This is a genomic window from Parabacteroides faecalis, from assembly GCF_022809355.1.
Classification (GTDB): Bacteria; Bacteroidota; Bacteroidia; order Bacteroidales; family Tannerellaceae; genus Parabacteroides; species Parabacteroides faecalis.
The window spans coordinates 1-57,671 of sequence record NZ_JAKZMM010000023.1; the positions used below are offsets into that span (position 1 = coordinate 1).

A 57,671-nucleotide genomic window follows, 5' to 3' on the forward strand; every position below is an offset into this window, starting at 1 on the left:
TTTGCAATGCTTCTCTATCTCACTGACGATTTCCTTCGAGCAGGAACCGCAGTCTGCCCTGAAGCGATTTACACGGATGTTCTGGGATTCCAGAAGAGCGAAGAATCTCTTGTGGGTCTCAGCCTGATAAAAGCGCACATTTGTGTTGCCATCGCTGTTCTCGACATAGACAATCATGTCACCGATGACATATACGCCAGGTCTGTAGCCGAGGAACTTCTTGTATGTCGGTTTTGCATCATACTTCTCTGTTTCAAGGAACTGATGGTCGAAATCAACATCGTAGGTTTCCACCTCATTCAGTTCACCAGTGGAAACCAAGGCTTTTATAAGCAAGGCGTTGAGCTTGTCTGCCGTATTGAAATCATAGGTCTTGCCCTTATCGGAAGTATATGAGATGTTTTCCTGTGTCAGTTCCTTGATGGCTCTGAGGATGGTATCAGAGCTGCATGTGCGCAAGGTCGGATGATACGAGAGATGACGCATCAGATGCGATGTTACATCCTCCACGCATGAACCGCCACAGAAGTACACGCTCATCAGAGAACGAATAATTTCGCTGTACTGATATCCGATGATACTGCTGCATCTCTGACCAAGTGTCTGGTCGATAATAGGTGAAAGCATGGAGTCAAATTGCTCCATGATTGAAAAAATTCCTCCAAAAGGTGTGAGTTTTTCAGATTTTATTTGTACCTTTGCCATGTCATATTAGAGTTTTGCTTGTTTTCTTTTTGCAACACTAAGATAAGTGAAAATTCTGACATGGCAAAATCCTGAGCAACTTTTTGTTGCTCAGGAACTTATAAATAAAGTTAAATCAAAGTGTTGCGGAATTAAGGTCCACTATAAACAGAAAGATCATCACCCGGCGCATACCATTTATGATTCGGATCGCCTTCCTTCGGAAATATATGTATCCGCTGGTAATTGAACACCTGATGCAAGATATTGACTTGTTCGTCCAATTTCATTAAATCCTTATCAAAGCGGGTCCGCTGATTCGGCATCTTTTCATAAGCCTTTTCGATATCTTCCTGAAACTTGTAAGCCCCATCCGTATTAAACACCTGCAAATAGGAACAGGCCTTTTCAGGTAAATCAAAATGGGCGGATATCTCTTTATTCGACACACTGATTAATGGAACCCGCATCCACATATCCGGCATCGCCAATAAACTTAGCAGGAACTGGTCGGAATTCAATTTACCAAATGTATCTTCCTTATGCAATTTTCTCAAAACTTCCGACGAGAAGGTATTCATCGGAATCATTCGTCCGTTTTCCGACTGTACAGGCAATGCGCCAAAAGCTGCCGCATGCTTGGGACTAACCACCAATTGCTGTACAACGGAATTCAAATCCATCGTCTTTTCGTCAGCCTTCATACCAGCTGAAAAACTCAACATACCGATCATGATCAGCGTAGAAACACCCACCGAACGCATCTTCTTCAACTGACGGCTTAAATGCATAAAACGGGAATTACGTCCCAAAATACAAATGACCAATCCCAAAGCCAGCAGGAAATATCCTGTATAAGTAATGTTCCGGCCGATCACATCCCGGTTGACAGACAAGATCGTCCCATGCTCATCCTTATCATAAGAAGCCTGGAAGAATCTATATCCTTTAACATCCAGAACATTATTCATAAAAATCAGTTCGCGACGCGTTTCGCCATCTACATGAACCAGTACCTCACTCTCGAAAGAAGAAGGACTTGCTGAACCCGGATACCGGGTTAAAGTAAACTTGACCAATTCTACATCAAAAGGCAGTGTATGAAAATAAGTCTTATCTCCTGCACGGACGGCAATCTGATTGCTTGACTCGCCTTCACGCAAATGTAACAGTCCTTCTTCGCTGAATACATGCGAGCACATAGCTCCGCCCAAAATAACGATGAAAGCCAGGTGTGTCAACAACGCGCCCCATCTCTTCCGGCTTATCAATTGATATTTCCAAGTCATGGCTACGAAATTAACAACCATCAGGAATTGCCAGAAAATAAATATCGGGGAATAATACACCCAAACCTTTGCCGTTTCAGTTCCAAGCTGTTTTTCGATAAAAGTCGCAGCGGCCAATCCGCAAGCATAAACAATCATCAGCAACAAACAAGTAACCGGAGAAGATAAAAACTTTAGAATATTCGATTTCATATACATCATTAACATAGAACCTGTCATCCCTTAAGGGAAAACATCTGACACACTAACTTTCCTTCGGCCGAAGGAAAGGTTTCCTCCGTACGGAGGAAGAGTATCCTCCGACCGGAGGAAAGTGTTCCTGCGGTCGGAGGAAAGACAATTCCCAATAAGGAACGTCTTAGATATTCATTAGGGAAACATCAAAAGTTCCCCAATTTTACCTTAATCTTCAATAATTACACGGAAACCAACATTGAATATCGGCTGCCAAGGATAGAATGCCTTACGACTATGAGCGGTTGAATACTTCGGACGTTCAACCCAAGAACCACCACGAACAACTTTATATTCGGATGTTTCTTTCGAATTCTCTTTGTAAGGATAAGAAACGTAATCAGAACGAGTCCACTCACCAACATTACCGTGCATGTTATACAAGCCGAATGGATTTGCTTCATATTTCTTACCACCTACCTGAATCAGACTACCGTCATTTACGCTTTCTTCTTTCGGCAAGAAAGTATAATACTTATACCAGAAGCTAGTCTTCGGCATCGGCTGCGGGTCGATACCACTTACAGCCAACAAGTTGGTTGTTTCGTCAGCCATATTCTCCTTCTTTCCGAAATCAGCATTCATATCACCGTACCAGAAGTCCTGATCGCTACCAGCACGACAAGCCCATTCCCATTGAGCTTCGGTCGGTAATGTAATATTCAAGCCAGTCTTTTCGCTCAACTGCTTACAGAATGCCATTGCATCATTATAGCTTACGCGAATTACCGGTTGATCCGGATCATTAGCCACATATCCCGGATAAACGTGGTCTTTCCACTGCTGATCCATATGACGGCTGTCATGATCTGGGAAGAATACATTATACTGCTGGTTGGTTACTTCCAATTCACCCATCCAGAATGATTTAGCGATCTTCACTTTTGCAGTAGGACGAGCATCTGGTTCACCATGATAACTACCCATAACAAACTGACCGGCAGGGATACGAACAAAGGCCATCTTAATACCCGGCGCCAATTCGATTTCCATACGAGTTTGTTTCTCGTCTGCCAACATTTCCTTAATAGCATCGGCATTGAACGGCCAACCTTTAGCCTTCAGTGTCTTTTCCTTTACAGGAGCTTCCTTTTCAGGCATAACCGGAGTGATCGGGCCTTTAGCCTTCAGATAGGCAGCATAGTCGGCAATTTCCTTTTTCCAATCTACGCCTGAGCCACCGGCATACTTGTTGTTCAATTCAATACGACGTTCAATCTGGTCAAATCCCTGATAAGGAATAATATTCTTACCAAGCACGTTGGCATTGAAATAACCCTTATCCGGAGCATTATAATCAATCCAGTTATACAAAGTTTTCCATTCAGCATCCGTCAGTTTCACATTATGGTGACCTTTCTTCAACAAGCGAACCAATTCACTTGTATTCTGATAATATTCGTACGGGAACAATACCAGCATATCACCTTCACCACCCTGACGATGTACATACGGATGTAAGTTCAGATAAGACGGACCATAACCTAACTTATCCTTTTCGCCGGCACGCAAGTCGAAGGCCTTACCCTGGCCATTATGGCAAGCGATACAAGCACGATCCAAGATAGGCTGGATTTCCAAATCGAATGTAAACGAACGAACACCACCTTCCGGAGCTTTCAGTTTAGCAGCTGCTTTCTGAGAAGCGATCACACGTTTCGGAATAGCGATTTCATTCTGATCCTCATGACAACCAACGCAAGAAACGACTTCACCCGGCTGACCAGTCAACCAACTACGCATCCACTGGATAGCGGCACCATCTTTATCAAGAGGCTGGATAGAAATAGGTGTATTGGCCGGAATCTTAAAGATAACAGAACCATCTTCTTCAACCGGAACTGTACCTAACAGACGTTTAATATCCCAACCACTCTGGATACCATGCCAGTTATGGTCAGATTGAGTCTTCACGTATGCATATTCATAAGCATGGATACGAAGTTCCTTCACTGTACCACGCGGAACATTCTTCAAACCTTCACCTGCATAAATATCCTGAATGAAGACAGTAGCTTCTTTATCATTCAATTTCACACGGTCCGGGATACTTGGCGGTGTAACAGACTTACGAACTGGAATCGGACTGATGAAACCTTCACCTTCTGCCTGATATACACAAGTAACGTTATCATAAATATCCACCAGATAAAGTCCCCACAAATCATTAGAAGACAACTTAGCAGATACCAAGAAATACTTATCGTTCAACGGCATCGGCTTTACAAACTGCGGCCAAACACCATTTACCAATTCATCTTTGATCAACTCCTGAACAGGACGGTTACGATGAGGTATTTCCTGAGTCATACCGGCTGCTCCTTTACGAGCTTTTGACGGATCAAATAAGATCAAACGACCAGAACGGGCAATACCATGGTGACCTGAGATAATACCGACAAATGCAGAAGGATGACCAGGCAATGGCTGAACATCAAATGTACTGTTCGGGAACATAGAACCACTACCGAACAATGCCTTCTGTTCTGTACCATCCGGATTCATATGCATCACAATACGAGAATAATAGTGTGTCAAGTCTGTATATTCCCAACGAGTGTACATAACTTTACCGTTAGCCATAATGGTCGGATTCCAGTTAGCATCCTGATCGAATGTGATACGACGCATACTCTTATCCTTCGGATTATATAAAACCATATTACCAACTGGGTCATCTCCACTTACACAAGGCACACCTTGATAACCAATGTTTGAAATACCGATGATTCGTCCATCTGGCAAATAAGTACCATCATAGAATTCCAAATCAGGTTCTTTCATTTCAATCATCGGATGATAACCGGTTCCGTCTAATTTGACTTCATGGATATTCCAACGCTTATCCGGCATTGTCTGCGTAAACATTACGCGATCTCCGTCCCAATGAAGTTTCAAGTCAGCAATAGAAGATGAATGATCCGGTTTATAAACCTGACGCATCTGAACGTCACCACGCAAATTGGTCAATTCAACAATTTCAGAATCGAAACCTTCACGACGGGCTGATTCCTGATTACTCCAGTTATTAGCCTGTGTTCCCAAATCCGGAGCCATAGCCTGACGAGCTTTCGCTCCTAATTTGAAACGAGTAGCAACAATCTTATCGCCATCAAGCAAGGTATTTCCTAACAAAATAGCACGCTTGTTAGCCAATGCTTTTTTCGCATCAGCCATCACCTGCGCATCTCCTTTATAAATACCAGAAAAGCCTTTCTTGTTTAATTCAATCAATTCATTAAGCAGAGGTTCATACTTAGCGACATCATAACCTTTCTGTCTCTTCATGTCGGCAAATGCCAGCTTAACAGCCTCAACATTCAACCATTCCAATTCGTCTTGAAGAGCAGCTACCGCCTGTATCTGTTCCAGCAAAGACAGATATTTATGAATCTGAGTATTCACATCCGATTCATTTGCAATCTGCTTAGCGGCTTCTGTAAAGTATGCCTTATCTTTCAAATGAGAAAGAGCTTTCTCAACAGCTTGTTTCTCTACTGAAGCGTCGGCTGTGATCAACCAAGTATCCAAACCGTCCAATACTGAACCCAACATGGCTATTTCTTTCGGATACTGAGCGTTCAATTCCTCTCCTACCTTGCTCGGCATAACATTCAACGCCTGGAAAAAAACGCTTCCGCCCTGAGATGTATCATCAATTCCGACTTCTGCTTCAAAACGGACATATTCGCCATTCAGAGGATAAACCAATGTTCCATTAGCATGACAGAAAACTCCATGCTTATATTCTTTCCCAGCAATAAAGATTTCGTGATCATATGCATTGGTATTCATTTTGGGTTTTGCCCAACCAGCAACACCATATTCATAAGGAATCTGATCCAACCAAACGGCTGTTCCATCAGCTTTGATCAAACGAGCATTTGCCCATACAGCCTGATCATAGTCTGTTCCATCAGGACCACCCGCCGTAACCAATACAAGTTTATCTAAGCCTTTCACATCCACAGTAAATGGCTGAGCCTTCTGCTTATGCTTCATCCACTGCGAAATAACAGGCATGCCTGCCTTCTTCAGCTTCTCTTGTAATTCGGTTTTTGCCTTAACGGATGCATCTATCCAATTATCAACTTTCTTTTGCTTCGGGCCAGCCCAAGCCAGTGTAGATGTTGATAAAAGAACAGATACTATTAGTTGATATTTGTTCATGTTATTCAATTATTCAGGTATGCAATTAATCTTACTAGAGACTAGCATAGTATTTTGTTCTATACAACCACACCAGGCTGTATAGAACAAAATCAAGAGAGATTATAATGCGGCTTTCGTATTTGTGAAACGCAAACCATCATTATCATGGTAACAAGCCCATTCATCAACAATAGCACCTTCCGGTCCAGCCATCATGAAATGGAATGTTCCCAATTCTTTCAGACGCAATACATCACCCACTTTCTGAACAACAAAATTCTTACTCTTAATCGGACCATGAGTAGCAGGAATAGCAGGAGCATTAGGAGTTTCATCTCCAACCTCAGAGAAATTATAAACCCAACCTTTTTCTACCATCCATGACTCATGCTTTGCAGGGAATTTTGTTTTAACGTGAGCATGTTCAGGAATCATCTGGCCTGGCAATAAATAAATGGCATGTGCAAAATAGCCATATTCCGGATCATTAACCCAGAAAATACCACCCATACCAACATTTTCGAAATCACCCAAACCAAAGTCAGTTACCCACATGTCTTTTGCCATAAGTTCTGTGAAAGGAACTCCATAAAATGCAAACATGTCTTTCATTGCTTCCATAGCAACATCTTGCTGGAATTTGCCGTCTTTATAGAAATCGGCATTTGTGTACTTCTTAGAATAAGTCATAGCTTTATTATTTTTAATATCAACTTGATTGTTCTCAGTCGTAGCATCTTGTGTCTTAGATGCGGTGTTTGCTGATTGATTAGAACATGCAACCATAGAAGATAAACCTATAGCTGTCACCATTAATTTAAAATCCATCTTTTTCATTGTACTTATTAATTATTTGTGTTAATAATATCATTTCATTGCTATTCCTTCAATCTCAATCAACAATTCTTCCCGACACACATCCGTACACATATAAGAAATAGGAATATTCAAATTATAAGCGTCCAAAAGTTGCTTTGCTTCTTCATAGAAAGAACGATCTTTCAAATAAACCCGCAACATCTTTATTTTTGCATCACCTATTAATTCTGCAATATTTTCCATTGTAATATGCAGTTGCCGTTCCAAGCCCACGCCTATAAGCGTTTCTTCTCCACGAATAGCAGCCGTACCAGAAATATAAATCATATTGTTATTTCCCGAAGTAAGCCGTTTGGCTCTTTCAAACTTCGGAGTAGTCTTTTGCGTACCAGCTTTTTCCAAAACTTTTTCAGAATATGCATGGGCTGCTATTTGAAGTTTGTTGTCAATTGGTGTTGCAAAACAATCTTTTTGTTTGAAGACAACAGCATCAACATCAACAACCAAACCTCCTAAATCTGCTCCGATACCCGTCGCTGCCGGATATCCATTACTCCAGTCTGCTGGTCCGTAAAATTCACTACGGGCATTATTAAACATCTGATAACGCTGGTCTGATCCATCGAAATCGGTTATTCTTTCGATATAATTCCACTGTCGTATTATACTATTGACCGGGAAACCTTCCTTGCGCAGCAGTTCACCCAAACATCTGAAAACACCAGATGCTTGCTGTCGAATACCAAACATCAAAATATCTTCTTGGAAGCCACCCGCATACAAACATCTCATTTCTTTATTCTCCAAAAGAACATACGGTGTACCTTCATAATGACGAAAGACAATAGAATCATCAGCTTCAGGCACATAACTATGTACTTCCATAATCAATGTTGCTCCTAATGGAGGTTGGGCCACATACGTCAATGCTGGTTCCATTTGCTGATAACGATGACGGATCTTTTCACGGATCAACAGTCTCCGCTCCAAATATTGAGAATTAGACAAGGGCATTCCAAAAAATACCAAACGCAGAACAACTTCGTTTTGAGGAATACAAGCGAGTAGTTCATCAACCGCACTATTAAAATCAGTTTGGCTTGTCTGAAATATATTATAATGTATCTTTTGACAATAATTCATAGTCCTAACTTTATAATGAATTCACATACTCAGTCAGTTCCTCAATCTCCTTATCAGAAACTTTCTTATCAATACCATGCTTATAAACACGGAACACATCTTCCATGGTTGCCGCTGCTCCATTAAATAAATAAGGAGCTGTTCGCCAAACTTCACGTAATGTAGGTGTATCCCAACCTTGTTCAAATTCCACATTCTCTCCTATGATATGATATTTCATATCTGTAAAGTTTGGACCACTATGGCATTCTCCACATTTCAACTTTTCAAATACCTTACGGCCAGCTTCAGCCTTCTCACTTAACTTACCATCTACCAAATATGGACTAGGAACAGGTTGTAGAGATTTCAAATATGCATCTACGCAAACTGCCATATCTTCTTCTGGTTCGTAAAACTGAATATAACGAAAGCCTGCTCGAACAGCAAGTTCTGCACTTTCACGAATACCAGATATCATACATGGTGGTGTTACATGACTAAACAAAAGGCTCTTGCAATTCTTCGAATTACCGATACCATCATTCATTAAATCCCAATTCATACCATCTGTTCTTGCATCTCCAGGATGACAACCATTACAACTCTGCCAATTCTGGAAGCAATGAGCAGCATCGTTAAAATATCTCTCCCCCTTCTGTTCAACCGTTTCTGTCCGATCCGGATTTAAAGGCACAGAAGTCAAATCTAAAGATTCCTTGTCTAGCACATTCAGTACGTCTGCGAAATAAGTTGGAATGACAACTTTATTTTCATTTGTGACCATACAACGAGGGCCATTGCCTTGTAAAGGAATTCTTGTTCGCAAACCGTATAAGAACGTCAGATCATAGTCCAAACGGGATTTATCAGGATATGCCTCAAATTTTTCACGCATAGCTTCATGATCAATTACACTGACTTCATGCGTTCCACTATGTGTTATATAAATTTGTTTTTCATCACAAGCAATACTCCAAATACCTGCAGCTCCACGATCAGGCTCATCTACGATAACAACACCTGCATAACTTAAATTCTCCGCATCAATAATACTAAATGCACTTGTATTCATCCAACCTTGTTGAAGCTGTGAGGTAGGAACAGTAAAACGACCTAAATTATGAGATACATATACATATTTCCCATCAGGCGTAATACATAAACCTCGCAAAGCATTACTTCCATTTGCCAATTGGATATCTTTTACTTTTTCAAAAGTATTTACATCAATCACAGACACACAAGCTGCCACATAATCAAGATCAGCCCGCTGTGCCGGCAAAAAGTTTGTAACAAACAAATATTTTCCATCTTTACTGAAAACAGCAGACCGAGGCTCACGCAGTACATTCACTGTACGAACAATCTTTCCACTAGCTAAATCAATTTCTACAACATTATTAGAAAACTGATTACATATATAAATATGCTTTCCATCAGGTCCTAATAAAGGATAACAAGCCCCAGAACCAGTAGGAATTATTTTCTCTACTTTTCCCGTCTCCATTTGCATGATCTGCAAATGACCCATAGTTTCAAAAGTTGTCACATAGGCTTTTCCTTCATGTAACAAAATACCTGTGGGCGTTTCATCGACAGGATAAGAATGTAAAAGTTTTTTACCATCAGCTGAAAAAATATCCACACACTTCTTTCCTTTTTCAGCCAGCCACATTTCTCCGTTTTGACTTATATCTATCCCTGTTGTAAAAAAAGGTTTCGTGTCAGCTTTAACCCACGAAAAACAACAACAAGCTAAGCCAGTCAATAATAATTTCCCAAATAAACTTTCCAGTATCTTCATGGTTCGCTATTTTTATGGTAACATACATTTATCAATCTTTCAACATCGGGCTATATCCTAGTTCCGCAGATATTATTTTCGCATACTTTCGGATCATCTGAGCAGATTCTTCGACTACTGAATCCGATAATCGATCTTTAGGTCCAGAAATCCAAATAGCCCCACATGGATAACCAGTATAATTTAAAATAACTGAGCCGATACATATAACACCACTCATTTCTTCTTCATTATCCAAAGCATATCCATTTTCTCTTACTTTTTCCAGCTCTTTCAAATATGTGTCACGATCCGTTATCGTATTTGCATTAAAACGCTGGAACTGCATATACGATAAATATCTATCACGAACGGTATTAGGCAAATAAGCCATAATAGCTTTCCCTGGAGCTGAGCAATGGAGTTCAAAAGGTTTACCCGGAGCTAATACAAAATGAAAAGCATGAAGTCCCTGAGCTTGCTCAATAAAAATACCTTTTTCATTTCCCAAAACTCCAAAACAAACAGTTTCTTTTAATATATCACGCAAATCACGTAACTTCGGCAATACGATTTCCAATAAATTATGTTCCTTCAAAGAACAAAACCCCAATGTTAATAACTTTCGTGTAATCTGATACCGTTTCGTTTTATCTTCGAAATATAAATATTCCAATCGGACCAACGTATTTAGTATACGATATGCTGTCGTCTGGGAAATATCCAACGCCTGTTTAATTTCTTGCAAAGTTCGTCCTTCTGAATTATAGGAAAGATATTCTAAAACAGCTATTCCCTTTTCCAAGTTAGGAACTTTATAATTCTCATCCGTTTTTTCCACATTTGACATCTGTGTTTCCATATTTGAAATATTGTTTCAGATTTGAATCAAATGTACATCTCTATACCTACAAACCACGAATTATTCTGCAAAAATGAGTTAATTCTGTTCTATAACATAAAACACACATAAAATTAATCACAAATACTTTTACATCTCCAAATTTAATAAAAAAACTCAAGATATATGATTTTTTTTTCGCACCTTTGAGGCTGTTTTAGAATCGCCTGGCAGACGAATATTTATAATAAAGTATTCTTCGAAAAAAAATAGATTCTATACATGTTTATTCTTTATTATCATCTAAACGTATTAACAGGAAGTAAATGAGAAAATGGAAAATTGAAGATTCAGCCGAACTGTACAATATTAATGGTTGGGGACTGAATTATTTTTCGATTAATGAAAAAGGGCATGTCGCGGTACAACCCAAAGCTGGTGGACCAACTATCGACTTGGAGAATCTAATGGAAGAATTACAAATTCAAGATGTAGCGGCACCTGTTTTACTCCGTTTCCCGGACATTCTCAATAACCGTATTGAGAAAATATCTAGTTGCTTTGAAAAGGCAGCAAAAGAATACGGGTTTACGGCCAAAAATTACATCATTTATCCTATTAAGGTAAATCAAATGCGCCCCGTTGTTGAAGAAATTGTCAGCCATGGCAATAAATTCAATATCGGACTGGAAGCTGGTTCAAAGCCGGAGTTACATGCCGTTCTGTCTATTGATATTGACAGCGATGCCATGATCATTTGTAATGGTTATAAAGATGAAAGCTATATAGAATTAGCTTTATTAGCACAAAAGATGGGTAGACAGATCTTCTTAGTCGTTGAAAAAATGATGGAATTGAAGACCATTGCAGCATTGGCTAAGCGTATGAATGTAATGCCCAATATTGGTATTCGCATAAAATTAGCTAGTTCAGGTAGTGGAAAATGGGAAGAATCTGGTGGCGATGTTAGTAAATTCGGATTAAATTCCAGTGAACTTTTGGAAGCTCTAGAATTATTAGAGCAAAATGGATTGAAAGATTGCTTAAAACTAATCCACTTCCACATAGGAAGTCAGGTAACTAATATCCGAAGAATTAAAACAGCTCTTCGGGAAGCTACCCAATTTTATGTACAATTAAAGCAACTAGGTTTCAATATCCAATTTGTAGATATAGGCGGAGGATTAGGCGTTGATTACGATGGTACTCGTTCAGCCTTAAGCGGGAACAGTATGAATTACTCTATTCAAGAATATGTTAATGATGCAGTTTCTGCCTTAGCCGATGTATGTAAAAAATTCGGATTGGAACAACCTAATATCATTACTGAATCCGGACGTTCACTAACAGCTCATCATTCGGTTTTAATCATCGAGGCTTTAGCTAGTACAAGTTTACCTGCTTGCGATGAAAATGAAGAATTACAGCCAGATGCACATGAATTAGTTCGTGAACTCTATAACTTATGGGACACATTAAACCAACCCCGCTTGATTGAAACTTGGCACGACACACTTCAGTGTAGAGAAGAAGCTCTTGAATTATTTAATTTGGGATTAATTGATCTGAAAACTCGTGCGCACGTGGAACGATTATTCTGGTCTATCGCTCGTGATGTTTTTGAAATGGCAGAAAGCGTTAAACATGCTCCAGACGAATTGAAGAAAATATCAAAATTATTACCAGATAAATATTTCTGTAACTTTTCTTTGTTCCAGTCTTTGCCTGATTCGTGGGCTATTGATCAGATTTTCCCGGTCATGCCTATCAGCAGGTTAGAAGAACAGCCAACCAAGTCCGCCACATTACAAGACATAACTTGCGACTCAGATGGTAAGATTGATAATTTTATTTCTACACGAAATTTCTCTTATCATTTGCCAGTTCATAAGTTAAGAGATGGCGAACACTATTATTTAGGAGTATTCTTGGTGGGAGCTTATCAGGAAATTCTAGGAGATTTACATAATCTTTTCGGAGATACCAATGCGGTACACATCAAAGTAAAAGGAGATAAATATGTCATAGACCGCGTCATTGAAGGAGAGACCGTCGCTGATGTTTTAGAATATGTACAATTCAACCCGAAACGGATGGCGCGAGCCATTGAAGTTTGGGTCGCATCTTCTGTAAAAAAAGGAACAATTTCTGCAGAAGAAGGTCGTGAATTCTTATCCAACTATCGTTCCGGTCTATATGGATATACTTATTTAGAATAATTTTCCTTACGTGCAATATATATAAAAGCCCTTTTGATAAGGGCTTTTTTTCTTTTCAGCGGACTCTTTTTCTGTTTCAGTCTCATGATACGCCGTTTCAGTAACGATAGACTGGTAAGACCACTTCCTCTACATTACTTTTGCTTCTCGATAAATCAATTCATAGACAAATGAAGAAGCAAATCATGTATGTTTTATTATTGGGATGGCTCACTGCTTGCAGTAAGCCTAAGGATCAACAAACAGAGGAATTTATGGCAATTAAAGCCAGTCAAGTAGTTACCGAACAGATTTCCTCCGAACGTTGTTATTCATTCATATCTCAACCTTATAAGGAAGCTGTTCTTTCGTTCCGTGTAGGTGGTATTGTTGATGAATTCAATGTACAGTCGGGACAATTCTTCAAACAAGGAAGTAGAATTGCATCTATAGATGAACGAGATTTCATCATTCAAAAAGATCATGCACAAGCATTATACGAACAGGCAACATCGGAATACAATCGTGTAAAGATATTATATACCCAAAATAACATCTCCGGAAGCACTTATGAAAAAGCAAAAGCTGATTATCAAATTACAAAGGCTAATTTGGAAACAGCGACAAATCAATGGAAAGATACCCAGCTAACGGCACCTTTCGATGGCTATGTACAGCAAGTATATATTGAAAAGTATCAGGATGTACGTCCATCACAAGCAATCGTTTCATTGATGGATTTATCGAAGATTAAAGTCGAAGTTTATATTCCGGAAGAGATAGCGGTACAACTTCGAACGAAAAAGGATTTACCCATACAAATTACTTTTGATGGCTTACCTGGAGAAATATTCACACCTACAGAAATCTTTGTTTCACAAAATATCACAACAAACAATATCTCATTTCTGCTAACAGCTATTATCATGAATCCCGGAAACCGCCTTTTCGGCGGAATGTCCGGAACAGTTTCTCTGTCTCTTGGGAAAGAGGCAGAGAAACACTCTACTTTTGTTCCTCAGTCGGCTGTATACCATCGAAAAGAAATTGGATCTTTTGTTTGGGTTGTTTCTCCTGACCAACGCGTACAACAACGTTGGGTAAAGACTGGTATGCTAAAAGAGAACCATTTGATAGAGATTAAAGAAGGTATTAATCCCAATGAAAAGGTAGCAGTAACAGGTTTATCCTTTTTATCGGACGAGCAACAGGTAACAATCTTATAATCTGGCAGACATATGATTCTCAAAATAGCAAGATTCTTTTTACAGAACCGCGCTTTTAGTTGGTTTCTGTTAGTATTGATATTGGGAGGAGGACTCTTTTCATATGTAAAAATGGGGAAATTGGAAGATGCTCCATTTACGATCAAACAAGCAGTAGTCTTGACTTCTTATCCTGGAGCTTCACCTGAAGAAGTCAGAGAACAAGTAACAGATGTATTGGAAGAATCTATCCAATCATTAGGTGAATTATACTATTTAAAGAGTGACAACCGGGCTGGTTTATCAAAAATTACGGTGTACGTCAAAAAAGAAATACGTGCCGATGCCATGCAACAATTATGGGATAAGTTACGTAGAAAAGTGAACGACGTACAAAATAAATTACCAATTGGTGCTGGTCCTTCGATAGTAAACGACGACTTCGGTGATGTTTTAGGGGTATTTTATGGATTGAGTAGCGAAAGTCATTCATACCGAGACTTGGAAGATCAAGCGCAACAAATAAAAAAGGAAATCTTAAAAGTAAAAGATGTAGCCAAAGTCGAATTGTCAGGAATACAAAATCGAACCATTGAGGTGAACGTTGATCCTACACTATTGACACAACGAGGTGTGAGTGTAGCAGCAATTGCTCAAGCTTTCGAAAAACAGAACAAGATAGTAGATGCCGGAGCGATCGAAACTGAAGAAAGTCGATTACGAGTAGATGCAACTGGAAGTTTTACAAGTTTAGAGGAAATAGAAAACCTGACAGTAGTTTCCCATCATGGAGATTACTTCCGGTTAGGTGAGATTGCAAAAATCACCGAATCGTATGTTCATCCAGCCCGTAGCTTCATGTTCGTGGATCAAAGGCCAACTATCGGCATTGCCATATCAACCGTTGCGGATGGAAATGTTGTCAATATGGCAGCTGGTGTTAAGCAACGAATGGATGAACTCCAAAAAGAGATGCCAACAGGTTTCTCCCTGACAACGATTTACGATCAAGGGCATGAGTCGGCAGTTGCGAATGAAGGTTTCGTAATGAATCTGATAATTTCCGTCTTGACAGTGATAGCTGTACTACTTTTCTTCATCGGTTTCAAAAACGGTATATTAATAGGTAGCGGACTGATATTCTCCATCTTCGGAACATTAATCTATATGATGGCAAACGGGATTGCCCTACAACGCATGTCGCTCGCAGCAATTATCATCGCTATGGGTATGTTGGTGGATAATGCCATCGTTGTATATGATCTCGCTTTGATCAATATGCAACGGGGGATGCGCAAACGTGTTGCTATCTTACGAGCGGTATCAAGTACAGCTCTTCCATTATTGGCAGCCACGCTGATTGCCGTACTTACATTTATGCCAGTTTATCTTTCTCCTCACATTACAGGAGAATTGTTGTCGAGCTTATTCATCGTCATTGCAGTTTCACTTCTGCTGAGCTGGATCTTGGCTATCTCTCAGAACGTATTCTTCATTCAAGAATTTGTTCGTCGACCTCGTCCGGATGAACTTTCTGGAGAATTGTATCAAGGAAAGATATACGATGGATTCAGACGGCTATTGGCTTTTACTGTACAGAAAAAATATACGGTAGTTGTGGCTATGATCGGTTTACTGCTCCTATCGGCTTGGGGATTCCGATTTATTCCGAATGTCTTCATGCCTCAACTCAACAAACAGTATTTTACGATCGATCTACGCCTCCCGGAAGGAGTTCGGATTGAAGAAACGGAACAGAAAATGACAGAGATTGCACATTTCTTGCAACAACACGAAGACGTTGTGCATGTCTCGTCTTTCATCGGACAAACTCCTCCGCGTTTTTATCTGGCCAATTCTTCCTATGGGCCTCAACCGAATTATGCCCAATGCTTAGTAGAAGCAAAAGATCCCGAAAAGGCAAGGGCTTTACAAATTGGATTGCAAGAAAAACTCGCAACGATGTTTCCGGGGATATTCATCAAAGTGAATCGGTTTGAGTTGAATTCAATACCTGAAGCATTGATCGAGGCTCGCTTCTGTGGAGAAGACCCGGCAGTACTTGATTCCTTGACCCAGCGGGCCATCGAGATTATGCGGAAAAATCCGAAGGTATTATATGCCCGCAACGAATGGAGCAATATGGCCATGAAGGTTCGCGCGGAATATGATCCTTACAAAGCTGGAAGATTAAATATCGGTAAGGCCGACATGATGCAGGCAGTTAAAGCTATCCAAGACGGAGTCGCAGTGGGAGTTTATCGCGAAGAAAATAAGCAAGTACCTGTCTTGCTATGCTCAGAACGACCTCAGGAAATGAATGTTGAGCAACTGGGAGACTTACCTATCTGGAACGGAATGAATACAGCTCCGCTGGCACAAGTATCTGGTCCGATCTCGCTTGATTGGGAGTATCCGCTGGTTCGTACCTACGACCGCAAACTATCAATGGCAGCACAATGCGATGTCAAGCCGGGTTATACCATGAAGGAAGCATATGACGAGGTCAGGGAAGAGATCGAGCAAATCCACTTGCCCAAAGGGTATAGTTTCTTTTGGGATTCGCAGATCAAAGACCAAAAAGAGGCGATGGAAGCCCTGACCAAGTATTTCCCGCTGGCAATTTTGCTACTCGCAATGATCCTCATCGCGCTGTTCCGCAACTTCAAGCAACCGGTCATTATCTTCCTCATCTTGCCGCTTTCATTGATCGGCGTGGTGTTTGGGCTACTGGTTTCCGGCTTTGACTTCGGCTTTTTCTGCATGGCTGGTTGGCTGGGCTTGCTGGGGATGATCATCAAGAATGTGATCGTCTTGCTCGACGAGATGAATACTCAGCGGAAAAATGGAGTGGATGCCTATCAGGCCATCATCGAATCGACCGTTTCACGCGTCCGACCGGTCTTAATGGCTGCCATTACAACGATTTTAGGCATGATTCCGTTGCTCTTCGACGTAGTTTTTGGAGGTATGGCAGCCACCATCGTCTTCGGATTGAGCTTCGCCACGCTTCTGACCCTCTTCGTCACCCCAGCTTTGTATGCTATTTTTTACCGGGTGAAGAAAATTGAGATGTAAGGACTTATGGAACGAAAAAAGATAATTATTTCTGCGATATAATACAAATTATTATTTTATCATGCTGCAAAATAGAAACAAATATAAATATTTGAATCTATTCTGCGGCAGAATAAAGCCTCATATTAATAATAGATACTATTCTGCAGCAAAATGATAATTTATTTAGAAATAAAGTACCATCATGCAAAATAATAAGGAGCCATTAACAGAGTAATTCTTATTAGGCGCACAGAAAGATAGTTTTATATGAAAAAGGTAGTTTTATATATCGGACTTATCCTGGCTTTGCCATTGGAAGCCCAAGAAGATAGTTTTTATCAGCTTCAATACCGCGAAAAGGTGTTGCATTACAACCAAGACATCAAAGCGGCTGATTTTCAGGTGTCCATACATACTGAAATGGCACAATCAGCACGGGCGGATTTCCTGCCCAAGCTATCGGCCGATGCCGATTTCAAATACACGGGTAATCCCTTACAACTGACACGCACTGTTGGCGACATACCCATTTCATTCGAAGGAAGAAATATCCACTACGGAGGATCTCTCACCTTGGCACAACCTATCTACATGGGTGGAAGCCTCCAGGCTGCCTACCGAAAAGCTCTACAAGAAAAATCTTTGGCGGAGCAGGAACGGCGACGTATTCTGAACAACATCGCCTACGATGCTGACGTACATTATTGGAATGCTGTTGCCCAACGCGAAATGGTTGGCGTGGCTGCTGAGTATAAAAAAGCTGTCTCTCGTCTGGTGACAGTAGTTAAACATCGGGTAGAAGTTGAATATATCGACAAAAATGATCTGTTGATGGCAGAAGTTAAACTCAACGAAGCAGATTACCAGTGGTTACAAGCTACTAATCAGGCTGAAGTGTCAAATCTGGCCTTATATTCGTTCGCCGGCCTTGAAACTAACGAAGATCTCTCTACCGATTCCATCGTGGTCGCACTAAAACAAGGCATGACAGAAATACCCGATGTAATGGCGACTTTAGAACAAAGACCGGAAATGCAAATTGCCCGTAGCCAAGTCGATATCCAAGAATCGACAGGAAAGATAGCCAACGCACAATATCTTCCCAAAATTTCGGTAGGTATCAATAGTAGTTATTCTTCACCGGGCTATGACTTCACGTCCGATCTTGATCCGAATTATGCCGTTTATGCCAAAGTCAGTATTCCTCTTTACGAATGGGGTAAACGAAAAAATACCCGGCATGCCAGCCGTTATCAAATACAAACAGCCCAAGAAAACCAACAGAAAATAGAGGACCAGGTTCGTTTGGAAATTGAGACGGCTTATTATACCTTTACACAGTCAATCGACCAGGTACGGCTGACGGAAAGCTCGTTGCAAAAAGCCGCCGAAAGTGAGCGGATGGCGATGGACAAATATCGCGAAGGGCGTATCTCGATTGTCGAAGTAATCAATGCCCAGCTCTATCATCAGCAGGCAAAAGTTAATTACATACAATCAAAATTAAATGCACAAGTGGCAAGAAGCAGTTATCATCGGGTAACATGTAGCTTCACTCTATAATAAAATAAGGAAAGAAGAAAATGATGAAATACAGGAATCAAATAAGTAACGGCTTTTTCAATGTACTTTTATTCTCAGGTTTGGGATGCTTTTCGCTTTTCTTCCTGGTACGCTATACCGATATTCCATTAAATTCTCAGGATATATTGATGACTCCCAAAGTATATCTGGCAGTCAGCATTATTTTTACCGGTGTAGGACTAAGCCTGCTCTATCTGAGCCGGAAGATTCGGAATGCGCATCCCAGCCTGTTCCGAAACCGAAAGAAACTAATTCTGTCCTCGGTCATAACAGCTGTAATTTTATTTGCTTCCAATTATTTGTTATTAGTTACTGTAAAATGGATTGTCGGAACGGAACATCCATTCGGACTCCAATGGCATGGTGTACGAATGCTGGTCATCACCTGGATGATCGAACTGCTCGTGAGTGGTCTGTTGATGATCAATAATTTCTACAGACAGATCATTCTGCTCTACGAACGGAATGCCAATCTGGAAGAGAGTTCCCTAAAAGCCCAATATCAGGCATTGCAAAGCCAGTTGAATCCACATTTTCTATTCAACAGTTTAAATGCTTTGATTGCAGAGATAGAATATAGTCCGGAGAAGGCCATCGAGTTTACACGCTATCTGTCGGATGTCTATCGATATATCTTGCAAAGTCAAGAAAGGCAAATGGTTCCATTACGAGAAGAGTTAGAGTTTCTTCATTCATTTATATTTCTGCACAAAGTAAGGTTAGGCGAATGCATCACAGTCGAAAACCGGATCAAACCATCGTTGCTCGATTCGTGCATTCCGCCCCTTACTTTACAATTATTGGTTGAAAATATTATCAAGCATAACATCATCAGTCTTTCCAAACCCATGAATATCCTTTTGGATACGGAAGAAAGTCCGCTACGACTTGTGGTAAAAAATCAAATCCGGAGCAAACAAGGAATTGTACCTTCGGGTAAAGGTCTGATGAATCTAGCCAAGCGATACCGGCTTTTATGTAACCAGGAAATCCAAATTACAAAAGATAGTACATGTTTCATCGTTAAAGTACCATTGTTAGATGAATAAGATAAAAGCAGTCGTTATAGAAGACGAATTACCAGCATCACGCTTATTATGCAGCAACCTATCCCGCCTTCGTCCGGACTGGGAAATCGAATCTTTACCAGGAACCATCGAAGATTCTGTCGCATGGTTTGCTTCGCATCCGCATCCCGATATTTTGTTTCTGGACATACAGCTAACTGACGGTAATTCTTTTATGTTCATAGAACAAGCGCATCCGAAAAGTTTCATAGTTTTTACAACAGCCTATGATACCTATGCAGTGAAAGCATTCGAAGTAAATAGTATTGACTACCTATTAAAACCTATTCATCAGGAACGATTGTTAGAATCTATCCTGCGTTTTGAAAAACTAAATCAGCAACACGTCATGAAAAACGAAACAAGCGACTTATTGGATGTATTGTTGAGTTTGTCAAGTCCGGAAAAGAAATATAGGACTCGTTTCCTCATCTCCGGAACAAACCGTTTGTTTACGCTTCAGGTAACAGATATCGCCTATTTCCTATCGGAAAACAAAACGACATTGGCTGTAACCAAAAACAATCAGATGCATATCATCGATATTTCTTTAGATAAACTAAACAATCAGTTAAATCCGGATCATTTTTTCCGAGCAAACAGACAATTCATTTTGGGAATAGATGCTATCAAACGGGTAGAACCTTATTTTAACAGCAAAATGCTGGTTAGTGTTGTTCCAGCCTATAACGGACAAATCATTGTCAGCAAAGAAAAAGCTACCCAGCTCAAAATGTGGTTGAACTATTAATATCAGTATCGCATGTATAACACATGCGATACTGACAATTATATGGAGAATGGGATGAATCAAAACTATATCAGAATAACCGTTACACGAATCGGACCATGAGCGCCAAAAACCAAAGCTTGTTCAATATCTGCTGTCTTTGATGGGCCAGACATGAATACTCCAAAAGAGTAATCAGCATTTGTGATCCGGCGATAAGCTTCATTCATGTTATTAACCAATTCCTGCCGGTCCAATAAGATAACCAGAGCATTGGAAATAAAATATACAGCCTTATACCGATATTGGCACGGCAACCAAACAGCTGCATTCTCAGCCACACCAAATTCTCCTTTTACAACAGAAACATCTGTTCCGTTCAATTCCCGGGGATCTTCCAGTTCATCCGGATTAAACGTAGCACACGTAATCTCATTTAAGTTAGAACCGATTCGCTGTGCTTCCGGATAGAAGCGCCGGATAACGGCATTCAGATCATCATCGGGTTGCATCACATAAGCTTCCCCTCCTGCTGCTTTCAGTACTTCTATAAAAGTCTTTAGTTTATCTTCGTAAACGATCGCATTCAATGACAGATCCGGCATGTCATACTGTTGCCGGGTATTGGCATGAATCCGTTTTAATATGTCTTCTTTACTGCTCATTTTACTTTGTTCTTTTTCCACAATTCATTAAACGACTCTTTTGCAAACGTAGGAAGTTCCCGACCTTTTCCCCAGGCATTAACAGCATTATATACCATAAAACGAGGCAGATGATTAACTAACGGAGCAAACTTCAACGCTGTATTAAACAAGGCAGGACGTTCCATTAAATATTGCATACCGGCAGACATCAGTTTCTTCTGTTTATTGGCCCGTCCAATCCGATCCAAATCCTGCCGCCATTTATATATCTGTTCACCTAAATCTACCTTAGCAGGACATACATTCGAACAAGAAAGACATAATGAACAAGCCGAAACATTATCGGCATATTTCTCAGGATTACGCAACATGCCCAAATTGATACCAATAGGACCCGGAATAAAATATGTATATGAATAACCACCACTACGACGATATACCGGACAGGTATTCATACATTCTCCACAACGGATACAATTCAATGTCTTCACATGATCAGGTTGGGCCAAAATCTCACTTCGTCCGTTATCCACAATGATGATATGGAATTCACAACCCTTAGGAGGCTTTCTGTAATGAGAGGTATAAGATGTGATTGGTTGCCCTGTACCGGAACGGGCCAACAAACGCGTGAAAACGCCCAAAGCTTCCCGGTTGGGAACAATCTTTTCCATACCAAAAGTAGCAATATGAACCTTGGCAAACGAAGTTCCCATATCAGCGTTCCCTTCATTCGTACAAACCACTATCTCTCCTGTAGAAGCAACTGCAAAATTAGCTCCTGTCATTGACACATCTGCATGTAAGAACTTTTCCCGTAAATGTTTTCGTGCCGCATGCGTCAGATAAGTCGGATCAAAATTACCTTTTTCCGTACCTAATTTTTCTTCCATCATTTCTCCTACTTGTTGACGTTTGATATGAATAGCAGGAAGAACAATATGGCTTGGCTTTAAATCCATCAATTGAAGAATGCGTTCACCAAGATCACTTTCCACGACATCTATTCCTTTTGAAAATAGAAATGGATTCATTTCACATTCTTCAGTTAACATCGATTTACTCTTCACCAGATTCTTTGCCTGATGTTCTTTTAATATATCATACACGATCTGGTTGTGCTCTTCAGCGTCTTTCGCCCAATGGACAATAGCTCCGTTTGCTATCGCATTCTTTTCAAATTCCTGTAACAAAGTTTCCAGATGACTATTTGAATACATCTTAATAGCACTGGCCAAATCCCGTAACCTTTCCCATTCAGGCAATGATTTACTTTGTTTATCTCGTTTGGCACGAACCATCCATAATGTCTCATCATGCCATTTTTCTTGCGGGCGATTCTCTATGAATCGTGCTGCCGCTATTGAATGTTTCGTACTCATAATCCGGCTGCTAATATCTGAACAATATGAATAGTTTGTATAGGAAGATGTTCTCGCTTAATCACACCTTGCATGTGCATCAGACAGGAACTATCTGCTCCTGTAATATATTCTGCTCCCGTACTGATATGATCCATCACTTTGTCATGCCCCATACAGACGGAAACTTCCGGTTCTTCTACCGAAAACATTCCTCCAAAACCACAGCATTCATCTACACGCTTTGGTTCAAAGACCTCAATACCTTTCACCAAAGAAAGTAAATTTCGTAACTTAGAATAATAAGGGATGTTCATCTCACTCGGCGAAGAGAGGTGCAATTCTCGTACTCCATGACAACTATTATGCAAACTTACCTTATGAGGAAAAACAGCCGGTAGACTTTCTGGTTTAACCACATCATGCAGGAACTCACAGATATCGTAGATTTTCTTGCTATTTGCACAAACATGGCCCGCTTTCTCCAATATATGCGGATGATTTTCTTTGACAAATGCAACACAACTGGCCGATGGACCCACTACATAATCGTACGATTGAAAAAGATCTTCCATTCGAACAGCCAATCGGGTTGCTTCATTCTCAAATCCGGCATTAGCCATAGGCTGACCACAACAAGTCTGATCAAGCGGATAATCTACATCAACCCCTACTTGCTTCAACAACTTGAAAGCAGCCACTCCAACTTCCGGATATACCGCATTGATATAACACGGAATAAATAATCCAACTTTCATATATATGTTTCTAATTACGTAATCAAACAATGTTTGCCCGTACCCGGCTTAAGGTTTCCGGAGTCATTAATAAATAGGAAGCAATATGCGACAATGGAGCTCGCTTCACTATCTCAGGTTGCTCACGCAACAAACGATTATAACGCTCATTGGCTGTTTCCATCCGAAACATATCCATCTTTACTTGGGATAATATCAATGAATTTTCCAATAACCCGCGATATAACACTTCAATCTCGTAGCATTCGGCTCCTAATGCCAGTACTTCATCATGCGGAAGACCATAAATAACCGTATTCTCCAAGGCCTCAACAATCAAGCGGCTTGGTACCTGACGTAAAAAACTTTCTATACAAATAAAAACGTCTCCTTCACAAGAAAAGTGTTCTGTAAACTCCTTCTTGTTCTTATAATAATATTGTCTGACAAGCCCTTTCTGAACGAAACCGATTTGTTTACAGACATCACCCTCATTCAAGAAATTCTGTCCTTTTTTTATCTCTGTCCTAACCAAAATGGAAGCCAGCTTTTCTAAAGCCTCCTTACTGATGGACACTGTCTGCCTTGACAATTCCAGAGCTACATTTAATGAATCTTCCATCCCACTACTTTTAACTAATCCAAACGCAAAGATACATAATCATCACGATGAATGTATAGTGAGTAACCCAGATTCTTTTTAACGATTAAATTAATTTTTCTTCAATCGTTTTTTATTGGTTGAAGCAGATTCCTAATCAGTAAATATGTTAACTTTGTTGTTATGTTTAAAACGTAATATATCAATTCAAAAATTGAGTTTTTCCATGAAAAAAGAACTGTTAACGACTCTTTGTTTAGCATTTGCTACACAAAGTCCGCTTTTTGCCCAAGAAGACGCTCCCAAGTGGATGCGTTGGAGTGCGATTTCACCCGACGGAAAAAACATTGCCTTTTCGGCCTATGGAGATATCTATCTTGTTCCTGTATCTGGAGGAAAAGCACAAGCAATCACTTCCAATACCGCATATGATTATGCTCCTGTCTGGAGTCCTGACAGCAAACATATCGCATTTGCCAGTGCACGCGAAGGTAGCCTGGATGTATATATCTCATCGCTGGAAGGCGGATCGCCCAAACGATTAACAACCCATTCCGGAAAAGAAGTACCGGTAGCTTTTTTAGATAACGAACATGTTTTATTCTCAACATTCCAGACTCCTACAACCGAGAATATTCAATTCCCCAGTAGTCTCTTTTCTCAACTATACCAAGTCAGTATTACAGGAGGACGACCCAAACGTTTCTCTGACTGGACGTTGTCGAATCCTAGCATCGGACAAAAAGGAATTCTTTTCGATGATATCAAGGGATATGAAGACAATTGGCGCAAGCATCATACATCAAGTATGGCACGCGACATCTGGTGGTTTGATGGATCTACTTACAAGAAGATGACCGATTTTAAAGGCGAAGACCGTAATGCTGTCTGGAATTCGGATGAATCCGGTTATTATTATCTGAGCGAACAAGATGGTACATTCAATGTCTATTACCGTTCGTTGGATAATCAGGAAAACAAACAGCTGACTTTCTATAAAGATAATCCGGTCCGCTTCCTATCGGCTTCTGATAACGGCAAATTATGTTATAGTTATGGTGGAGAACTTTATACACTCACTCCCGGACAAGAGCCAACTAAAGTAAAAGTGGAAATCATACGGGATGACATGCAACGGGAAATCATACGGAATCTGCGGACTTCAGGAGCGTCGGAAGTATCCGTTTCTCCTGAAAATAAAGAAATAGCCTTTATCATGGGAGGTGACGTCTATGTTACTTCTATTGATTATAAGACAACCCGACAGATCACAGATACACCGGAACGTGAACAGACTGTCGATTTTGCGCCTGACGGCAGATCTTTGGTATATGCCTCTGAACGTAATGGAAAATGGCAAATCTATCAAACGTCTTTAACCAATAAAGATGACAAGAACTTTACTTACGCTAAAGAATGGAAGGAAGAACGCCTTACTGACGGTACTTATACAGCCTTTCAACCGCAATATAATCCGCAAGGTAAAGAAGTAGCTTTCTTGAAGAACCGGACCGAGATTTGTGTTCTTAATCTGAAATCTAAGAAAGTCCATACAGCGATGGATGGCAAATATCAGTATTCGTATGTCGATGGCGACCAGGATTATTCATGGAGTCCCGACGGGAATTGGATCTTGACGGAATATATTGGCGTTGGTGGATGGAACAATAAGGACATCGCATTGGTAAAAGCCGATGGTTCGGGAGAAATCCATAACCTGACCAACAGTGGTTACAGCGAAGGTTCTCCCCAATGGGTACTCGATGGAAAGGCTATGATTTTCCAGAGCGACAGGGCCGGCTATCGGAGTCATGGTTCTTGGGGAGCCGAAAGCGATGCTTACATCATGTTCTTCGATCAGGAAGCTTACGACCGTTTCCGTATGAGTAAAGAAGAAATTGCTTTAGCCGACGAAGACGGCAAGAAGAAAAAGAAAGAAGATGATTCCGATAAGAAAGACAAAGAAAAAGAGAAGGAAAAGAAGATCAAAGACCTGAAATTCGATCTGTCTGATCTGGAATACCGGACCATACGTCTGACACCCTATTCTACAAATTTAGGTAGTACGGTGTTGAGCAAAGACGGTACCAAACTGTATTATATTGCTCCTCATGCAGGAAGTCCGGCTCTTTGGATGCAAGATCTGAAAGAATACCGCAACGAACTTAAAATGCCGGGAATCGGATGGGGCAGTTTGGATGTGGATGATGATATTAAATATGCTTATCTGGCCTCCGGAGGTGCGATCCAGAAATTAGACATTGAAAACGGACGTCTTAGCGACATTGCTTTTGAAGCCTTTTACACAGATCGCCCACAAGAACTGAGAGCTTATCTGTTTGACCATATTTGGAATCAGACAAAAGAGAAGCTATACGATCCAAACATGAATGGCGCAGATTGGGACAAGCTTTATACGACCTATTCTGCTTATCTGCCTTACATCAATAATAATTATGATTTTGCAGAGATGGCCAGTGAAATGCTGGGCGAACTGAACGTTTCACATACCGGATGCCGCTTCGGTGGAACAGGAAGTACGTTGGCTACGGCCTCACTGGGCGTTTTCTTCGATGAAACGTATGAAGGAGACGGACTCAAAATCAAGGAAATCATGAAAGGAAGTCCGCTTGAGACCAGTAAAAAAGAAATCGAACCCGGTTATATCATCAAGGCAATTGACGGACAGGAAATCAAAGCAGGACAGGATTATTATCCATTGCTCGACGGAAAGGCCGGACGTTACACCCGACTGACCATCAGCAAAAAGGGAAAAGAATTTGACATAACAATCAAACCGATCTCGCAAGGGACGGAAAATGGATTGCTATACAAGCGCTGGATTGAAAGGAACCGTCAAATTGTCGATAAGTTATCCAACAACAGAATAGCTTACGTCCATATCAAGGCGATGGATGCGGCTTCTTTCCAAACACTGTATAAAGAATTGATGAGTGATGAAAACCGTAACAAAGAAGCGGTTATAGTAGATACCCGTCATAACGGCGGCGGATGGCTGCACGGCGACATTTGTGTCTTGTTAAGCGGAAAACGGGTTATGCAGTTCAAGCCCCGCGGACAGTTCATCGGTAACGATCCATTCGACCGGTGGGTTAAACCGTCGTGTATGCTCGTTTGCGAAGACAACTATTCCAATGCGCACGGAACGCCTTGGTATTATAAAGAGTTAGGATTAGGTCAACTGATCGGTGCGCCTGTGCCGGGAACGATGACAGCAGTTTGGTGGGAAGGCTTGGAAGGCGGTATGGTATTCGGTATTCCTCAGGTCGGAGCGTACGACAATAACGGTGAAGTACTGGAAAACCAAGAGTTAAAACCGAATATTGAAATATACAACAACCCAGCCGATGTCCTGACAGGTAAGGACAGTCAGTTGGAACGTGCCGTTCAGGAAATCCTGAAAACAGTTAGCCAACAATAAAGTTTCTGTTTAACAAATACTTAATAAAGGCAAGAAAATACGCCGGCTTTTGATGAAAAGCTGGCGTATTTTGATCAAAAGCCGGCGTATTTCAAAGCAAAAGTAACGAGAAATAAATTCAATCCTCACGAGAATCATTTTCAATTCTCGTGAGTTTCATTTTTGGTAACCTTCTGCTATTGATCAAACAGACAGATGAAAAATTGAATAGGCTTGAATTTTTTATTATCAAAAGAAAAAGTATCTTTGTCTTAACTTGAAAAACGATTAGCGACCTATTATCAGATTCATCTGATAAACTGTATTTTACTAACATCATGAAAAATATATTCTGGCTTATATTAATATTAATACTCATTTGTTGCTACATTGGCTTTATCTATCTTTCGATAAGAAATGCCTGGAAAGCCAAGCAAGAGAGTTATCGCTTCCTGCGAGAAGCATGGTTAAATCTGGTCAATCTACAACCATATTTGGAAGCAGCCATCATCCGATATGATTTATCCAAACAAATTTCACTTCCTAAAATCGAGCCATGTTTCCAAACTCCTATGGATGAAACCTTGATGGAACAAAAATTAACGGAGTATTTAACCCTACAAAAAACTATTCAAAAGCTACAACAAACCATCACCCAACATCCGGTTCTACAGCAAGCCCAGTCGCTTAAAGATCTGCAAGGCGATCTGGAAAAATCTTTCAATGAATTGGATAAAAACTGGTATATCTACCGATGTGCCGCAGATAGATACACACAAATAACGTCTTGCCGTTTGGGTAGAATCTTACAACAAATTATGGAAAAACCGGAATAATTTATATAAATCTTTTGCATATATTCATAAAAAACTTATTTTTGTAAAGAATCTGTTAATTAAACAGGCATAGACCTGATAATAAAAAAAGGAAAGGAGAATATATGGAAAACCGTTTTTTAGGATTGATCGAGAAAAGTGTTAAAGTCCATTGGGACCTGCCCGCCTTTACTGATATGGAAGGTTCAACCCTTTTATACAAAGATGTGGCCCGTCGCATGGAAGAACTTCATATATTATTCCGCTGTGCTGAAATACAACCGGGTGATAAAATAGCGATTTTAGGAAGAAACTCTTCCAATTGGGCCCTCAGTTTCTTTGGCACTCTGACCTACGGAGCCGTGGCTGTGCCCATTCTCCATGAATTCAAAGCAGACAATATTCATTTGATTCTAAATCATTCCGAATCCAAAGTCCTTTTTGTCTCTGCCTCAAACTGGGCCCAACTCGATGAGAAAGAGTTTCCTCAGATTCGTTTAATTATTCAATTAGATGACTTCAGTTTGATAAAATCGGATAAACCGGCAGTAAAAGAAGCAATCAACCAATTGCCACAGTTATTCGAACAGAAATATCCATCGTTTACTCCCGAGTCGATTCATTATTATGAAGAGAATCCGGAAGATTTATGCTTACTGAATTATACTTCGGGTACAACCAGTTCTTCCAAAGGAGTCATGCTCCCCTATCGCAGCTTGTGGAGTAATACCCAGTTTGCTGCCGATAATCTTCCGTTTATCCATGCAGGAGATAATATCGTGTGTATCCTCCCGATGGCACATATGTACGGGCTGGCCTTCGAAGTACTGAATTCCGTCAACAAAGGCTGCCACATCCATTTCATTACACGAATGCCTAGTCCGCAAGTCATAGGAAAAGCCTTTACTTCCTGTCGGCCACGACTGATCCTGGCAGTACCGATCATCATCGAAAAGATTGTGCGAACACGTATCTTTCCAATCATTGAGAAACCTCTGATGAAAGTCTTGCTCAACCTACCGGTGATAAATACAATCATGCGAAAGAAAATAGCCAATCAGCTGAACGAGGCATTCGGAGGTAATTTTGAAGAGATCGTGATAGGCGGTGCCCCGCTCAACAAAGAAGTAGAACAGTTTCTCCGTTCCATCCGTTTCCGTTACACCGTGGGATATGGTATGACCGAATGTGGACCACTTGTTGCGTACGCTCAATGGGATATATTCAAGCCTACCTCGGTAGGCAAGATTGTTGACCGTATGGATGTACGTATCGACTCGCCCGATCCTCAACATAAAGTGGGTGAAATCCTCGTTCGAGGAACCAATAATATGTTAGGATACTATAAGAATCCCCAAATCACCGCGGCCGTGATGATGCCCGACGGTTGGATGAGGACAGGCGACTTGGGTACAATTGATGCGGATGGTTATCTTTATATCCGCGGACGAAGTAAAACCATGTTGCTCGGTCCGAACGGACAAAACATTTATCCCGAAGAAATCGAGGCAAAACTCAACAACATGCCTCTCGTCGTAGAATCTCTGATTATTTCAGACAATAAAAAGCTGACGGCTTTGATTTATCCGGACTGGGACCAGATAAAGAAATCAGGTTTAACAACCAAAGCGCTGAACGAGCAAATGGCACAAAACCTGAAGCAATTGAACCGAAGCATCCCGGGTTATTGCAAAGTTGCACTTTACGAGCTGAGAGAACAGGAATTCGAGAAAACGCCCAAGAAAAGCATCAAACGGTTCCTCTATCAGCCGGAACTATAAATCTTGTTCTTCTTCCAAAAAGAAATCGACAGACAAAAGAACAATCGCCCGACAAATACGTTACTTTTGCGGACAAAATCTGACGATTTTCTATGGAACAAGAAAAAAAATATACTTCATTTTTACACGATATCGCCCGATTCATCCCGGGCGATCGTATTTATACAGACGAATTACGCCGTCTGGCATGGGGAACGGATGCCGGTTTCTATCGGCTCATTCCACAAATTGTTATTCGTTCTAACTCTGAAGAAGAAGTCTCCATGCTGTTGAAAGCTGCAGACAAATATCAATTGCCTGTTACATTCCGGGCAGCCGGGACAAGCCTTTCCGGACAAGCAATCAGTGACTCCATCCTGATCGTTGCAGGAAAACATTGGGAACAATATGAAGTTTTAGAGGAAGGAAAGGCCATCCGTCTCCAGCCTGGAATCATCGGACAACGAGTCAATGAAATTCTAAAGCCTTACGGACAAAAATTTGCTCCTGATCCGGCTTCCGTAAAAAGTGCTATGGTAGGCGGTATTGTAATGAACAATGCTTCTGGAATGAATTGTGGAACTCATGCCAATAGTGACAAAGTCTTGCGTTCTGTCCGAATGGTTTTGGCAGATGGTACCCGTCTTGACACAGGAAATCCAGAAAGCCGTCGTGCCTTCCAGGAAAAAAGACCAGACTTTATCCGCCGAATAGAAGAACTTCGTGACCAAGTAAGAGCAAATAAGTCGCTAGCAGAACGAATCCGTTATAAATATGCTATTAAGAATGTAACGGGATTAAATATTCTGCCATTTATCCGCTTTGATGATCCATTTGACATCATTGCCCATCTATTGGTAGGTTCAGAAGGAACACTTGCATTCCTTTCAGAAGTAACCATGACAACCGAATATGATTATCCTTGCAAAGCCAGTGCCATGCTTTATTTCAGTGATATCAAGGAAGCATGCCGGGCTGTCGTTGCCATGAAAAAGCTTACCAACGAACAAGGTATGTGGATCGTAAAGGGAGCAGAACTACTCGACAAAAAATCACTTGCGTCTGTTAATGATACAACGGGTGAAAACTTGACTGCAGTCCTCACCGAAACAAAGGCGCATACACCAGAAGAACTTCAACAATATATCCGGCAAATTGAGACTTGTCTCCAGGAATTTAATACATATACACCCGTTCACTTTACAGATAAGCCTGAAGAATATTCTCGCTATTGGGCTATCCGTTCCGGCATTTTCCCGTCGGTTGGAGGAACACGTAAATTAGGAACAACCTGTCTGATCGAAGATGTAGCCTTCCATATTGAAGACTTGCCTGAAGCAACTGCTGAACTTCAAGCCCTACTGGCTCGTCACGGATACGAAGACGCCTGCATCTATGGCCATGCACTTGAAGGAAACTATCATTTTATTCTGAACCAGTCTTTTCATACCGACGAAGAAGTAAAACGGTACGAAGATCTGATGAATGATGTCAAAACGCTGGTAGTAGATAAATATGACGGCTCGCTGAAAGCAGAACATGGAACAGGACGAAACATGGCACCTTTCGTCCGTTATGAATGGGGCAATGACGCCTTTGAATTGATGAAATCTGTCAAACAATTATTCGACCCCAAGAATCTGTTGAATCCGGGAGTCATCTTTAACGATGACCCCAAATGCCATATCAAGCATTTCAAGCCTCTGCCATTGACAAATCCCAAAGTAGATCGTTGTATTGAATGCGGTTTCTGCGAAGTAAACTGTCTTACCTGTGGATTTACCTTATCCAGTCGTCAGCGTATCGTCATTCAACGAGAAATATCCCGTTTACGCCAAAACGGAGACGACCCACAGCGCCTTGCCACGCTGCTCAAAGAATATAAATATTGGGGAAACCAGACCTGTGCCGGAGACGGATTATGCTCGATGTCATGCCCGATGCATATCAATACCGGAGAGTTGACACACGATATTCGCCAGACTGAATTACCTAAAGGAAGTACAGGTTATCAAATGGGTGATTTTGCCGCCCGTCACTTTGCGGGAATCAAGAATTCACTTCGGCCAGTACTGACTCTTGCCGATACGGCTCACGCAGTTATGGGAACAACGCTTATGACAAGCTTGACTCGTGGCATGCATCAGACATTAGGTATTCCTTTATGGACACCAGCCATGCCCAAAGCCTATCGCATTCGCAAGCAGCTCCGAAATCATATAACAGCCAAACCGGATAAAGTGGTTTACTTCCCCAGCTGCATTAACCAGACAATGGGATTAGCCCGTAAATCACCTGAAGAGATGGCGCTTGTCGACAAAATGGTTTCTCTTCTCCAAAAAGGTGGATTCGAAGTCATCTTCCCCGAGAATATGGATAAACTATGCTGCGGCACGATTTGGGAAAGTAAAGGAATGATGGATATAGCCGACCGTAAATCCAAAGAGTTGGAAGAGGCTCTTTGGAAAGCCAGTGAGGAAGGACGTTATCCTGTTCTCTGTGATCAAAGTCCATGCCTGCATCGTATGCGAGAAACCATCAAGAAAATGAAACTCTATGAACCTGCAGAATTCATTTATACATTCTTGCGTGACCGGCTCGTATTTACACCAACGGATGAACCAGTCGCTATACACATTACCTGTTCCATGAGACGTATGGGATTAGCAGATACCATCATCAACGTGGCTAAATTGTGTTCCAAAAATGTATTCGTTCCCGAAGAAATAGGTTGCTGCGGTTTTGCCGGTGATCGTGGTTTCACACATCCCGAAGTCAATGCCTATGCTCTCCGCAAACTACGTCCTCAACTCGAAGAAAAAGGTATTCAACGTGGGTATTCCAACAGTCGGACCTGTGAAATTGGACTGACAACCAACTCTGGTGTGCCTTATGTTTCGATAGCTTATTTGGTAGATCGTTGTACACGTCCGAAATAATAAAATAAGTAAGACATTAAAAATAGAATTTTCCGAAAGACGTCTCTCTATTGGATCTTTTTTAGATGATAACAGAGACGTCTTTATTTTTACTTATCTCTTCCTCATTTGGTTGTAATTAACCACTAAAGAATTTCTCCAATTTAATAAAATTTATTTTTGGTTCTTATTTTTATATGGATAAATTGAAAACATAAGGACAATAATCACTCGTTTTCAGTAAATCGAGTAAAACCACTAAAGACTTTCATTAAAAAAATGCATATCTTTGTATGTTAAATTCCGAATAGGCAGATGATTTAGGTTACACGATTTAAGATTTTAATATATGTCTGACAAAAATTCACCGTTGATATTAGGAACAGAGCCGATTGGCAAGCTATTGACACAATATGCCATTCCGGCAATCATTGCTATGACGGCATCTTCATTGTATAACATGGCTGATAGTATTTTCATTGGCCACGGAGTAGGTGCGATGGGTATCGCCGGTCTCGCCTTAACTTTCCCATTAATGAATTTGGCTGCGGCCTTCGGTTCGCTGGTCGGGGTGGGAGCTTCCACGTTAGTATCTGTCAAACTGGGACAAAAAGACTACGAAGGAGCCAACAACGTGTTGGGAAATGTCTTCATGCTGAATCTGATTATGGGTGTGGCCTTCTCGGTAGTATTCCTGTTATTCCTCGATCCGGTTCTCTACTTCTTCGGGGCAAGCGAACAAACTATCTCTTATGCCCGTGACTATATGCGGATCATCTTATATGGTAACGTGATCACCCATATGTATTTGGGGTTAAACTCTGTTTTGCGCTCGTCTGGTTATCCCAAGATGGCAATGTTTGCCACACTACTATCGGTAGTAGTCAATTGCTTGCTCAATCCGTTATTCATCTTTGTGCTCGACTGGGGTATCAAAGGGGCAGCATGGGCAACGGTCTTCTCGCAGTTGATTTCCTTGATCGGACAATTCATTCACTTCTCGCGCCCTACGCAACTCTTGCATTTCCACAAAGGAATTTATAAGCTACATAAAGAACTGGTAGATGCAATTATCTCCATTGGGATGTCTCCATTCCTGATGAATCTCTGTTCATGCCTCATCGTCCTATTAATTAACTGGGGACTGAAAGAACATGGCGGCGATATGGCAATCGGAGCCTATGGTATCGTGAATCGTATTGTCTTTCTCTTCGTCATGATTATTATGGGATTCAATCAGGGAATGCAGCCGATCGCAGGATATAACTTCGGCGCCCGACAATTCCACCGTGTAATCGACGTGACGAAACTGACGACGAAATGGGGTATCGGTGTTGCGACCTTCGGCTTCCTGATCTGTCAGCTCTTCCCGGAATTTATCGTAGGTTTCTTCACGACCGATGAAGAGTTGACCAGTGCTGCCGTCTATGGATTGCATATTGTTTTCGCCGTCTTCCCGATCGTTGGATTCCAAATGGTATCGACCAACTTCTTCCTGTCAGTTGGCTTATCTAAAATGGCCATTTTCCTTTCACTGACACGACAGATGTTATTTTTAGTGCCTTGTCTGATTGTTTTACCAAGAATTTGGGGTACATTTGGGGTGTGGGTAAGTATCCCTATCGCCGACCTGACGGCAACGATTGTAACAGCCATTGTTTTAATCCGTCAGTTCCGGAAATTCCGGCAACAACAAGCTGAGGCAATTAGATAGAGATGCTTTCTGATAGATATTCGTTTAATCATTTAATATTTCATGCTCATGCTAATACCAAAACGTGTGAGTAAAGTGCTTGGTGGGACATTGCTGGTTGGTTCCGTGCTCTTTACATCCTGTAATCAAACAGTCGAAACACAAATTCAATTGATACCAGAGCCGTTCGAAATGACACAGTCGGATGGTATGTTTAAAGTTAGTCAAGCCATGCTAGTTGGAGCCGGTTCGGCTTCCAATAAAGTAAACTTCCGTGTCGATCCGAATGCAACGGATATCCCGGACGAAGGATACCAATTGGAAATCGATAAAGCTGGTGTCCGTCTGGTAGCGAAAACAGAAACCGGTTTGTTTTACGGTAAACAAACGCTCTTGCAGCTGTTAACTCCCAACGGACTGCCGTATGTAAAGATCAACGACCATCCTCGTTTTCCCTATCGAGGCTTGCATCTTGACGTATCCCGTCACTTCTTCGACAAAGAAGAAGTCAAGAAGCTGATGAATGTCATGTCGTATTACAAGCTGAACACATTGCATCTTCATTTGACCGATGCCGGTGGCTGGCGTCTGCAGATCGATAAATATCCGAAACTGACACAAGAAGGCGCTTTCCGTACCCAATCCGACTGGCGTGAATGGTGGGATAACGGTAAAGACCGTCAGTACCTGAAAGAAGGAACGGAAGGAGCGTATGGCGGTTACTACACCAAAGACGATATACGAGACATGCTCGCATACGCAGCCGAGAAACATATCACCATCATTCCAGAAATTGAATTCCCGGCTCATTCGGATGAAGTCTTTGTGGCTTATCCTGAATTATGTTGTGCAGGAAAGTCTCATACCAGTGGAGATTTCTGTATCGGCAATCCGAAAACATTCGAGTTTATGGAAAATGTCCTGACAGAAGTAATCGAACTTTTCCCTTCCGAATATATTCACATCGGTGGTGATGAGGCAGGTAAAAACACATGGAAAACCTGTCCGAAATGCCAGGCGCTGATGAAGAAAGAAAAACTCGCCAATGTTGATGAGTTGCAAAGCTACATGATCCGGAAAGCGGAAGAGTTCCTGAATTCCAAAGGTCGCCGCCTGATCGGTTGGGATGAAATTCTGGAAGGTGGATTAGCACCCGAAGCAACTGTCATGTCATGGCGTGGTGAAGCAGCCGGATTTAAATCAGCCCGCATGGGACATGATGTGATCATGACTCCGGGTAGCTACATGTATTTTGACTTCTATCAGGCTGATCCCCGGCATCAACCGGTAGCCATTGGCGGATATACACCGATCCGGAAAGTATATAGTTATAATCCGATCCCTCAGGATTCGTTGACAGCCGAAGAAGCCAAGCATTTCCTGGGTGTACAAGCGAATACGTGGACTGAATACATTCCTACTCCCGAGTATTTGGAATACATGATGTTCCCGCGTGCTCTTGCCGTAGCAGAAATCGGCTGGACGCCGCAGGAGAAACGGGATTGGCAAGACTTCAAGCCACGTGTCAACGCACACATCCCTGTCTTACAACGAATGGGATTGAATCCTTTCCCGCTTTCCAACGAACTGGAATTTGATATGGTAGTAGATACCATTCAAAAAGAAATCCGCGTAACCATGGATGCCGAGAAATATCCGGCAGAAATCCACTATACAACAGATGGATCTACTCCGACAGCGTCCTCTCCTATCTATCAGGAACCGATTGTTGTCAAAGATTCTGCTAAAATCGTGGCTGGTATCTTCGTAAATGGTCAGTTGCAGGATCGAGTTTCCGAACAACGTGTTGACTACCATAAAGGCATCGGAAAAAGTATCCGCTTCAACAGCCGTCTGTATCCGGGTTATATGGCAGGAGGTATAAATGCCATCATTAACGGATACCGAGGAGGATTAACGTATCTCGACCAACGTTGGCAAGGTTACACAGACAATCTGGATTGTGTCATCGACCTAGGGGAAGTCATGGATCTGCATCAAGTTTCTTCGAAATGGATGCAACTAACAGGCCCTGGAGTTTATCAACCGGAAAAAGTAGAAGTATTGACATCTGAAGATGGAAAGAATTTCACATCACAAGGTGTTATCCCGACTACGATTCCTCAGGATAAATCAGATCTCACATTTCAAGAATATACATTCCAGGGGAATTGGAAGGCCCGTTATGTACAACTTAAGGCCCAGAATCCTAAAGGATTCATTTTCGTAGATGAAATCGTCATCTGGTAATAAACAAGTATTTATTTTATCTAAACACAAATAAACTGACAAACATGAAAAAACAATTATTGACGCTCTTGTTGTGTGGCGGAAGTTTCGCCTTTGCACAGCAGCCTGTCGATTATGTCAATCCTTTTATCGGGACCAGCAATTTCGGAACAACTAATCCCGGAGCTGTCTGTCCCCAAGGAATGATGAGTGTGACACCTTTCAATGTCATGGGATCTGAAACCAACGAATTTGATAAAGACAGTAGGTGGTGGTCAACGCCCTATACATCCGACAATGATTTCTTCACCGGTTATGCCCATGTCAATCTGAGCGGTGTTGGTTGCCCTGAATTAGGAGGCTTATTACTGATGCCGACTTCCGGAGATCTGAAAGTAGATTTCCATGAATATGGTAGTCATTATGAAAAAGAAGTGGCTCATCCGGGATATTACAGTAATATGCTGACTAAATATAATATCAAGACGGAAGTCACGGCCACACCTCGTACCGGATTAAGCCGTTTCACCTTCCCGAAAGGACAAGGAAATATCTTGCTAAACTTAGGAGAAGGTCTGACTAACGAAACCGGTGCAACCGTCCGCTTTGTGAGCGATACAGAAATCGAAGGAAGCAAGCTGATGGGAACATTCTGTTATAATCCGCAAGCTGTCTTTCCGATTTATTTCGTGATGCAAGTAAACAAGGCTCCGAAGGAAAAAGGATACTGGAAAAAGCAACGCGAGATGAAAGGCGTAGAGGCTCAGTGGGACGCTGATGCAGGTAAATACAAACTATACACGAAATATACCCGCGAAATCAGTGGCGACGACGTAGGTGTCTGGTTTAAATACGATGTAGCCGAACAGGAACAGATCGAAGTAAAGATCGGTGTTTCATTCGTCAGTATCGAGAATGCCCGTGAGAATCTGAAAGCCGAACAACCCGGTTTCGAGTTCGATAAAATTGCTTCTGCTGCCCGCGACAAGTGGAATGATGATTTATCACGTATTACGGTAGAAGGCGGTACAAAGGATGAAAAGACAATCTTCTACACGGGCCTGTATCATTTGCTGATCCATCCGAATATTTTACAGGATGTCAACGGTGAATATCCCAAGATGGAAAGCCTGGAAGTGGGTAAGACTAGTGGTAACCGTTACACGGTATTCTCGTTATGGGATACTTACCGCAATGTTAGTTCGTTGATGACGTTGCTTTACCCCGATCGCCAGTTGGATATTATCCAGACCATGATTGATATGTATAAGGAAAACGGATGGTTACCGAAATGGGAACTTTACGGTCGGGAAACATTCACCATGGAAGGTGACCCTTCTATCCCTTATATCGTAGATGCCTGGATGAAAGGCTTACGTGATTTCGACACCACAACAGCCTACGAGGCTATGCGTAAGGGAGCTACAACTCCAGGCGAATTTAATTTGCTTCGTCCGGATGCCAATGATTATTTCTCATTAGGTTATGTTCCTTTGCGTGAACAATATGATAATTCCGTTTCCCATGCTTTGGAATATTATCTGGCCGACTGGAACCTCAGCCAGTTTGCAGAAGCTTTGGGGAAGAAAGAAGATGCGAAATTGTTCTATGATCGCTCAATGGGTTACAAACATTACTATTGCAAAGATTTCGGAACATTACGTCCGATTTTGCCGGATGGTAAATTCTATGAGCCTTTTGATCCGAAACAAGGTGAAAACTTTGAGCCAAGTCCGGGATTCCACGAAGGAAATGCTTGGAATTATACCTTCTATGTACCGCACGACATCAAAGGACTGGCCAAACTGATGGGAGGAAACAAGAAGTTTGTCAACAAATTACAAGGCGTATTCGACGATGGTAATTATGATCCGGCCAACGAACCCGATATCGCTTATCCGTATTTGTTCAGTTATTTCAAAGGGGAAGAATGGCGTACCCAGAAAGAAGTACATAAGATCCTGAAGAGTGGCTATCACAATGCTCCGAACGGTGTACCTGGAAACGAAGATGCCGGAACCATGTCAACATGGGCCATCTTCTCGATGATGGGATTTTATCCAGCCTGTCCGGGTGATGCTGATTATGTACTGACATCGCCGGTGTTCGATAAAATCACGATTCATCTCGACAAGAAATATTATCCGGCAGGAGATTTGGTAATCGAAGCTTCACACGCTACACCTGAATCCATCTACATCCAGTCGATTCAGGCAGGAGACAAGAAGTTAAAAGGTTATACTATCTCTCATCAAGATCTGGTAAAAGCCGGAACTCTGAAGTTCACATTAGGCGATCAACCTAAGAAATAAAAAAAGAATCATTTCCATTCATACTTGTTTTCTTGCATGAATACGAGCATGAGTGGAAATGATTCTCGTTTATTTTCATCTTGATTCCCGTTGGTTTCAAAAATGATTCTCGGGAGTTTTTTATTGCTAAGTTTTAAACCTGTTTTTACTCTTCTATCTGAGAAAACTATTCATCATCCTTTTTTCCCATTTTGTTCTCGATAATAAATGCCAAGATCAATCCTAAACCACCGCACAACAAAACCGAAGCTCCATACGCCATAGAAATCATTTGCCAGTCGCCTTCGAAATTCACACGCACAAACGTATGGAAAATAAAGCCGATCAGCAATCCTAAGCCTAAACCAGCCATCAGACATCCGATTTTCAAAGCGCTGAAGGATATCCGTTTTTGAGCAAAACTTGGTAACTGAAGTTTCCCGTCCAACACAGCCCAATCTACTTTCTCCGATAATTTCTCAATAATCATCAAACGTTCTTTCTTGTGAACGAACAATTCAAACAAACTGTAAATTCCGTAACAAATAATTCCGACAACCAGCGGAATAGAAATAAAATCCATCATAATCGTTTCTGTTATTTTTATGTTATTAATACCTTTGTTTTCCGAAGCTTCTGTAATATGGACGCAAGAGAAACGGAATGGTTACAACTTTCAGGCGATTTTTTTTGGGCAGCCGCCCTTTGCAAACTTGTTTTTGCCTGTCAGAAACTTTCCACCCTGCCGAGGGAAAACTTCTTTCCCTATTATATATTCTTTAGTTCACGCCGTAGATTACTTAGTTCACGCCGTGGTTTAAGTAGTTCACGGCGTGGTTTACTTAGTTCACGTCGTGAACTAAAGAATTACATATAGGGTTAGGAAGTTTGAATCTAGGGTTACAGACTTTACCCCCGAAGGGGAAAATGTGATGTCCCGTTCAAATTATTTGATAAAGTCATGTAACCTTTCCGGCAAGCCTGCGTCAATCATTATGAAATGGAAGGATTATCGGATACATATTATATCAACCGGATTCTGGCAGGCGACACCAGTTGTTTCGCCTGTCTGTTGGATAAATACAGCCAACCGTTGTTTGCTTTGATCTTTCGGATTGTGCAAAACCGGGAAGATGCAGAGGAACTGACGGAAGATGTATTTATCAAGGCATTCCGTCAATTGGAATCTTTCCGCGGAGAAGGCAATTTTGCCAATTGGCTGTACCGGATTGCTTACAACATGGCCATATCGGCTGTCCGAAAAAAGAAGATGGAATATTTATCAATAGAAGATTCGCAGCTGACGAATGTATCCGAAGAGGAAGTGCAGGAAGCATTAGGTTCATACGGAACAGCCCAACAGCTGGAATGGTTGGACCGGGCTTTGGCCCAACTTCCCCCAGACGACCGGGCATTAATCCTCTTATTCTATATCGAAGAGAAAAGTCTGGATGACTTGACAGGTATTACAGGCTTGTCGTTGTCTAATCTGAAAGTGAAGTTACACCGCATACGGAAGAAACTGTATGTGCTGCTAACTGAAGAAGAAAAGAATCAGGATGTTGTTCACAAGAAGTAAAGAATCATGGAAAAAGAAACAAATAGAGTACAAGAAGACCGTTTGAAAGCATTGTTCAAACAAATGCCGGCAGTATCACTCTCGGAAGGATTCCGGTCGCAAATGATGCAACGTATCGAAAAAGAAGCGGTACGTAAGCGTAAGCAACAGGCTTGGCTGGAATGGAGTATGCTGATTCTCTCTTCGACAATCATGATTGTTGCAGCCGTTTTAGGGCTGAAAGAATTGGAAATACCCGTTATCCGATGGCCACAAATAGATACTTCTTTGCTCTTTATTTATACCTATATAGGAAGTATCGCTCTTTTCCTGTTGTGGCTCGACTATCGATTTAGACGCTGGTATGATAAAAAGCATGGGACGAAAGAGAAATAACCGGACAAAAATCCCTATTTTTGGACCATAAATCCCAATAAGCTTATGAACAAGAAACTGATAAAAAATGTCCGTATCATCAATGAAGGGCGGAATTATCAAGGTGCAGTACTGATCAACGGTGAAATGATTGAAGCCGTGTATGAAGGAGAAGTTCCTTCTGAAATCATAGCTGAAGCCAAAGAGGTCGTGGATGGCCAGGGTAAATGGTTACTGCCAGGTTGTATCGATGATCAGGTTCATTTCCGTGAACCAGGGCTAACACACAAAGCTGATATTTATTCTGAAAGTCGGGCTGCCGTGGCTGGTGGTGTCACCTCGTTTATGGATATGCCAAACACCAAACCGCAGACAACAACACTCGAAAACCTGGAATGGAAGTTCAACCGGGCAGCCGAAACATCCGTAGCCAATTATTCTTTCTTCTTTGGAGGAACAAACGATAATATGGAAGATATTCGTCGTCTGGATCGTTCCCGTGTTCCGGGATTAAAGTTATTCTTAGGCTCATCGACAGGAAATATGTTGGTAGATAAGAAAGATGCGCTCGAAAGAATCTTTAGTGAAAGTGATCTGTTGATTGCTGTCCATGCCGAAAAAGAAGAAATTATCAAAAGGAACATTGCTTACTACACCCAACAATATGGTGAAGATCTGGATATTTCCTTCCACAGTAAAATTCGTAGTGAAGAAGCTTGTTATGCCTCCTCTTCGGAAGCTGTCGAACTGGCTACCCGGTTAGGAACGCGTTTGCATATTCTTCATCTGTCAACAGCCAAGGAAACTACTTTACTGGATAATAAACTTCCTTTGAAGGATAAGAAAATTACCGGAGAAGTTTGTGTACATCATCTGTGGTTCCATGACGGAGATTATGCTTTGTTCGGTAACCGGATCAAATGGAATCCTTCTATCAAAACGCTGGCCGATCGGACAACCTTGCGTGAAGCCGTTAATAATGACAAAATAGATATCATTGCCACCGACCACGCTCCTCATCTGCTTTCCGAGAAAGAAGGCTCTTGTCTGAAAGCAGCCTCAGGCGGACCGTTAGTACAACATTCTTTAATCGTGATGCTGGAATTAGCCATGGAAGGCCGATTCACATACGAAAAGGTCGTGGATAAAATGGCTCACAAGCCCGCCGAACTTTTCCACATTGACCGAAGAGGCTACATACGTCCGGGTTATTATGCAGACCTGGTCTTAATTGATCCGAACAAGACATGGACTGTAAGCAAAGAAAATATCCTGACCAAATGTGGTTGGTCTCCATTTGAAGGATACACCTTCCATCATGCCGTTGATACAACATGGGTAAATGGCGAAGTCGTTTGGAAAGAAGGTCAGATCCGGAATGAAGTCCATGGAAAAGAATTAAAATACATCTATTAATATTATCAGCAATCTATTGTTGTATGGCGAATGATGCAGAAGGAATAACCGATTCTGCATCATTCGTTCTTATATAAATATCAGTAAAACGATATGTCATAAAAGTAACAGGACAACTTATAAAAATCCTAGCCTAACCTTTCATATAGAATATTTTCCACACAAAATAGTTACACTTTTATCTATTAATATTTTTTATACTGTTAAACTTTCATTCTCATACAAAATATTTATAAGAAGTAGTATCTTTACACTTTTGAAAAAAGAATATAAAAATATAACCGATTCTAATATTAAAGTCAATATGTCAACACAAAAAGTAGCACAACGCGCGCCTAAAAGCGCCTGCAACTTCGCTCCTTCCAATGAAGCGAATATGATGGGCATGAACGACCGAATCAAACGGTTACGTAAAGAATCGTTCGAAGCTCAACCTTCTTTGTCTATTGAAAGAGCTTTGATCGAAACAAAGTTCTATAAAGAAAACGAAGGGAAATATCCTATTCCTATCCTACGTGCTCTTAATTTCTATGAGATATGTAAACAGAAAACCATCTATATTGGTAACGACGAGCTAATCGTTGGTGAACGTGGTCCACGTCCTAAGTCTGTTCCTACGTTTCCCGAATTGACTTGCCACAGTGTTGAAGATTTGCATATTCTGAACACACGCGAATTACAACGCTACACCATCAGCCAAGAAGACATTGACACTTACGAACGCGAAGTTATCCCTTACTGGAAAGGTCGTACACAACGCGAACGTATCTTCAATCATGTCCCGAAAGAATGGAAGGAAGCTTACGAAGTAGGTATGTTCACCGAGTTTATGGAACAAAGAGCTCCTGGCCATACGGCTCTCGACGGAAAAGTATATCGTTACGGATTATTAGACTTAAAAGACAGAATCCAAAAGCATATCGAATCACTCGACTTTATGAATGATCCGGAAGCTACCGATAAACAAGAAGAGTTGCAGGCAATGGCCATCTCGTGTGATGCAGCTATCTTGTTCGCCAACCGGCATGCAGACCTGGCAGATGAAATGAGTATGACGGAAAAAGATCCGAAACGTGCAGCAGAACTTCGTCGGATTGCGGAAGTATGCCGTTGGGTTCCGGCTCATGCGCCTCGTGATTTCTGGGAAGCTATCCAAATGTATTGGTTTGTTCACTTGGGAACCATCACAGAACTGAACGGTTGGGATGCTATGAATCCAGGACATTTCGATCAGCATCTGGCTCCTTTCTATGAGAAAGGTATTGCTGACGGTACGTTGACCCGCGACCAAGCCAAAGAATTGATGTCTTGCTTCTTCATCAAAGTCAACAATCATACAGCTCCTCCTAAAGTAGGTATCACAGCCAAGGAAAGTGGAACCTACAACGATTTCACGAATCTGAATATCGGAGGTGTAAAATCGGACGGCAGCGATGGCGTCAGTGAAGTATCATATATCATGCTCGAAACTATCGAAGAGCTACATATCCTGCAACCCGGTAGTGCCATCCATATCAGTGCCTGCACTCCTGAACGTTTCCTGCGTGCCGGTTGTAAAGTCATTCGTCAAGGACATGGTTATCCTTCGGTATTTAATCCGGATGTATATATTCAGGAATTGATGCGCCAAGGTAAGAGCCTGACCGATGCTCGTGAAGGTGGATGTAGCGGTTGTATCGAAGTTGGTGCCTTCGGAAAAGAAGCATACGTCCTGACAGGTTACCTGAATGTTCCGAAGATTCTGGAAGTAACACTGCACAACGGTATCGATCCGGTTTCCGGCAGAAAGGTCGGATTGGAAACGGGTGAAGCTGATTCATTCCAGACATTCGAAGATTTATATGCAGCCTTCCTGAAACAAATCCATTATTTCGTGGATATGAAAGTGCGCGTCAGCAATTATATCGACCGGATGTTTGCCAAATATGCTCCGGCAACATTCCTCTCTCTTTTCATCGACGACTGCATCGCGAAGGGAAAAGACTACTACAATTGCGGACCACGATATAATACTACTTATATCCAATGCACCGGCTTAGGTACTATTACGGATAGTTTATGTTCATTGAAGAAGCATGTCTTTGAAGACAAACGGTACACCATGGATGAAATGCTTCAGGCAATGAATGACAACTTCGTCGGTCATGAAGTAATGCGTCAGTATATCTTGAATCATACTCCATTCTTCGGAAATGATGATGATAAAGCGGATTCCGTAGCAGTCCGTGTATTCAATGATCTGTATGATGCCATCGAAGGCAAACCGAATACGAAAGGTGAATGTTTCCACCTGAATATGCTTTCTACTACTTGCCACGTTTATTTCGGTAAGGTAATGGGAGCAACACCGAATGGCCGTCTGGCAGGCAGAGCTATCTCTGACGGTACTTCTCCTTCTCACGGAGCAGACACTCACGGGCCATCTGCCGTTATCAAGTCTTTAGGTAAATTGGATCAGGTAAAGAGTGGCGGTACTTTATTGAATCAACGTTTTATGCCTAGCTTGCTGAAGCGTGAAGAAGACGTTGCCAAACTGGCTTCTCTGATCCGTACTTACTTTGCTTTGGGCGGACACCATATCCAGTTCAACATCGTAGATACAGAAACTTTGTATGCTGCCCAGAAATGTCCGGAAGATTATAGGGATTTGCTGGTGCGCGTAGCCGGTTACAGCGATTATTTCAATGACATGAATGCCGACCTGCAGGCCGACGTGATTGCACGTACTGAACAGGAATCATTCTAACGTATGGGACTGCTGTTTGATATCAAACGATATGCGATTAATGATGGTCCGGGTATCCGGATCACCTTATTCTTGAAAGGTTGCCCGATGTCTTGTGTGTGGTGTCATAATCCGGAAGGCATCGGGAAGAAACCAGTCAAACTTTATACACGGAAGAAATGTATCGGCTGCCAGACATGCGTGCATGCGTGTCCTGAAGGAGCTTTGGAACTGACACGCTCTGGCATCGTCACGGATAAAACCAAATGCAAGATGTGCGGAACCTGTGTAGAAGTTTGTCCGGCTTGTGCCTTGGAGATTTCAGGACGGGAATGGACGGTAAACGAAGCCATGCGCGAGATTGAAAAGGAAACTGCCGTCATGGATCGATCGGAAGGCGGAGTTACCTTCTGTGGTGGTGAACCGTTGATGCAACCCGACTTCTTACTGGAACTCTTAACCCGATGTGGACAGGAAGATATTCACCGGGCAGTCGATACCACATTGTATGCCTCAGAAGAAGTCGTTCGGCGAGTCATCCCGCTATGTGATTTATTCCTAGTCGATCTGAAACTAATGGATTCAGAGAAACACCGGCATTATTGTGGTGTACCCAACGAACGGGTCTTAGAGAATCTCCGGCTGGTAGCCGCTTCGGATGTTCCTTATTGGATTCGTATTCCACTTATCGATGGCGTCAATGCTGATGAAGAGAATATTCGAAAATCGGCTGAATTTCTTGCCAGTCTGCCCAAACCGCCCGAGATGATCAACCTGCTGGTGTATCACGACATTGGGAAAAACAAGCATGATAAACTAGGAACGACTTACAATCCGCATCAATACGCAATGCGTGCTCCTGATGAAGCAACCCAACAACGGTGTTTAGACATCTTTGCCGAACATCAGTTAACGGCTAAAATCGGGGGATAAAAACAATCGGGCTTCCTGAAAGTCCTTCTTTTCTCAAGAAGAATGCTTTCCAGGAAGCCCAATTTATTTGCTTTTATTCATATGAATAATATCCAAAACGCTCGACAGGGTTTCCCCCGCAAAAAATGCTTCGTCGAGCGGCTCGACAGGGCTTCCTTTACTCAGGAAGCTCCGTCGGAGCGTCGGACAGGGCTTCCTTTTCTCGGGAAGCATCGTCAGAGCGTCGGACAAGGCTTCCTTTTCTCGGGAAGCATCGTCGGAGCGTCGGACAGGGCTTCCGCTTCTCAGGAAGCTCCGTCAGAGCGTCGGACAGGGCTTCCTTTTTCCAGGAAGCTCCGTCAGAGCTTTATTTCTAATTGATCCATCATCACACCAGTCTTACGACGAGCTTCTTCCACATTCTCGGCACGGGCCAACAGCACTGCCATACGACGATGACCATTAACCGAAGGCTTACCAAACAAACGCAACTGCGTGTCGGGCTGATCCAAGACATGCTCCAGATTACCAAAGCTCAACTGCGAACTTTCGCCCTCAACTACAACGGCACGCGAAGCTCCTGCTCCCAAGAAACGGATATTTGGTATCGGCAAACCCAATACAGCACGGGCATGAAGGGCGAACTGAGACAAATCCTGGGTAATCATCGTCACCATACCGGTATCATGCGGACGCGGAGAAACCTCACTGAAGATCACGTCATCACCCTTCACAAACAATTCAACACCAAAGATTCCCCGGCCACCTAAAGCATCTGTAATCTGCTTGGCTATCTGGCGTGCCTTTTCTTTTGCTACCGGGCTCATCACCTGAGGCTGCCAAGATTCGCGGTAATCACCGTCTTTCTGTACATGACCAACCGGCTCCAGGAAAGAAGTTCCGTTGATATGACGAACGGTCAACTGTGTGATTTCATAATCGAAATCCACAAATCCTTCAACAATCACCTTACCGGCACCAGCACGACCGCCTTCCTGCGCATAATGCCAAGCAGGATCAATATCTTCTTCCTTACGGACAACACTCTGGCCGTGTCCGCTTGAACTCATAATCGGTTTTACCACACATGGCATTCCAATCTCTTTTACAGCTGCCTTAAACTCTTCTTCAGTTGCAGCAAAACGATACGGAGAAGTAGGCAAGCCCAATTCTTCAGCAGCCAAACGACGGATACCTTCACGATTCATCGTCAACCAAGTAGCCTTAGCCGTAGGAATGACATGGAAACCTTCCTGTTCCAATTCCATCAACGTAGTTGTTGCGATGGCTTCTACTTCCGGCACAATATAATCCGGCTTTTCCTTTTCAATGATTTCACGCAGTGCTTTTCCATCCAACATTGAAACCACATACGAACGATCGGCCACTTGCATGGCTGGCGCATTCGCATATTTATCCAGCGCAATGACTTCTACTCCATAACGCTGTAACTCGATTACAAACTCTTTTCCTAATTCGCCACTACCGCAAAGAACTACTTTCGTAGCAGTAGGTGACATCGGTGTTCCTATTGTTGCCATAGTATATTATTTTAAGTATATTGTCGAGGATATTTGAAGATAATTGCCAACAATGCGCCTACACCCAACAAATACGGATAATACAAATACTGCATGATCTCCAACGGAGAAACATTTCCTAAACCGGAAGCCATGAGCATTTGCGCACCATACGGGATAATACCTTGTACGAAGCAAGAGAATATATCCAATAAACTGGCACTTCGCCGCGGATCTATATGGAAACGTGTGGCAATATCTTTCGCTATCGGACCTGCCATAATCAGGGCAATTGTATTGTTGGCCGTACACAAATTGGCAAAACTGACTAGTCCGGCAATACTGGCTTCTGCTCCACGGGCCGAATCAATACGGGCCGTCAGCTTCTGGATGATCCATTCGATTCCACCATTATATCGGATCATTTCCAACATACCACCTGCCAAAAGCGTCACGATAATCAATTCGCCCATCCCGGTAATACCATTTCCCATCGCAGCATTCCAGGCCCAAATATCAAATGCGCCCGTCAGCAAACCGGTGATACCTGACAAAAGAATGCCTAAGAACAAGACCAGCATCACATTCATACCGGCAATGGCAGCAACCAAAACAACCAAATAAGGCAAAACCTTCACCCATTCGATATGTTCCGGCTGATAACTCTCGTGAACTCCCAAGCCCAACCAGACATATAAAACGGCCGTAAGTATAGCCACCGGCAATGCAATCCGGAAATTCACCTTAAACTTATCAGACATCTCACAACCTTGTGTCCGGGTAGCCACGATGGTTGTATCGGAAATAAAAGAAAGGTTATCACCAAACATGGCACCACTCACCACCACGCCTAGCATCAACGCATCCGGCATTCCGGCTTTTTCAGCAATTCCTACAGCCACCGGTGCCAAGGCGACAATGGTTCCAACGGATGTTCCCACCGAAATCGAAATAAAGCAGGCGGCAATGAAAATACCGGCAGCCAGCAAATTGCCCGGAAGAAGAGACATCGTCAGATTAACCGTAGCATCTACCGCTCCCATTTCCTTGGCAGTCTGAGCAAATGCTCCTGCCAAGATAAAAATGACTACCATCAACATAATGTTGCTGTTGGCAGCTCCTTTGCAGAACTGCTCGATCCGGCTATTCAGTTTTCCACCTTTTGAGATAGCAATTGCCACAACCGATGAAAGGACAAACGAGACCGTAATCGGCATCTTGTAGAAATCTCCGGCAATACAAGAAACCGCCAGATAAGAAAGCAGAAATACTCCTAACGGGAGCAAAGCCCACACGTTAGGAGTATGTTGAAATGTTTTATTTGTATGCTGAGTGTTTTGTGTCATTCTTTGTCTGTTTTAGAACGAGAAGCGCAACGCTATACGAACGCCTCCTTTCTTGATTCCCGGATTATCCAAATACGTTAATCGGCGATAATAATCTATACGTAAAATCTTCAGGATATTTTCCAAACCGATACTGGCTTCCATATATGGCTGATTTCCCATTGGCATAGTTCCTTCTGGCAGCTGGAACAAACCTGGTGTCAGTGTCGGATTGTTCTTATCAGTTAAGTTTCCGTAAATACCACTGAAAGAAACAACTTCACGCAACTTCAACCATTTAATACCAGGAATACGGTTCAAAATCCAACCCTTCAAATAATAAGTCACATACCAGGAAACATACTGGTCGGTTACAAATTCCATGGCATTCATCATATTGAAGGCTTCCGGCTGAATCGTCAATGACTGGTTGGTATTCGGCAGAATCAACAAGGGGAAAGGAACTTTATCCCATACCTTACCGGCTTTTACCTTCGCATCAATATGACCGAACGAAGACAACCAAATACGCTTTTCTGCACTTACCTCTGTATGATTGTATTGGTAATCACCACCCAATCCCTTAAAGCCAAACTGATGAGAGACTTTGAATACCGGAGCATCTTTCGAAAGGTTGAAGACAGATTCCCGACCAGCACGTCCGTTATAAGCACGCTCGCCTGGAGCAAAACGGAGTTGTAAGCCCAATTCGGTCTTGTTGAAGTCTGAAATATGTGTCAACGAACCATCCGTATTCATCAAATCATAACTCAATGTTCCGGCAGCCTCGTTGTTCTCATGTCGAACCCAACCTAAAATACCCACGTTGTTCAACCACTCTTTTTCGTATTGCAACATTGTCTTCCGGATATATTGCATGTGCGTTACCGGAGTTCCGACCTTAATAGCAACGAACATGTTATCCTTGCTCGTAAACAAGAAGTCCTGACCCGGCGTATAAACATCATATTCATGAATCAACGAAAGATTATTGCGCGGATATTCTCCCGGATGGTATTCTTTCTTATTGAAACTATGCGTTAAGGTCGCATTGTATTTCAATTTACGGTCGTCTACACCATAAGCCAGATAGCCATCGGCGAACCAACGATCGCTCAAATTAGCAGTTGTCATACCACCAACACGGAAACGAATACCTTCCAAGTTATTCGCACTGATCGTCGTATTCATCGGACCAAAGTCAAATTTACTGCTATTCCGGTCTTTTCCAGTTTGTATATATCCCGAGATCAGGATTTCGGCTGTCTTGATAATCACATTGAAAACAGGTACTTTTCGCATCTGTGCCAACAATTCATCCAAGGCACTCTCCTTCTCTTTCAACGGTATATGACGATGATTCACCCAAAACGAATCTGGTTGCGCATTAGCCTGCGGGGCAAAATGATTTTCTCCCAACAGACCAAAGACAGAATCCCTATTGGCCACTTCAAACGAATACTTGTCATAACTCCTCAACTGATGGGCATAGAACTGTTGCGTTCCTTCCACGATATAGAAATTAATAAAGGTATTCTCCGTATCCAATACCCATGTGCTATCCGGCATCTGTTTAAATTCCTGGTCGATTCGAAGCCGGTCTACGAAGTTCAAATTGATATGCGAAGGGACGTTTAACGTGAATTTCTTTAACGCATAGTTACCATCAAGGGTTACGTATAAACGACCTGTAAATCCGTAGCTTTCACTATTAACAGGGACAAATGCCAAGTCCACACATTTCGTTCCGCTCACATCGAGCGTATCCATGATGTAATACTTATAATAAGAAACAGCTAACGCAGATGACAACGGACTGACAAAGCGGTTCAACAGGATATTGATATTATTGTCGAAGATATTGATACCCTGAAAGATTTCCTCCAAATTTGCACTAATACCACCTTCGTCCAAGGTTTTATCCACACCTTGCATGTGCTTACCCTTGATAATAATCTTTTCTGCTTTAGGCTTCTTCCGGTAATAACGGTCGGCCAAGGTCTCACGCACAGAAAGTGTCAGGATCGGTTTTCCGTTAAACTCCGATGTATCCAGATAATTCTTGATGAAGCTGAATTTCTTTCCCAGCTTACTGTCCAGATTCGGACTGAAATTATCCAAAGCCAGACTCAATTTCTCGTAACTCTCTACCTGATATTCATCCTTAGCTTCAATCCGGTTATCATCTTTGTGCTCGATCACCTTTTTGATCAACTCAACAGCCGGATTATTCTTTCGCGAATATTTCTCGCGCTTCGGTTTTACCACTACTTCCGTCAGCTCATACGAAGTAGGACGCAACATAATAGCTAAAGCGGCATTGTTCTTTCCGGCTTTCAGCTGAATTTCCTTTTCTGTATATCCCATGGATGAAACCACCAACGTTGTATAGCCTTTATCGTTCTGCAACGAAAAAGCACCGTTATCATCTGTCATGGCTCCTATCGTCGAATTCTTAAACAATACCGAGACATACGACAAAGGTTCTCCTGTAATCGAATCTTTCACAATACCCGACACCGAAGTTACCGTCTGACTTGATAACGTATTATACAAGCTGCCCATCATCCAGAAGAATAGCAGCAAGCTAGTCAATCGTACTATTTTAACCATCGTATTTATATTCCTACACGAATTAGAATTGTGCGCAAAAGTAGATCTTTTCACGTATAGAACAGGAACATCTCTTATTAATAAAATATAACCGCCCTACCCGGATCTGACTTTTATACCATTAATTCTGTCTAATTGAACAAAAACGAAACCACTCTCTCCAAATATAGAACATCTGTCTTGTCAAAACTATCCAACTGATCACTATCAATGTCTAATACAGCCATGATTTCGCCCGCTTGATTCCGGACAGGCACTACAATCTCTGAACGAGAAGCCGAATTACAGGCAATATGTCCCGGAAATTGATCGACATCCGGCACTACGAGCGTCTTACCTTCTTTCCAGGCAGAACCACAAACACCCCGTCCACGCCGGATCCGCGTACAAGCAATCGGACCTTGGAAAGGTCCTAAAACCAACTCCTCATCCACTACACGATAAAAACCAACCCAAAAGAAATGAAAAGTCTGCCATAAAGCCGCCGAAATATTAGCCATATTGGCTATCACATCTTTTTCATTTTTTACAAGAGCTTCCAATTGAGGCATCAACTCTTGATATTTTTCAGCCTTCCCAGCTTCTTTATCTATAACAAGTTCTTCAGCCATAGTCGATCGATATAGATTGTAAGTCGCAAAGTTACAAAAATCCCCGGAATAATAAATGAGAAATAAAGACTCAAGGTAAAAAAACATACCGGTCCATACGAAGAAACGGATTATTTAATTGTCAACAAAAACAGCTTTGATATTAACAAAAAGGAAGAATATAGCCTTTATTCGTAACACACACATTCTTTCTTCATGAAGTTTTTTCGGTTCCCAGCAGGGAATTTCCGCAAAAAACAAGGGTTTTGTGAACGATTTTCACGAGTTTTCGGAGTAAAAGTAGGCAGAAACGGATAAAAAGATAGGCATGAATGAATAAAAATACGTTGCAAAAATGAACATTCATAGGCAGGAAATGAAGAAAAGCCAAGGTATTTTCCTCTTTTCGCCTCCTTTTCGGGTATCAGGAAGGTAAAAAACCGGACAAAAGAGCCTATAATTGACAGCAAAAACATTCTATTTTCATTTGACATTCTGCCACAACAGATTGCTTTTCCCTTACAACCACCTGAATAAAAACCCCTTTTTCAGAATAACATCCGCAACAATTTACTCCAAAAGCCTATTTACTTACTTTTTATCAAACCTCAACTCGCTATATCTCGCATATTTGCAACCCAAGTTGCACCCAGCTCCAAATAGCGAAGTTTTGAAGGAGTTGATTTGACATTTTGACAAATTTATCTTTCGCCGAATACTTCCCGGAACAAAGCAACCAACTGGCGTTTGGCTTCCTCAAAATCCTGTTCTTTCCCCAATTCCTTTGCCAAGGATGTAACGCCTTTATCAGTAAAACCACAAGGATTAATCAATGAAAAGTAATTCAGATCGGTATTGATGTTCAGGGCAAAACCATGCATCGTAACAAAACGGCTACTCTTTACGCCGATAGCACAGATCTTACGCGCCTTTCCTGCCACAAAAGGATCCAGCCATACACCGGTTGCTCCTTCCAAACGCTCTCCTTTTAATCCATATAAAGCCAGAAAACGGATGATGGTTTCCTCCAATCGATAAATATATTGCTTCAATCCGATATGCCAAGTCTCCAAATCAAAAATCGGATATCCTGTAATTTGCCCCGGACCATGATAAGTAATGTCTCCGCCACGATTAATGTGATAGTAAGAAACACCCAGAGCCTGAAGGCGAGCTTCAGGTATCAGCAGATTAGAATCCTTCCCGCTTTTCCCAATGGTCAATACCGGATTATGCTCACAAAATAACAATTCATTCCGGCCTTTTTCCCCTTTCGCCTTGGCAGCCAGTAAAGCGTTAAACTTTTCGGTCTGAATATCCAGTGCCTTTGCATACACTATTCTTCCGAGATCCTGATAACTGAAGCTCTCCATTTCTTTCTATTTTTAGTTTTACCTGTACTCTTCGACTTTTGTTGTGTTTTATATCCCATATCCACCGGCAGAATCTTATCCATCAACGACATAATCTTGGCTTGTCGGCGACGCATATAAGGCGAAGGTTTCCCTGAATTAAAACGCCGCGGGTTCGGCAATGAAGCGGCAATCAAAGCCGACTCGCCTTTGGTCAGCTGATAGGCTTCTTTCTTGAAATGCGCCTTAGCCACGGCCTGTGCTCCATAAATACCATCGCCCATCTCGATCGAATTGAGATAAACTTCCATGATCCGTTCTTTGCCCCATATCCATTCGATCAACAAGGTGAAATAAGCTTCCAATCCTTTCCGGAAATAGGTTTTTCCTTGCCAAAGGAAGACATTCTTGGCCGTCTGCTGACTGATAGTACTGGCTCCGCGAACCCGTTTTCCCTGTCGTGCCTCTTCTCTTGCTTTCTGTATTTGCTTGAAATCAAATCCCGGATGCTCCATAAACAAATTATCCTCAGAAGCCACTACGGCCTGAGGCAAGGTCTGGGCAATCTTCTCGATCGGCACCCATTCATGTTCCAGCTTTAATGTTTTACCAGCCTTGGCTTGTTCGGCCAAACGAATCACCATCAACGGCGTCAGATACACCGGTACGAAACGATAAAGCACGACAGCCAGCAAAGAAGAGATAAAGAAGAAAAGTATCAGATTCCGCAAGAATATCAGCACACGTTTTACCATTCGTATTTTCTCTATTTGGTTTGTCTTGCAAACTTATGCAATTTTCCTGAAATAAGGAATCAGATTTCGGGCAAACTTATCTGGCGCAAGGCTTGCAATAACGACTCAATTGTTTCATAAGCCGACGGCTCTCCGGCATGAAGGATAAATGTATCAGGAGTCACTTCAATAAATGGCAAAGCTGCCGATGCCTGATCTGTTACCCGGATACCACAGCGTTGCAATGCCTTCTTCAGCATCGAGCATCGAGCACCTTCGCCCCGGATTCCGATTTGATATTTATATTGCACCTGTATCCGGTAAAGACCACTGTCCTCGTCAAATACAACACCTCTTCCGGAGAAGAATGATTTCAGTCGGCCCGATAAAGCCAGATCTTCAGGTGTACCGGTGATGATTCCCTGTTTCCGGTCCATCAGCCAGATCTTATCGGCAATCTCCAAAGCCAGATCCAAGTCGTGTGTAGAAAGAAAGATCGTCTTTTCAGTCGTTTGTATCAGGCGATACAACAGTTGCATGATTTCCACTTTACTGGGATAATCCAGAAAAGCTGTCGGTTCATCCAGGAAAATAATCGGAGTCTCCTGAGCAAGCGCCTTTGCAATCATCACTTTCTGCCGTTCTCCGTCCGACAACGTATGCACCATCCGCATAGCCAGCGCTTCGATTCCGACCAAACGAATAGACTGATCCACGATCTCCCAGTCTTCTGCTGCCAGTCGTCCCCAAAAACCTGTATAAGGACTTCGGCCCATTCCAACTAAATCCCGAACTGTCATATTCCGGATCTCACACCGTTCGGTTAATACCACACTGATGATTCGGCTTAACTGGCGGTCGGTATAAGATTCCACTTCCTGTCCGAGCAGCCAGATATGTCCGCCCAGCTTCGGCTGAAAAGCAGAAAGCGTCCGAAGTAAGGTCGATTTTCCTACCCCATTTTCACCCAACAAACAGGTCAGTTCGCCACTCCGGATAGTAGCCTGTATGTGCGAAGCCACTTCTTTGGCATGATGCTTCTTAATAGAATAACCTATTGAGAGTTCCTCCAGTCGTATCGTTTCCTTATTCATTCCAATCATTTTTACGTTTGTTGAACAAAACAGAAGCGACTACCGGAGCACCCACCAGTGCCGTGACCGAATTAACCGGCAAAGCTCCTTCAAAACCAGGCATACGGGCCAGCAGATTACAAATTAATGCCAAGGCAGCACCTAATAATAAAGTAGCAGGCATCAAAGTCCAATGATCGGACGTCTGAAACATAGCTCTTGCCAAATGAGGAACTGCCAGTCCCAAGAAGATAATCGGACCACAATAAGCCGTTACAATAGCCGTCAATACGCCCGCCGATACAATCACCAGCAAACGAGCCCGCTTGATATTCAGTCCTAAGTTACGGGCATAACCATCACCCAGCAACATCAGGTTTAATGTCTTGATAAGCAAGAAAGACAAAGGAAGCAAAATAGCCATCAACGTCACAAACAGCATCATCTGATTACCGGAAACGCGCGAGAAACTGCCTAATCCCCAAATCACATACGCCCGGATATCTTCTTCTACACTGAAGAATTTCAAGACACCAATCACCGCATTCGATACATAACCGATCATAACGCCGATAATCAGCAAGGTGACATTTCCTTTCACTTTTTGCGATACATAAACAATCAGTGCCATCACCGACAAAGAACCGATAATAGCGGCAACCGACAAAGCTATTTCTCCCATCACTCCCAGTCGGCTTAAGGCAACACCGCCCAAACTACCACTCAACAGAATGACAAAAGCAACGCCCATGCTGGCACCTGAACTGATTCCCAATACCGAAGGTCCTGCCAACGGATTACGAAACACCGTCTGCATTTGTAATCCACTTACCGCCAGACCAGCACCGGCAGCCAGTGCCGTCAAAGCCTGAGGCAAACGGGATTTCCAGACAATGTTCTGCCAAGATACAGGTTCATTTCCTGTACCCGTCAGAATATTCCAAATGGATTGTGCCGGAATGGAGACTGAACCCAGCAATAAATTCAGAAGCAACAGAACAACGATCAGCAACAGGATCAATAACATCCGGTAAGTATGAGTATAACGCATGATCTTATTTCTTTAGCAGTTTATAGAAAACAGGCTGATGATCCGGCAACAGTTCCGGATGAAAGATATGCAACAAGTCTGCCAGAATTACCTCCGGAGCAGTCGGCATTTCTTCATAGAACGGCGTCGTCTTCATGTTACAGTAAATAATCCCATGTTCACGGAAAGCCTTGAAGTCGGCATAACGTGCATCCTGATCTTTCAGGGCTTCGTAAGAGAAATCGCCCGGATAACTATTGACAATGCGCCAATAATCCGCGTTGTCTGCCTGATTGTAAACCGTCTCGAAGTCGAGCGTTACACCACCCGAACGCTCATCGTCTTTCAAGAAATAATCGGCTCCGGCATCTTTGAACAATTGAGCCAGAAAACTCTTTCCGCCTACGGCATACCAGTTTCCGCCTCTCAGCTCTCCGCTAAAGACAACCGGCCGGCGTTTCACCTTACCATCGGCAGTCAACGCCTTCAATTCCTGATATCGCTGTTCAATCGCCTCGAAACAAGCATTGGCTTCCTTTTCCATACCGCAAAGCAAGCCTACGAATTTAATCCACTCAGCTTGTCCCAACGGAGTCATTTCTTTATATCCCAAATGCGGAACCAATGGAATCCCGACATCCTTCAAAGCTTCATAGCCACCCCGTTTAAACGGAGAGATCAGAATCAAGTCAGGATTCATACTCATAACCGCTTCATTGTCGAAGTTCCCTTCAATACCAATCTTTACGGTTTTTCCACTTTCCAACTGGCGATTCATCGTTTCGTTGAACAAGTGGCGCGTACTCGTGATACCTGTTACCCGTTCCGTTATTCCCAACTTAATAAAATTAGAAAGCTGCAAGGAAGTCATGCAAATCACACTCCGTACCGGTATTTCCAATTTCTCATATCCTTCAGGAACAACCTTTGATGCATCGCCCCGACGCACCAAAGCATAATGATATTCGGCAACATTCTCCGACTGCGGATCATGAATATCTACCAAAGCCATATCACCTTCGTAACGGATCTCAAATCCTTCCGCATATTCCGGTTTGATCTTCTCAGTAAATACGGTTTCCGTTACCGCTTTTCCGGTCGATATCGTATCCTGATCATTTGCCGGGCGTGACGAGCAGCCCGTTATTCCTGCAAGAAGCAACACGGCTCCTGCCATTCGGATTACATTCATCATTGTCATTCT

General features: G+C 42.2%; 37 protein-coding genes and 2 pseudogenes. 18 read left to right on the forward strand and 21 right to left on the reverse strand.

Going from position 1 to position 57,671, the window contains the following annotated elements:
* The 7 genes and pseudogenes from MUN53_RS09935 to MUN53_RS09965 all read right to left on the reverse strand — a co-directional run.
* Nucleotides 1–705, reverse strand: a pseudogene (locus MUN53_RS09935) (IS1380-like element IS614 family transposase); the annotation flags it as partial.
* Between the two features lie 137 nt (nucleotides 706–842).
* Nucleotides 843–2,165, reverse strand: a pseudogene (locus MUN53_RS09940) (cytochrome c biogenesis protein ResB); the annotation flags it as partial.
* 210 nt (nucleotides 2,166–2,375) lie between these two features.
* The gene (locus tag MUN53_RS09945; RefSeq protein ID WP_243325234.1) at nucleotides 2,376–6,377 is read right to left on the reverse strand and encodes an SUMF1/EgtB/PvdO family nonheme iron enzyme; all 4,002 of its coding nucleotides are present in this window, start codon (nucleotides 6,375–6,377) and stop codon (nucleotides 2,376–2,378) included.
* Nucleotides 6,378–6,479: 102 nt separating this feature from the next.
* On the reverse strand, nucleotides 6,480–7,196 hold the full coding sequence (locus MUN53_RS09950) for a cupin domain-containing protein (RefSeq protein WP_243325236.1): 717 nt from the start codon (nucleotides 7,194–7,196) through the stop codon (nucleotides 6,480–6,482).
* Between the two features lie 30 nt (nucleotides 7,197–7,226).
* Nucleotides 7,227–8,321, reverse strand: a complete 1,095-nt coding sequence (locus MUN53_RS09955; RefSeq protein ID WP_243325239.1) for a chorismate transformation enzyme, FkbO/Hyg5 family — start codon at nucleotides 8,319–8,321, stop codon at nucleotides 7,227–7,229.
* Between the two features lie 10 nt (nucleotides 8,322–8,331).
* Nucleotides 8,332–10,107, reverse strand: a complete 1,776-nt coding sequence (locus MUN53_RS09960; RefSeq protein ID WP_243325241.1) for a beta-propeller fold lactonase family protein — start codon at nucleotides 10,105–10,107, stop codon at nucleotides 8,332–8,334.
* Between the two features lie 31 nt (nucleotides 10,108–10,138).
* A complete protein-coding gene (locus tag MUN53_RS09965) occupies nucleotides 10,139–10,948 on the reverse strand; it encodes an IclR family transcriptional regulator (RefSeq protein WP_243325243.1) in 810 nt (269 codons plus the stop codon).
* 305 nt (nucleotides 10,949–11,253) lie between these two features.
* On the opposite strand from MUN53_RS09965, the gene speA reads away from it, so the two are divergent.
* From speA to MUN53_RS09995, 6 genes are all read left to right on the forward strand, one after another.
* Entirely contained in the window at nucleotides 11,254–13,146 is a 1,893-nt protein-coding gene (gene speA, locus MUN53_RS09970) for a biosynthetic arginine decarboxylase (protein WP_022455057.1), read from the forward strand.
* A gap of 170 nt (nucleotides 13,147–13,316) precedes the next feature.
* The gene (locus MUN53_RS09975; protein WP_243325244.1) at nucleotides 13,317–14,351 is read left to right on the forward strand and encodes an efflux RND transporter periplasmic adaptor subunit; all 1,035 of its coding nucleotides are present in this window, start codon (nucleotides 13,317–13,319) and stop codon (nucleotides 14,349–14,351) included.
* Between the two features lie 12 nt (nucleotides 14,352–14,363).
* Nucleotides 14,364–17,408 carry an efflux RND transporter permease subunit gene (locus MUN53_RS09980; protein ID WP_245406158.1) on the forward strand — a complete coding sequence of 1,015 codons (3,045 nt, stop codon included), beginning with the start codon at nucleotides 14,364–14,366 and terminating at the stop codon, nucleotides 17,406–17,408.
* A 249-nt stretch (nucleotides 17,409–17,657) separates the two neighbouring features.
* Complete coding sequence (locus MUN53_RS09985) at nucleotides 17,658–18,953, forward strand: TolC family protein (protein WP_243325246.1); 1,296 nt, start codon at nucleotides 17,658–17,660, stop codon at nucleotides 18,951–18,953.
* 20 nt (nucleotides 18,954–18,973) lie between these two features.
* A complete protein-coding gene (locus tag MUN53_RS09990; RefSeq protein WP_243325248.1) occupies nucleotides 18,974–20,023 on the forward strand; it encodes a sensor histidine kinase in 1,050 nt (349 codons plus the stop codon).
* On the forward strand, nucleotides 20,016–20,792 hold the full coding sequence (locus MUN53_RS09995) for a LytR/AlgR family response regulator transcription factor (protein ID WP_243325250.1): 777 nt from the start codon (nucleotides 20,016–20,018) through the stop codon (nucleotides 20,790–20,792). The genes MUN53_RS09990 and MUN53_RS09995 overlap by 8 nt, the downstream gene beginning before the upstream one ends.
* Nucleotides 20,793–20,857: 65 nt before the next feature.
* Here the strand turns inward: MUN53_RS09995 and MUN53_RS10000 are convergent, their stop codons facing one another.
* From MUN53_RS10000 to MUN53_RS10015, 4 genes are read right to left on the reverse strand one after another with little or no spacing between them, the layout of a single operon-like run.
* Nucleotides 20,858–21,436: a LutC/YkgG family protein gene (locus MUN53_RS10000; RefSeq protein ID WP_243325252.1), complete on the reverse strand. Its 579-nt coding sequence runs from the start codon at nucleotides 21,434–21,436 to the stop codon at nucleotides 20,858–20,860.
* Nucleotides 21,433–22,800, reverse strand: a complete 1,368-nt coding sequence (locus tag MUN53_RS10005) for a lactate utilization protein B (RefSeq protein ID WP_022455067.1) — start codon at nucleotides 22,798–22,800, stop codon at nucleotides 21,433–21,435. Before MUN53_RS10005 ends, MUN53_RS10000 begins: the two co-directional genes overlap by 4 nt.
* Nucleotides 22,797–23,537, reverse strand: a complete 741-nt coding sequence (locus MUN53_RS10010; protein ID WP_243325254.1) for a (Fe-S)-binding protein — start codon at nucleotides 23,535–23,537, stop codon at nucleotides 22,797–22,799. The genes MUN53_RS10005 and MUN53_RS10010 overlap by 4 nt, the downstream gene beginning before the upstream one ends.
* Before the next feature lie 22 nt (nucleotides 23,538–23,559).
* Nucleotides 23,560–24,138, reverse strand: a complete 579-nt coding sequence (locus MUN53_RS10015) for a Crp/Fnr family transcriptional regulator (RefSeq protein ID WP_243325257.1) — start codon at nucleotides 24,136–24,138, stop codon at nucleotides 23,560–23,562.
* A gap of 205 nt (nucleotides 24,139–24,343) precedes the next feature.
* Here MUN53_RS10015 and MUN53_RS10020 point away from each other — a divergent pair, with 205 nt between their 5' ends.
* From MUN53_RS10020 to MUN53_RS10050, 7 genes are all read left to right on the forward strand, one after another.
* Nucleotides 24,344–27,559, forward strand: a complete 3,216-nt coding sequence (locus MUN53_RS10020) for a S41 family peptidase (protein ID WP_243325259.1) — start codon at nucleotides 24,344–24,346, stop codon at nucleotides 27,557–27,559.
* A 317-nt stretch (nucleotides 27,560–27,876) separates the two neighbouring features.
* Nucleotides 27,877–28,374: a hypothetical protein gene (locus tag MUN53_RS10025; RefSeq protein ID WP_243325261.1), complete on the forward strand. Its 498-nt coding sequence runs from the start codon at nucleotides 27,877–27,879 to the stop codon at nucleotides 28,372–28,374.
* A 104-nt stretch (nucleotides 28,375–28,478) separates the two neighbouring features.
* Nucleotides 28,479–30,134 (forward strand): AMP-binding protein, encoded by a 1,656-nt coding sequence (locus tag MUN53_RS10030; RefSeq protein WP_243325263.1) that lies wholly within the window; start codon nucleotides 28,479–28,481, stop codon nucleotides 30,132–30,134.
* A gap of 92 nt (nucleotides 30,135–30,226) precedes the next feature.
* Nucleotides 30,227–33,052 carry an FAD-binding and (Fe-S)-binding domain-containing protein gene (locus MUN53_RS10035; RefSeq protein ID WP_243325265.1) on the forward strand — a complete coding sequence of 942 codons (2,826 nt, stop codon included), beginning with the start codon at nucleotides 30,227–30,229 and terminating at the stop codon, nucleotides 33,050–33,052.
* 328 nt (nucleotides 33,053–33,380) lie between these two features.
* A complete protein-coding gene (locus tag MUN53_RS10040; protein ID WP_243325267.1) occupies nucleotides 33,381–34,745 on the forward strand; it encodes an MATE family efflux transporter in 1,365 nt (454 codons plus the stop codon).
* Nucleotides 34,746–34,793: 48 nt separating this feature from the next.
* Nucleotides 34,794–36,974, forward strand: a complete 2,181-nt coding sequence (locus MUN53_RS10045; RefSeq protein WP_245406159.1) for a glycoside hydrolase family 20 protein — start codon at nucleotides 34,794–34,796, stop codon at nucleotides 36,972–36,974.
* A gap of 44 nt (nucleotides 36,975–37,018) precedes the next feature.
* Entirely contained in the window at nucleotides 37,019–39,265 is a 2,247-nt protein-coding gene (locus MUN53_RS10050) for a GH92 family glycosyl hydrolase (RefSeq protein ID WP_243325272.1), read from the forward strand.
* Between the two features lie 166 nt (nucleotides 39,266–39,431).
* Here the strand turns inward: MUN53_RS10050 and MUN53_RS10055 are convergent, their stop codons facing one another.
* A complete protein-coding gene (locus MUN53_RS10055; RefSeq protein ID WP_243325273.1) occupies nucleotides 39,432–39,830 on the reverse strand; it encodes a DUF6249 domain-containing protein in 399 nt (132 codons plus the stop codon).
* Between the two features lie 414 nt (nucleotides 39,831–40,244).
* On the opposite strand from MUN53_RS10055, the gene MUN53_RS10060 reads away from it, so the two are divergent.
* The 5 genes from MUN53_RS10060 (at nucleotide 40,245) to MUN53_RS10080 (ending at nucleotide 46,251) form a co-directional block, all read left to right on the forward strand.
* A complete protein-coding gene (locus tag MUN53_RS10060; RefSeq protein ID WP_022456944.1) occupies nucleotides 40,245–40,823 on the forward strand; it encodes an RNA polymerase sigma factor in 579 nt (192 codons plus the stop codon).
* Between the two features lie 6 nt (nucleotides 40,824–40,829).
* Nucleotides 40,830–41,198, forward strand: a complete 369-nt coding sequence (locus MUN53_RS10065; RefSeq protein ID WP_243325276.1) for a hypothetical protein — start codon at nucleotides 40,830–40,832, stop codon at nucleotides 41,196–41,198.
* 45 nt (nucleotides 41,199–41,243) lie between these two features.
* Entirely contained in the window at nucleotides 41,244–42,593 is a 1,350-nt protein-coding gene (locus tag MUN53_RS10070; RefSeq protein WP_243325277.1) for a dihydroorotase, read from the forward strand.
* A gap of 376 nt (nucleotides 42,594–42,969) precedes the next feature.
* Nucleotides 42,970–45,339, forward strand: a complete 2,370-nt coding sequence (gene hypD / locus MUN53_RS10075) for a trans-4-hydroxy-L-proline dehydratase (protein WP_243325324.1) — start codon at nucleotides 42,970–42,972, stop codon at nucleotides 45,337–45,339.
* Between the two features lie 3 nt (nucleotides 45,340–45,342).
* Nucleotides 45,343–46,251 carry a glycyl-radical enzyme activating protein gene (locus MUN53_RS10080; protein WP_243325288.1) on the forward strand — a complete coding sequence of 303 codons (909 nt, stop codon included), beginning with the start codon at nucleotides 45,343–45,345 and terminating at the stop codon, nucleotides 46,249–46,251.
* 338 nt (nucleotides 46,252–46,589) lie between these two features.
* On the opposite strand, the gene purT is transcribed toward MUN53_RS10080, so the two are convergent.
* The 9 genes from purT to MUN53_RS10125 all read right to left on the reverse strand — a co-directional run bounded on the left by purT (nucleotide 46,590) and on the right by MUN53_RS10125 (nucleotide 57,659).
* The gene (purT, locus tag MUN53_RS10085) at nucleotides 46,590–47,771 is read right to left on the reverse strand and encodes a formate-dependent phosphoribosylglycinamide formyltransferase (RefSeq protein ID WP_243325290.1); all 1,182 of its coding nucleotides are present in this window, start codon (nucleotides 47,769–47,771) and stop codon (nucleotides 46,590–46,592) included.
* Nucleotides 47,772–47,782: 11 nt separating this feature from the next.
* Nucleotides 47,783–49,096: a Na+/H+ antiporter NhaC family protein gene (locus MUN53_RS10090; RefSeq protein ID WP_243325291.1), complete on the reverse strand. Its 1,314-nt coding sequence runs from the start codon at nucleotides 49,094–49,096 to the stop codon at nucleotides 47,783–47,785.
* A gap of 12 nt (nucleotides 49,097–49,108) precedes the next feature.
* A complete protein-coding gene (locus MUN53_RS10095) occupies nucleotides 49,109–51,643 on the reverse strand; it encodes a DUF5686 and carboxypeptidase-like regulatory domain-containing protein (protein ID WP_394803069.1) in 2,535 nt (844 codons plus the stop codon).
* A gap of 176 nt (nucleotides 51,644–51,819) precedes the next feature.
* Entirely contained in the window at nucleotides 51,820–52,299 is a 480-nt protein-coding gene (locus MUN53_RS10100; RefSeq protein ID WP_243325295.1) for a GAF domain-containing protein, read from the reverse strand.
* 680 nt (nucleotides 52,300–52,979) lie between these two features.
* The gene (gene lipB / locus MUN53_RS10105) at nucleotides 52,980–53,651 is read right to left on the reverse strand and encodes a lipoyl(octanoyl) transferase LipB (RefSeq protein ID WP_243325297.1); all 672 of its coding nucleotides are present in this window, start codon (nucleotides 53,649–53,651) and stop codon (nucleotides 52,980–52,982) included.
* A complete protein-coding gene (gene mtgA, locus MUN53_RS10110; protein ID WP_243325299.1) occupies nucleotides 53,615–54,385 on the reverse strand; it encodes a monofunctional biosynthetic peptidoglycan transglycosylase in 771 nt (256 codons plus the stop codon). Before mtgA ends, lipB begins: the two co-directional genes overlap by 37 nt.
* 59 nt (nucleotides 54,386–54,444) lie before the next feature.
* A complete protein-coding gene (locus MUN53_RS10115) occupies nucleotides 54,445–55,458 on the reverse strand; it encodes an ABC transporter ATP-binding protein (RefSeq protein ID WP_243325300.1) in 1,014 nt (337 codons plus the stop codon).
* A complete protein-coding gene (locus MUN53_RS10120) occupies nucleotides 55,451–56,488 on the reverse strand; it encodes an iron ABC transporter permease (protein WP_243325301.1) in 1,038 nt (345 codons plus the stop codon). Before MUN53_RS10120 ends, MUN53_RS10115 begins: the two co-directional genes overlap by 8 nt.
* Before the next feature lie 4 nt (nucleotides 56,489–56,492).
* Nucleotides 56,493–57,659 (reverse strand): ABC transporter substrate-binding protein, encoded by a 1,167-nt coding sequence (locus MUN53_RS10125; RefSeq protein ID WP_243325325.1) that lies wholly within the window; start codon nucleotides 57,657–57,659, stop codon nucleotides 56,493–56,495.
* Nucleotides 57,660–57,671: the final 12 nt, after the last annotated feature.

Bases quoted from the DNA above. Each gene is read 5' to 3' on its own strand.
- MUN53_RS09945 (WP_243325234.1), bottom strand. From the start codon at position 6,377: ATGAACAAATATCAACTAATAGTATCTGTTCTTTTATCAACATCTACA.
- MUN53_RS09950 (WP_243325236.1), bottom strand. From the start codon at position 7,196: ATGAAAAAGATGGATTTTAAATTAATGGTGACAGCTATAGGTTTATCT.
- MUN53_RS09955 (WP_243325239.1), bottom strand. From the start codon at position 8,321: ATGAATTATTGTCAAAAGATACATTATAATATATTTCAGACAAGCCAA.
- MUN53_RS09960 (WP_243325241.1), bottom strand. From the start codon at position 10,107: ATGAAGATACTGGAAAGTTTATTTGGGAAATTATTATTGACTGGCTTA.
- MUN53_RS09965 (WP_243325243.1), bottom strand. From the start codon at position 10,948: ATGGAAACACAGATGTCAAATGTGGAAAAAACGGATGAGAATTATAAA.
- speA (WP_022455057.1), top strand. From the start codon at position 11,254: ATGAGAAAATGGAAAATTGAAGATTCAGCCGAACTGTACAATATTAAT.
- MUN53_RS09975 (WP_243325244.1), top strand. From the start codon at position 13,317: ATGAAGAAGCAAATCATGTATGTTTTATTATTGGGATGGCTCACTGCT.
- MUN53_RS09980 (WP_245406158.1), top strand. From the start codon at position 14,364: ATGATTCTCAAAATAGCAAGATTCTTTTTACAGAACCGCGCTTTTAGT.
- MUN53_RS09985 (WP_243325246.1), top strand. From the start codon at position 17,658: ATGAAAAAGGTAGTTTTATATATCGGACTTATCCTGGCTTTGCCATTG.
- MUN53_RS09990 (WP_243325248.1), top strand. From the start codon at position 18,974: ATGATGAAATACAGGAATCAAATAAGTAACGGCTTTTTCAATGTACTT.
- MUN53_RS09995 (WP_243325250.1), top strand. From the start codon at position 20,016: ATGAATAAGATAAAAGCAGTCGTTATAGAAGACGAATTACCAGCATCA.
- MUN53_RS10000 (WP_243325252.1), bottom strand. From the start codon at position 21,436: ATGAGCAGTAAAGAAGACATATTAAAACGGATTCATGCCAATACCCGG.
- MUN53_RS10005 (WP_022455067.1), bottom strand. From the start codon at position 22,800: ATGAGTACGAAACATTCAATAGCGGCAGCACGATTCATAGAGAATCGC.
- MUN53_RS10010 (WP_243325254.1), bottom strand. From the start codon at position 23,537: ATGAAAGTTGGATTATTTATTCCGTGTTATATCAATGCGGTATATCCG.
- MUN53_RS10015 (WP_243325257.1), bottom strand. From the start codon at position 24,138: ATGGAAGATTCATTAAATGTAGCTCTGGAATTGTCAAGGCAGACAGTG.
- MUN53_RS10020 (WP_243325259.1), top strand. From the start codon at position 24,344: ATGAAAAAAGAACTGTTAACGACTCTTTGTTTAGCATTTGCTACACAA.
- MUN53_RS10025 (WP_243325261.1), top strand. From the start codon at position 27,877: ATGAAAAATATATTCTGGCTTATATTAATATTAATACTCATTTGTTGC.
- MUN53_RS10030 (WP_243325263.1), top strand. From the start codon at position 28,479: ATGGAAAACCGTTTTTTAGGATTGATCGAGAAAAGTGTTAAAGTCCAT.
- MUN53_RS10035 (WP_243325265.1), top strand. From the start codon at position 30,227: ATGGAACAAGAAAAAAAATATACTTCATTTTTACACGATATCGCCCGA.
- MUN53_RS10040 (WP_243325267.1), top strand. From the start codon at position 33,381: ATGTCTGACAAAAATTCACCGTTGATATTAGGAACAGAGCCGATTGGC.
- MUN53_RS10045 (WP_245406159.1), top strand. From the start codon at position 34,794: ATGCTAATACCAAAACGTGTGAGTAAAGTGCTTGGTGGGACATTGCTG.
- MUN53_RS10050 (WP_243325272.1), top strand. From the start codon at position 37,019: ATGAAAAAACAATTATTGACGCTCTTGTTGTGTGGCGGAAGTTTCGCC.
- MUN53_RS10055 (WP_243325273.1), bottom strand. From the start codon at position 39,830: ATGATGGATTTTATTTCTATTCCGCTGGTTGTCGGAATTATTTGTTAC.
- MUN53_RS10060 (WP_022456944.1), top strand. From the start codon at position 40,245: ATGGAAGGATTATCGGATACATATTATATCAACCGGATTCTGGCAGGC.
- MUN53_RS10065 (WP_243325276.1), top strand. From the start codon at position 40,830: ATGGAAAAAGAAACAAATAGAGTACAAGAAGACCGTTTGAAAGCATTG.
- MUN53_RS10070 (WP_243325277.1), top strand. From the start codon at position 41,244: ATGAACAAGAAACTGATAAAAAATGTCCGTATCATCAATGAAGGGCGG.
- hypD (WP_243325324.1), top strand. From the start codon at position 42,970: ATGATGGGCATGAACGACCGAATCAAACGGTTACGTAAAGAATCGTTC.
- MUN53_RS10080 (WP_243325288.1), top strand. From the start codon at position 45,343: ATGGGACTGCTGTTTGATATCAAACGATATGCGATTAATGATGGTCCG.
- purT (WP_243325290.1), bottom strand. From the start codon at position 47,771: ATGGCAACAATAGGAACACCGATGTCACCTACTGCTACGAAAGTAGTT.
- MUN53_RS10090 (WP_243325291.1), bottom strand. From the start codon at position 49,096: ATGACACAAAACACTCAGCATACAAATAAAACATTTCAACATACTCCT.
- MUN53_RS10095 (WP_394803069.1), bottom strand. From the start codon at position 51,643: ATGATGGGCAGCTTGTATAATACGTTATCAAGTCAGACGGTAACTTCG.
- MUN53_RS10100 (WP_243325295.1), bottom strand. From the start codon at position 52,299: ATGGCTGAAGAACTTGTTATAGATAAAGAAGCTGGGAAGGCTGAAAAA.
- lipB (WP_243325297.1), bottom strand. From the start codon at position 53,651: ATGGAGAGCTTCAGTTATCAGGATCTCGGAAGAATAGTGTATGCAAAG.
- mtgA (WP_243325299.1), bottom strand. From the start codon at position 54,385: ATGGTAAAACGTGTGCTGATATTCTTGCGGAATCTGATACTTTTCTTC.
- MUN53_RS10115 (WP_243325300.1), bottom strand. From the start codon at position 55,458: ATGAATAAGGAAACGATACGACTGGAGGAACTCTCAATAGGTTATTCT.
- MUN53_RS10120 (WP_243325301.1), bottom strand. From the start codon at position 56,488: ATGCGTTATACTCATACTTACCGGATGTTATTGATCCTGTTGCTGATC.
- MUN53_RS10125 (WP_243325325.1), bottom strand. From the start codon at position 57,659: ATGAATGTAATCCGAATGGCAGGAGCCGTGTTGCTTCTTGCAGGAATA.